Genomic DNA, 56,733 nt, shown 5'->3' on the forward strand with positions numbered 1-56,733 from the left:
GGCTTTTTGGCCCCAGCCCGGAGGGTGATGGCGGCACCTGCCCGCCCCCTTCGTCGTCCCTTCCTTGCGTATCTCGTCCCGATATGCGCGGTCACTCCTCCTCGGGCCCGGGCAGGTGGCACTCATCACGCGGGCCACGGGAGTTATCCGGATGCGCTCTAAGGACTGCCGTTTGAATCTGATGTTTTGAGGCATCGCACACTTTCCTCATTCAACGTTGCCTCAGCACTGGTGGAATGGCCCGTCCTGCAGCGCCAAACGCGACCCATCAGACTAGCCCCCAAGAAGCCACCTTCATATTTGCCCAGGCAAAGCCCATAATTGCTACGGCATTAAACTTTACACAGACCTGCCGGCGACTAACGTATTGCGATGAAGTTAGGCAGGGTTTTTCTGATGCTTTCTTGGCTCTGTGCCCTTGCAGACATCCAGGCGGCCTCGGTTTATCGGGGCTCGCAGTACTTGCTGGTGTCTCCTGTCTCGCCCAAAACCTACGGAGATGCCCCTTTTTCCCTCAATGTCCAAGCCAGCTCCGGCCTTCCCGTGGTCTTGACCCTGGTCAGCGGGCCTGCCGCACTGAGCGGAAACCAGACCGTCACCCTGACCGGAGCCGGGGTGGTTCGTATCCGTGCCAGCCAGGCGGGTAATGCCGACCTCAAGCCCGTGGTTCGCGACGTGCAGTTCGCGGTCAAACCCGCCCTCCTGACCGCCACCGCAGACAACCAGTGGATCTACGTCGGCGCCGCCCTCCCGGCATTCACCGTTTCCTACTCGGGCTTTGTCAACGGAGACGGGCCTTCGGTATTGACGACCGTGCCGCGGGCCACCTGTAAGGCCAAGAACACCAGTGCCGCCGGAAATTTCCCCATCCAACTTTCCCAGACCAAGGCCGCGAATTACCTCTGCAAGTCGGTCAGTGGGACGCTCTCTATCCGGTCTTCCTCAAGCGGTTCCGGCTCGTTTTCCGGCGGGTCTTTATCGTTAGGTTCCGGCTCGCTTTCCGGTGCGACTTTATTAATCAATCCGGGATCTGGTGTAGGCTCTATAATCAAACAGGGCAACTCAACCCTGAACTTATCCGGAAACTTGACCGTCAACAGTGGCTCTCTCGTTGTGGGTGGAACCACGAGCCTTACCTCTACATTCACCACCCATTTCGTGTACGGCGCAGGCGTCTCTGGCATCCTGACGATCGCAAGTCAATCGGTTCCCGCCGGTCGGGATGCGGTCTTCTTGGTGCCCACCGTCGGTCTTTCGAGCCTGCCGGTCACCTACCAATGGCAAATCTCTACCGACCAGGGCGGCACTTGGACTGATCTTTTGGAAAACGCGACTTACACCGGAGTGCAGACAGCGACATTGACCGTCCGGGGAGTCGACCCCTTGATGAACGGTCACCGCTTCAAATGCCGGCTCACCGGGACCCAACTCATCACCAGCTCAGCCTTCCTGACCGTGCAGTCACCGTGATGGCGGTCCGTCCATGGCCTTGAATTTTTCAAGGCATTCACACCTTCTTTATTCAACTTTGCCGCGGGGCCAGCTTGATTTCCCGTCCTTTCCAGAATCAGCTCACGGTCCAGCTCGTAGAAAAAAGTTCGTCTCTCGGCGATCCCCGTGGCGCATGAGGTGGTAGTAGGCCCCGGCATATTCCACTCTAGAGCATTTTGCATTTAATCTGCCACTCGTTCTCGTGCTCTTTCTCATTCTCGTGCTCTCTGAATGGGAGAGAACGTGCACGAGAGCGAGTAAGAGAAACGAGTTAAAACCACTGCTAATTAAACGCAAAGCGCTGTAGTTTGGCGCGCCATGTGTTTCGCCCTGCCCGCATCACAAACCTAGGTCAATGCTCGGATTCACGGGCTGCCACCCCCACCCCACGGACCCGCCATTGAACCCGACCGAGGGTTACCGGGAGACCCCGGCGGAAAATTCGGCGGCGCGGGCTGTAGGCAGCTTTAGGCCGCGAGCGAATGGATCAATCATCGTCATCTGTCTAAATTGGAATGGCCCTCGTTTACGTGGGGTCAACGCAGCATGACCCTGCCTGACGGACCTTAAATCCTCTCGAGAATGAAATTCCGGATTTCGCGACTGGTCCTCTCCCAATCGGATTCAAGGCCGGTGGCATTCAAGCCCGTAGCCACCCATCCCCCGGCGAGCCATCCTGGCTGCGCATTCGATCCTCCCGTAGTCTTGAATGTGGCAACTGGCGAAGTGCTGGAAAAAGATAAATCGTAGATCCGCACAATCGTCTCGACTTTGGTCCCGCCAGCGCCGAATCCGACCCCCATCCGCAAGGCACGACTGCCCTGATTCACGCGGGTAAATTCACCACTGATGAGCATCCCAGAGGTGGGTAACGTATCCGGAGTGGCGTAAGTGGGGGCCACCTCAGGGAGGCGTTCGATCATCATGCGTTGCAATTCAAGGCTGGCATTAGTCTTGAAAACCTCCAAATCGTTGCCAGCTCGGTCGACCTTCCAGATCCCTTTTGTGTGGTCGAACTGACTCACGTAGATGGCCGCAGGACGGCTGAGTGGCTGCGTGGTTTGCACGGATCGTTCGTCAACTTTGACGGATGCACAGCTTGTGAGTATGAAGCACAGTCCTAGGGCGGTCGGGAGATATTTCATAAAGGGGGGATTCAAGGGTTCCAACGTGAAGCAGGCTCAGTTTGAGCGCTTAACCTATCCAATTCTCCCAATCAAGGCAAGGCAAGACAACCCACGGGACCGAAGATGAAATAGAGGGTCGACCCTCGAGGGCCTGCCATGCGCCAGGCTAACAAAGCGATACCGCCTTGTGCGTTTGCCCGAAACGGGATTCTTAGTGCTGTGGTCTGTTTGTGCTGCGCACCGTATACCTTGGCCCTTGGCGGAATGGCGCTGTTGGTTTAGGTTATCTCCCTCATGTTCACCCATCCAGAGCATTACGACGTCGTGGTCGCGGGCGCGGGGCACGCGGGCTGCGAGGCGGCGCTGGCGGCGGCCCGGATGGGGTGTCGCACACTGATGCTGACCATGAACCTGGACACCATCGCCCAGATGAGTTGCAACCCGGCCATCGGCGGCCTGGCCAAGGGCCACCTGGTCCGGGAGATCGACGCCCTCGGCGGGGAGATGGGCCTGAACACCGACGCCACCGGCATCCAGTTCCGCATGCTCAACGCCTCCAAGGGCCCGAGCGTCCGCGCCCCTCGGGCTCAAGCCGATAAGAAGGCCTACCAATTCCGGATGAAGCACACCCTGGAACAGCAGGAAAACCTCGACCTGCAACAGGGCCTGATCAGTCAGTTGGAAGTGGAAGACGGTCGAGTGGTAGCCGTGCAGACCCCGATGGGCGTGCGGTATCACACCCGCACGGTGGTCATCACCACCGGGACTTTCCTTCGCGCCCTCATGCACGTCGGTTTGCGCAACGCCCAGGGGGGCCGGATGGGCGACGGCGTCAGCGGCTTTTCCGACTGCCTGCGCGAACTTGGCTTCCAAGTCGAGCGCCTGAAGACCGGCACACCTCCGCGGCTGAATGGCCGGACGATCAACTTCGCCGGTCTCCAGCGCCAGGACGGCGACACCCCTCCCCCCTCCTTCAGCTACCTGGCCGATACGATCGAAAAAGGCCCGCAGGACCTCTTCACGTTGAACTCGTGGAAGAAGGACCCGGCATTGTTCCACGTGGAACATCGCCCCTGCTGGATCACCCACACCAACGCCCGCACGGCCGAGATCATCCGGGCCAACCTCGATCAGTCGCCGCTCTACTGCGGGATCATCCAAGGCATCGGTCCCCGTTACTGTCCCTCGATCGAAGACAAGATCGTCCGTTTTGCCGACAAGGCCAGCCACCAGGTCTTCCTCGAACCCGAGGGGCTGCACACGGCGGAGTATTACATCAACGGCTGTTCGACCAGCCTGCCCATCGAGGCCCAGTATGGCTTCATCCGTTCGATTCCCGGATTGGAGCATGTCGAGATCATCCGTCCGGGTTATGCGGTGGAGTATGACTTCTGCCCGCCGACCCAACTGCATCCCACCCTGGAAACGAAACCCGTGGGCGGGCTCTACTTTGCCGGTCAAATCAACGGCACCTCGGGCTACGAAGAAGCGGCGGCGCAGGGCCTGATGGCCGGAATCAACGCCGCCCTCCAGGTGCAAGGAAAGGCCCCACTGATCCTGGGTCGCCACCAGGCCTACATCGGGGTCTTGATCGACGACCTCGTGACCAAGGGCACCAAGGAGCCGTATCGCATGTTCACCTCGCGGGCCGAATACCGGCTCCTCCTGCGCCAAGACAACGCCGACCTCCGCCTGAGCGAAATCGGGGCCGGGATCGGCCTGGCCACGCCCGAGCGCTTGTCCCGCACCCAGGCCAAAGCCCGGGCCATCGATGACCTCAAAGCCCGGCTGGAAGCCACCCGCAAAGATGGCCAAAGCCTGGCCCACTGGCTGAAGAAGCCCGACTTCACTTGGGCCGATCTACCCGAAATGTTCCACGTGGAACCTTCCGAGATTGCCGAGCAGGTGCAGACGGACATCAAGTATGCCGGCTACATTCAACGCGAGATGGGGATCATCGAACGGACACGTGGGATGGAGGACCGGGCGATTCCCGACTGGGTGGACTACGACCAGATCCAGGGTTTGAAGACGGAGGCACGGATCAAGCTGAAGGAGATCCGCCCGGCGTCGTTCGGCCAGGCTTCGCGCATTTCCGGGATCAACCCGACCGACCTTTCCATCCTGGCCATCTGGGTCAAGCGGGGGCGGCCCGAGGCGACCCCGATTTCTTGAGCAAGGGTTCACCGCGAGCGGATGCCGTGAGGCTCGCGCAGAGGCGCTGAGACGCTGAGACGCTGAGGGAAAAAGCGTTTTGCGCTTAATCTGCTAATCGTTCTCTTACTCTTACTCTTTCTCATTCTCTCATGGATGGAGAGAACGAGCACGAGAGCGAGTAAGAGAAACGATTGGGAATTGCCGCCCATTGAATGGGAAGCGCTCTAGAAGCAGCCGTCAACGCAGCGGCAGGATGATGTTCGATCCACCCTGACCGGTGACCACGCTTTGGGGGGTCTTGCCGTCCCATTTCTTGACGATTTCCAAGTCGATGACGCGGGGGGAATTGGCCAGGGCTTCGCCCTTGATCTTGACCGATTCGGCTTCGGCCTTGGCGTTGACGAGGGTGATCTCGGCTTCCTTGCGGGCCTTCTGAAGTTCATACTCTTTGGCCAGGGCCTGCTGCTCGGTGACTTGCTTGAGTTCGATCGCGCGCTCGAGTTCGTCGGTGAGATCGATGTTGGTGATCGGGATGTCGCGCACGTCGATGAGTCCGGCCAGTTCCTGTTGAACCTTGCCGAGGACGGTCTGTTTGATCTTCTCGCGGCTCTTGACCAACTCTTCGGCCTTGTAGAGGGCGGTCACTTGCTTGACCGCTTCCTGGACGCGGGGTTCGACCAAAGTGGCGTAGGGATTGCCGGCGTATTGTTGAAAGAGTTCGACCACCTTGGTTTCCGGGATGCGGTAGAGCACGGCGTAGGAAACCTGCACCGTTTGCAGGTCGGAGCTGAAACTGGAGGCGGTGCCGCCCTGGGTGATTTGCTGCACCGGCATCTTGATGATGGATTCCATGAACGGCTTCTTGAAGGTCAAGCCCTCGCCGCGGGCCACCGGATCCACCTTGCCCAGAGTCACGGAAACGCCGCGATGGCCCGGTGGGACAATACTCCAGCAGCCGAAAAGCAACAACAGTCCCAAAAACAAAAGGCCCAACACGCCGAAGGCCCCAAATCCCAGCATCGTCCGTCCATTATCTTCATAGCTCATATGTAACTCCTTGATGTTGTGTAATTAAGAATGGTTCACGGGCCGGGGGCGGCCAGGTCGGGCAGGGGAATGGCCATTTCGTCCCGGGGCCGGAAACTTTGCACCAACCAGTCGATGGCCCAGTCCACCGCCGCCGCACCACCCCAGGCGATGAGGGCAAACAGGGCCACGGTGATCAGGAAAAAGATCAACCCAACCAATGCGGTGACCCCATCGTGTTCCACCATGGCACAAGCCAGCAGGACCACGGTAAAGGCCGGGAAGACGTTGGTGAAGGGGATGGGCAGGGGGAGCATGAGGAGGAACCCACAGATGGCGATCATGCCCCCGGCCACGCGGCGGCCCGGTTCGTGATCCATGATCCAATGCAAGCGCGAGCCCATCAGCGTTTCCAACATCGACAACACCCCGGCGACCGAACGCAGCAGCGGGCCGAAGATGCGGGGCGAAACCCGGTGCCCGGCGATGACCCCAGGGAGATTCTCGCTCTGGCGGAAGAGCGAACGGAAACCCAGGATCATGATGGCAAAACCGAAAGGGGTGGAGAGTCCGGGCATGGGGACCGGGAGGCAGAACGGCAGGGCCAGGACCACCAAGAACAGGCACATCCCGCGACCTTGGAGCAGGCGGGAAACCTCGCCCAGGGTGACATCGCCTTCCTTGCAGGCCGCGGCCAAGGCACGCACTTGGGCCGAAAGTCGCTGCCCACCCAGGATCACCGGCGCGTTCGGAAGGGGTGATTCCATTCACCACCACTAGCTAAGAAAAGCCAACAGGCGAGGGGAAAGAAATCCTCACGCGGTCGACTTCTCCCCGGCCGCTTTCCAGAGCGAGAAAGCGATCGAGCCACCGATGAGCAGCACGATGATGCCGAGCGACCAGGTGATCGGGAACTTGCCGTCGAAGGCGGCGTTCAACCAGACCATCTTGAGGCCCACGAACACCAGGACCAGACCCAGGCCGTATTTGAGGTAGCGGAACTTGTGCACGACACCGGCGAGCATGAAATACATGGCCCGCAGACCGAGGATGGCAAAGATGTTCGAGGTGAAGACGATGAGCGGTTCCTTGGTGATGGCGAAGATGGCCGGGACCGAATCGACGGCGAAGACGATGTCGGAAAACTCGATGAAAGCCAGGGCGACAAAGAGCGGGGTGGCGAAGAGCTTGCCGGCTAGGCGGACGAAAAACTTCTGACCGTGGTATTCCGGCGTGACGGGCAGGATTTTTTTCAGCAACCGGATGACGATGTTTTTTTCCGGGTCGATGGGCTTTTCCGGGGCGAAGAGGATCTTGATCCCGGTGGCGATGAGGAAGACGCCGAAGAGCACGACAACCCAGTGGTATTGCATCAGCATGCTGCCCAGACCGATGAAGATGGTGCGGAACAACAGGGCCCCGAGGATGCCGAAGAAGAGGACGCGGTGCTGGTATTTGGGCGGGACGGCGAAGAACGTGAAGACCACGACGAAGACGAAGATGTTGTCGACGGCGAGGGATTTTTCCACGATGTAGCCGGTGAGGAATTCCAAGCCGACCTGCTTGGCGGCCGCGGCGGCGTCGAATCCCGGGATGGCCAGCAAACGGGCGTCCTGGGCGAATTTCCAATCGGCGTAAAAATAGAAAAGCGCGTTGAAGACCAGCGCCAGACCGATCCAGATCACCGTCCAAACGGCGGATTCCTTGAAGCTGACCTCATGGGCCTCGCGGTGGAAGACCCCCAGGTCCAAGGCCAGCATGGCAAAGACAAAGAGGGTGAAGAGTCCATAGAACCACCAGTAGTCGGCGAAGGGGAACAGATAGTAATCAGTCACGGGCGGGCAACGTAGCGGGGGCGATAGGAACGTCAAGGGCCCAAGTGCCGAATTTATCTCCCCACAAACCGCGTGACCGCAAGGGGGGAAACGATATCCTGCACCGCATGCACGGATGGATGTGGGACGCGGTGGTCATTTCCGCTTACGCGGGGATGATCGCCTGGATCGGCTGGAGCCAGCGACGCGGGGGCGACGATGTGCGCGGATTCGCCCTGGGCGACCGCAACATGCCGTGGTGGGCGGTTCTGGCCTCGATTTTGGCCGCAGAAATCAGCGCCGCCACTTTCTTGGGGGCCCCGGGCGAAGGGTTTGCCAAACGCAATTTCACCTACGCCCAACTGGCCATCGGGACCATCCTGGCCCGACTGATCGTGGGCGCCCTGTTCATCCCGGCCTACTACCGGCACGGAGTCGTTTCCATCTACGAATTCCTGGAAATCCGCTTCGGACCACGCACTCGTTCCTGGGCCTCGGCCACCTTCCTGGTCACCCGCCTGCTGGCCAGCGGCACGCGCTTGTATGTATCGGCCATCCTGGTGGCGCTGGCCTTTGAGATGGCCACCGGCAGCAAACCCTCGCCCGCCGGCCAGATGATGATCTACGCCGGGGCGGTCGTGGTCGTCACCCTGGCCACGGCCATCTACACCGCCATCGGCGGCATCAAGGCGGTCATCTGGACCGATCTCCTGCAGGTCGGTGTGCTGGCGGCGGCGGTCTGTTTTTCTATTTATTACTTGTTAAGCGCCATACCCGGCGGACTGGCCGCGGTCACCGGCGATCTCTCGCGTCCCGGGGACATGCTCTTCCTGACCTGGGGCCAACCGGAAGGAACCGGGGCGGGGGCCTGGGTGAAAATGATCTTCGAGGAGGAATACACCCTCTGGACCGCCCTGCTGGGTGCCACCTTCGTCACCCTGGCCACCCACGGCACCGACCAGGACATGGTGCAACGCATGCTCACCGCCCCGGACAAAAAACGCAGCGCCTGGGCCGTGGTCCTGTCCGGAATCATCGACATGCCGGTGGTGCTCTCCTTTCTTTTCATCGGCATCCTCCTGTCCGTCTTCTATCAGGTCCATCCCGACCCGAACCTGCCGGATAAAAACCCGCACGTGTTCCCGTATTTCATCCTGCACGAAATGCCGCCCGGGTTGCGCGGGCTGGTGGTGGCCGGTGTCCTGGCCACGGCCATGGGCTCCCTGAGCACGGCGCTCAATGCCCTGGCCACCTCGTTCTGCCGCGACTGGCTGGGCCATTCGGGGACGGGGGAAGGACAAACGGGTGGAAGTGTCCGCGCCATGCAGACCGCCACCTGGGGATTCGCGGCCCTGCTGGCAGCGGTCGGCATCGCCACCGCTTGGGCGGTGATCCACATCCCCGGTTCGCGCATCATCCCGATTGTGCTGGGCATATTTGGCTACACCTACGGTTCTCTCTTGGGGGTATTCCTCGTCGGCCTGGCCACCCGGACGCGCGGTAGCGATACCGGCAACGCCATCGCCATGGCCTCGGGATTTGTCGTGGTGGCCTGGCTGTGCCGCCTCCCCGAGGTGCCCCTGCATGCCCTTGGTATTCAGATATCCATCCTGCCCGAATGGATGCCCACCCTCGCTTTCCCCTGGCGCGTGACCGCGGGCACCCTGGTCACCGTGTTGGTCGCCCTGGCCTTCCACACTCCGACCTCACGCATGGAATCCATGGCCGCCTCACCCGCCAGGGATTGAAGACCGCCGCATGCGCCTCGTCATCATCCACCATGACCGTCACGACCCGCGGCAAATCGAGGAGTATTACATCCATGCCATGGCCGCCAAATGGGTGGAACGCGGGATCGACGTTTGTCATGTGGCTGGAACCCGCCATCTCCCGCCGGGCGACTTGGCCCTGGTGCACGTCGATCTGAGCGTCGTGCCGGAACGCTTCCTCCGCGCCGCCGCCCGCTATCCCGTGGTCCTCAATGGAAAGATCCGCGACATCCGCAAGACCTCGCTCCCGGGGAGAAACCATGTCCTCGCCTCTCCCACGGACCTCGACGGACCGGTCATGGTCAAAACCAATCTGAACAACGCGGGAGTCCCCGAAAGCAATGCCTACCGCAAAGGTGGTGCCCGGCTGCCCCTGCTGGAGCATTGGGCCCTCTTCCAGGGCCACCGCCTGGGCCGCACGCTCGCCTACCGGATTTATGATTCACCGCGGGCTGTTCCCAGGCACCTCTGGAAGAATCGGGACTTCGTTGTTGAACGCTTCCTTCAGGAAAAAGAGAACGACACCTTCGTGGTGCGAACGGCCTACTTCCTCGGAACGGTGCAGGCGGGATTCAAGTTGATCGGCCCGGACCCCGTCCTGCGATGGCACCAGAAGCTGGTCGAGGAAACCTGTGCCATCGACCCCGAAGTCATTGCCTACCGGGATCGGATTCATTTGGATTACGGAACAATCGATTACATCCTCCGTGAGGGAAAACCGGTCATCCTCGATGTCAACAAAACCGTCGGGGGCCCAACGGCTTCCCTGCTGGATAATCCGCTGACCCACTCGCTGGCGGCGGGGATACCGTCTATCGGTTAGCAGATGGCAACGTTTCGACGCTCCCCCGGCATCCGGATACTCCACATTGACAGACAAAAGGAGCCGCACTCACGTCTTCTGTTTCCAGATCATCAAAAGTGATTTCCTCCCCGCATGGGATATCCCGGAGGGCCACCAGCCGTTTTCCGCGCCACCGGGCGTTGGGCGAACAGGAATGGTTCAAAAAACGGTAGGGTGGTTCCGCATCATAGTGGATGCCATCCATCCGAATCGAGTAACGGGTGGGCGCAGTCAGGGGAATACCCGTCAGCTCTCCCAATACTTCATTCGCAGAAAGCCCGCGCAGGCAAAAAACCCCGACATCCCCACCCGGGCGTGTCCGAACTTCGATCAACTTCGGAAGCGGATCAGCCATTGGTTTCGGAACGGGACGCCCACCAGCGCCTGGCCACTCCGATGACGATCGGAAGCACGGATATGACCACCACCACGAGGATGATGTGGTGGAGTTTTTTGGCCAAGGGGGTCTGGCCGAGGAAGTAACCCAGCCAGAGCATGCTGAAGACCCAGAAGACACCACCCATCACATTGAAGCCGACAAAACGGCGATAGGGCATATCCGCCACTCCGGCGGCGAAGGGAACGAAAGTGCGCATGATGGGCATGAAACGGGCCGCCACCACCGCCTTGCCGCCATGACGGACGTAGAAGTCATGGGCCTCCTGGATGTAGCGCCTCTTGAAGAAGCGTCCATCGGCGCGCTGGAAAATGGCCTGGCCGGTTTTGCGCCCAAGCAAAAAGCCCACCTGGTCACCGATCACCGCTGCCGCCGAAACCGCCAACGACAGCACCCAGATGTTGAAGAGCGGCTGCCCCTGCGCGGCCGGACTGGCCGCGATCACACCGGCGGTGACCAGCAGGGAATCGCCGGGAAGGAAAAAACCCGCCAACAACCCGGTCTCGGCAAAAACGATGGCCACCAGAACCAGCACGCCGCCGGAAAGGATGATCTGCGTGATGCCGTCGGTGGAGTAGAGGGAATGGAGCCAGTGGGAAAAGGTCTCGATCATGTCCGGTGGTGATAGCAGCGCACCCATCTCCCGGCAACTGCCAATCAAAGGCGGCGGATAGATCCGAATGGGATCTAACTCCAAATCACCTTGAGTAGGCGATAATGCGCCTTACGGGAGGGCGAAGCTCCTGGCTCCCCCGCAAGCGTGCGGGGCTGAGCCGCGTCTGGTATTCCGACCTGAACCCGGCTCGGCGGGAGCCTCGCCCTCCCGAAGAACCCGTCTCCCAGTCAATGTGATTTGGTATAAGCAGGATCCATGCAGTTCACCGCAAAGGACGCGAAGAACGCGAAGCAAAAACTTATGGCATTGAGGGCATTATAAAGCAGTTCAACCCCGATAAGGATCGGGGTTGAATTGAAACTCACTGATCGGTGAATCGAAAAGTTGCCTGGTAGAAGTCCGAAGGACTTCGCGAGCTTAGCGCCCTTCGCGGTGAACAGCTGCTTAGTTACGGATACCCGACAGGTCGCGGGCGGTTTCGACCAGGCGGAGGTATTCGCTGCGGTAGCCCTGGGGGTCTTCTCCCAAGCCGGCGCGACCAAGGGCCAAGACCTGTCCCCAGTTCGAGGCGCCGGCATGGGGGGACTCGCGCAGAAGCATCCCGAAGGAAGCCACCGAGGCGGCGAATTTGAAATCAGGTGATGCCTTCTGCCACGTGTTGCCCCCATCTTTGACGGCAAAGGTTTGTAATTTGCTCTCATCTTCCTTGGGTTCTTTGTAGCGGATTTTCAGGAACAAGAGTTCGTTGCTGCTGGATTTCAAGCTTCCCGTTTCAGGTTTCCGGTTTTCGGCCAGGTAGCGGTGGGCCTCTGGGGCAGAGGGGATTTCTCCTCCGGCGGGGACAATTTCATAGAGCACGGTGACGGTATGGCCTGCGCCGACTTCGCCTGCGTCTTTGGTGTCGTCGTTGAAGTCCTGGCGGGCCAGTTGGCGGTTCTCGTAGCCGATCTGGCGCCAGGCGGCGACCTGGGCCGGGTTGAATTCGATCTGAAATTTGACGTCCTTGGCCACGGTGACGAGGGTGCCGGAGAGTTGTTCGACGAAGGCCTTGCGGGCTTCGGCGAAGCTGTCGATGTAGCCGTAGGCGCCGTTGCCCTTGTCGGCCAGTTGTTCGAGGGTGGCGTCCTTGAGGTTGCCCATGCCGAAGCCGTAGATGTTGAGGAAGACGCCCTCTTTCCGCTTGCGCTCGATGAGGGAGACGAGGTCCTCGCGGTCGGTCACACCGACGTTGAAATCGCCGTCGGTGCAGAGGATGACGCGGTTGATGCCGTTTTCACGGTAGTGTTCCGCGGCCACGCGGTAGGCCAGGCGGATGCCGCCCTCGCCGTTGGTGGAACCCCCGGCCTGCATGCGGTCGATGGCCTCGAGGATGGCGGCCTTGTCGGCGGTGGAATCGAGGACCAACCCGGTGGACCCGGCATAGACCACGATGGCCACCCGGTCGCGTTTTTCCAGATTACGGGTCAGGAGCTTGAGGGCTTTCTGCACGAGCGGGAGCTTGTTTTCCGAACTCATCGAGCCGGAGACATCGACGAGGAAGACCAGATTCATGGGCGGACGTTCCTGGGCGGCCACATCCTGGGCCCGGAGGCCGACGCGGACCAGGCGGTGCTGGGGGGCCCAGGGGGCGGAGGCGATTTCCACCGAGGTGGCGAAGGGGCCGCGTTCCGCCTTGCGGGGGTAGTCGTAGGGGAAGTAGTTGAGCAATTCCTCGATGCGGACGGCGTCGCGGGGCGGGAGCTGGCCGTCCTGGAGGAAACGACGGACGTTGCTGTAGGAAGCGGTGTCGACGTCGGCGCCAAAGGTGGAGGTGCCGCTTTCGATGTCGGCCACGCGTTTGAAAGCATTGTCGCGAAGGGCTTCATAGGCTTCCCCGGGGGCCTCGGCGCGGGTTTCGGGTTTTTTGTCACGGAAGTCGTTTGAATAATCCGCGTCGGCAATGCCGAATGCAGCGGTGTCTTGCTTAACCTTTTCCACTTGGCGGCGTGACCTCTCATCCACGCGATTGAGCTGATCTTTGGACTTCTCCCCTGCCGCTCGGCCGTAGCCCGAGGAGGAACCGGAAGCCCCGGCCACCGCAGCTGCGCTCGTCGGAGCGGTGGTGACCGCCGGGAGAGCCGGTGCGGCTGAGGGGGTGACAATACTGCGGTTGCTCAGGTTGCTGGAGAGCACGCTGACATCCGAAGCAGCGGGCGCGGATGAAATGAGTGGCTCTGTAGCCCCCTGAGCGAGAAGTTCATCGCCCAAAGGTTTCTCGCTGACTTTAGCCTCCTCGGGCGCTTCTTCGTCCAATCGGATTCCGGACCATACTTCCTTTTTTTGATCTACCGGCTTGAGAACACCCATTTCTGTTGGATTTGGATGATTGGTATTCATTGCATCGGTGAACACCCACAGCCAGGCGCCGAGGCACAGGACCAGCGTCGCACCGGCCCAACTGCCCGCCGGGGAAAACGGCTGCGGCAGCCAGGCCCAGCGGCGGGTGGGTTTCTTTTCACCGCTCATGGCGCGGTGGACCTTATCCCGCTGGGCCATGCTCAGGCCGAGGTCGGCGGCTTCCAAGGGAAGCGCCCCGCTGAAGAGCGAGGCGCTTTCTTTCATTTCCTCCACCGCGCGGGCCAGGTCGGGCGAGTCGTGGATTTCTTGTTCAAACTTCGTTTTGTCGCGCTCGTTCATTTCGCCGAGCACGTAGGCGGTCAGGCGGGGATCTTCGTAAATTGTTTTCATTTGTGGTGGTCCTTTTTTATTGCCGGGCTCCGGGTTCCTGGAGGCGGTCGCGGAGTTCGCGCACGGCGGAGTGGATGATGAACCCGATGTTGCTTTCGCTCAGGCCGGTGACTTTGCGGATTTCTTTGTAACTGAGGCCGTGGAGGAATTTCAGGCGCACGACCTCCTGTTGTTTGGGGGTGAGTTTCCCCAGGGTTTCCCAGACCTGGGCCAGGCGCGGGTCGGGGGTTTCGGTGCCGGGGTGGGGCAGGGTGTCCTCGACGCTGTCGAGTTCGTCCTGGGGGTAGCGCTTGCGGGCGCGGAGGATGTCGAGGGCGCGGTTGCGGGCCACCCGGTAAAGCCAGGCCCCCGGGGGGTCGCCGACCTTGCGGGGTTCCTGTTGGCAGAGCTTGAGGAAGCTGTCCTGGGCCACGTCGCGCGCCGTTTCCCAGTCGCCGACAAACTGCTGGGCGTAGTGGATCAGGCGCGATTCATAGGCGGTGAACGATTCCTGCAGCCAGGAGGCGTGGGGCTTGTCCATGGTCGCGGTCATGAGGGTATGGAAGGTTGCATTCGAAGTCCATGACGCGCTGGCGGGGAGGAATCTTAGAAAAATGTCAGAAATCCGGGGAGAGGATTCCCCGGCTGCAGAATGATTCTCAAGCAACGGGATCGAGTTCGGCCAGCTTGAGGGCGAAGTCGGCCGATTGGAGTTCGGCCAGGAGTTCCCCGATGTCCCCTTCCATGAATCCGGAAAGATTGTGCATGGTGTAGTTGATCCGGTGGTCGGTGATGCGGTTTTGGGGATAATTGTAGGTGCGGATCTTTTCGTTGCGGTCGCCGGTGCCAATCTGCTTTTTCCGGTGGGCGGCGTATTTGGCGGCTTCCTCGGCCTGCTTTTGTTCAAGCAAGCGGGTGCGGAGGATGTTGAGGGCCTTTTCCTTGTTCTTGAGCTGGGAGCGGCCGTCCTGGCAACGGACGATCATGCCGGTCGGTTTGTGCAGGACTTGGACGGCGGAGTCGGTGGTGTTGACCCCCTGCCCTCCAGGGCCCCCGGCCCGGCAGACCTCGATGCGGAGGTCGTCGGGTTTGAGTTCGATGTCGACTTCCTCGGCCTCGGGCAGCACGGCCACGGTGGCGGCGGAGGTGTGGATGCGGCCTTGATTCTCGGTGGCGGGAACGCGCTGGACGCGGTGGACCCCGCTTTCGAAGCGGAGGGCGCGGAAGACGTTGGTCCCGACCACGCTGAAGATGATTTCCTTGTAACCTCCGGCCTCGCCCGGACTGCAGTCCATGACATCGAGTTTCCACCCGGTGCGCTCGGCGTAGCGTGAATACATGCGGAAGAGGTCGGCGGCAAAGAGTCCGGCCTCATCTCCCCCGGTGCCGGCACGGATTTCCACGATGGTGTTGCGGTCCTCGTGGGGGTCGGCGGGAAGGATGAAGGTCAGGAGCTCGCGCTCGGCCAGGGGGAGGCGGGCCTCGAGGCTGGGAATTTCCTCTTTGGCCATCTGCGCCAGGTCGGGGTCGTTGCCGGAGGCCATTTCCCGATTGTCGGCCAGATCACGTCCGATTTTTTCCCATGCCGCCGCGGCGGCCAAGGCGGCCTTGAGACGGCTGTGTTCCTTGGTCAGCTTCTGTGCGCTGGCCGGGTCGTCGTAAAGTGTGGGGGAACCGAGGAGGTCCTCCAATTCGGCGAAACGCTTGCGGAAGCGGGTGGTGTGGGGGGTGAAGTCCATGAAGGATTTCTGATTTTAGATTTCTGATTTCTGATTTTGGAATGGGGAGTGAGTAACGCGCTGATCGCTGAAAGCCGAAAGCAAGGGTTGGAGAGCCGCTCGCCCTTCTATGACAAAACAAAAGGACAGGCTCCACGGGGGAGGCCTGTCCTTTGAGGTGCGCCTTTGGGAAGGGGCGCTTCCGGTGTGTTCGCTATTTGCGCTTCTTCGGCTTGGAAGCAGCGGCCGTGAGGGTGGTGCTGAAGCGCTTCTTGAACTTGTCGATGCGTCCGGCGGTGTCGACGAACTTCTGGGTGCCGGTGAAGAAGGGGTGGCAGGCGGCACAAATGCCGATGCGGATGTCCTGGACGGTGGAACGGGTGTGGTAGGTGGCCCCGCAGGCGCAGGTCACGGTGGCTTCTAGGTATTCGGGATGGATTCCGGCTTTCATGGTGTGTTCCTTAAAGTGAGCCGGAAATCAAACCAGCTTCCGCGCGATGACGCAAGAATTATGTCCGCCAAAGCCGAAGGAGTTGTTCATGGCGACGCGGACATCCTTGTGGCGGGCGGTTTTGGGGACGTAGTCGAGATCGCACTCGGGGTCGGGCTCGTCGAGGTTGATGGTGGGGGGGACGTCCCCGGTTTCGATGGCCTTGAGGCAGACGGCCATTTCCACGGCCCCGGCGGCACCCAGGAGGTGGCCGATCATGGATTTGGTCGAGTTGACCCAGGTCTTGCGGGCGGCCTCTTCTCCGAGGGCCAGTTTGAGGGCTTTGGTTTCAGCGATGTCGCCGAGATTGGTCGAGGTGGCGTGGGCGTTGATGTAGTCGACTTCCGCCCCGTTGACCCCGGCATGGCGCATGGCGCTGGTGATGGCGCGGGCCACCCCGCTGCCGTCGGGGGTCGGGCTGGTCATGTGGTAGGCATCGCAGCTGGCGCCGTAACCGGCGATTTCCCCGTAAATACGGGCCCCGCGTTTTTTCGCATGTTCGAGCTCTTCCAGAATGAGGATGCCGGCGCCCTCACCGAGGACAAAGCCATCGCGGTCCTTGTCCCAGGGCCGGGAGGCTTTTTCCGGGGCATCGTTGCGGGTGCTGAGGGCCTTCATCGAGCCGAAGCCGCAGAGGCCGAGGGGCACGACGGCGGCCTCGCTGCCGCCGGCGATCATGACGTCGGCTTCATCATCGCGGATCTGGCGCCAGGCCTCGCCGATGGACTGGTTGGAGGTGGCGCAGGCCGTGACGATGGCGAAGTTGGGTCCTTGAAAATTGAAATCGATGGCGATCAGGCCGGAGGCGATGTTGCTGATCATCATGGGGATCATGAAGGGGGAGACGCGACCCGGGCCCTTGTCGCGAAGAACGGAGTGTTGTTCCTCAAGGGTCTGGAGTCCACCGATACCGGAGCCGACGATGACGCCGCAGCGGGTGGGATCGAGGCGGGCGGGGTCGAGGCCGGAGTCGGCGAAGGCCTGCTTGGTGGCACCGAAGGCCAGCTGGGTGTAGCGGTCGCAGCGGCGGGCGTCCTTGGGATTCTTGAAGGCGCCGGCGGGTTCAAAGCCCTTCACTTCCCCGGCGAAGGTGGTGGAGTAGCCGGTGGCGTCGAAGCGGGTGATGGGGGCAATGCCGCTGCGACCGGCCAGGAGGTTGGCCCAAGTGGAGGGCAGGTCGTTGCCCAAGGGGGTCAGGACCCCGATGCCGGTTACCACGATGCGTCTGCCACTCATTCGGAATCGATTCTCCGCACAGTTGAAACAACAAGGGCACCCGGAGCGGGTGCCCTGTCACGACAGCCTAGCTGAACAAGATTACTTGTCCTGCTTTTCTTCGATGTATTTGACGACGTCGCCGACGGTCTGGAGCTTTTCAGCATCCTCATCGGGAACTTCGACGGAAAACTGTTCCTCGAAGGCCATGACGAGCTCGACCACATCAAGGGAGTCGGCACCGAGGTCTTCGATGAATTTGGCTTCGGGGGTGACTTGCTCGGCGTTGACGCTGAGCTGTTCGACAATGATGTCTTTGACTTTCTCTTCGATGGATTTTTCGGCCATGGTTATCTCCTGGGCTGTCTGATTCGGGTTGGTAGCGGTGATCGCTGAGGGTGTTATGTTCGGGTTTAAGCTTTTGGCAACAGAAAAATGGAGTGTGGGCGTTTCAAATGAAGAGTCCACCATCGACCGTGAGGGCCTGGCCGGTCATGTAGGAAGAGGCGGGACCGCAAAGGAAAGCGGTGAGGTGGGCGACATCATCCGGGGTGCCGAAGCGTTTCAGCGGGATGTTTTCCAGCAACTTGGCCTTGAGGTCGTCCTTGAGCGCGCCGGTCATGTCGGTCTCGATGAAGCCGGGGCAGATGACATTGACGGTGATGCCGCGGGCGGCAAGTTCCTTGGCGGCGGATTTCGTCAGACCGATGAGACCGGCCTTGGCGGCGGCGTAGTTGGCCTGGCCGGCGTTGCCGTGGAGGCCGATGACCGAGCCGATGTTGACCACGCGGCCGCTGCGGGCCTTGATCATGACCTTGGTCACGGGCCGGATCCAGTTGAAGGCCCCGGTCAGGTTGGTCTGGATGACCGCCTGCCAATCCTCGTCGCTCATGCGCATGATGAGGGTGTCGCGGGTGATTCCGGCATTGTTGACCAGGATGTCGATGCGGCCGAAATCCAATTGGATCTTGTCCACGGCGGCGGCAACCGCCGCGGTGTCGGCGACGTCAACGCCGTAGCCGCGGTAGGTGACGCCGAGGGCCTGGATATCCGCGGCAAGGGTCTGTGCGGATTCCGTGCTGCGGCTGACCCCGGCAATGTGGCAGCCTTCGGCGGCCAGACGGAGGGCGACGGCCCGACCGATACCGCGGCTGGCGCCGGTGACGATGGCGACCTGGTCTTTAAGCGAGTTCATGGAGGATGCCCTTCAGTTCTTCCGCATTTCCGGCGCTGAGGCAAGGAATGTCTTTGTTTATCCGCTTGCACATGCCGGCCAGAACCTTGCCGGGGCCGAGTTCGAGGAAGCGTTCCACCCCCGAGGCGATGAGGCCTTCGACACACTGCTGCCAGCGGACACTTCCGGTGACCTGGCGCAGGAGGGTGTCGCGGATGGCAGCCTCGTCGAGAGCGGGCTGTGCGGTGACATTGCTGAAAGTGGGGAGCGCGTTGGGGGAAACCGGGGTCGCTTGGAGCACCGGGGCGAGCCCGTCCTGGGCGGACTGCATCAGGCGGGAGTGGTAGGCGCCGGCCACATTGAGCGGCAGAACGCGCTTCAAGCCGAGGGCTTTGCCTTTCTCCACAGCGGCGGGAATGAGGGCCTTCTCCCCGGACAACACGATCTGACCCGGACAATTTTCATTGGCGATCTGGAGACCGCTGGTGTTGGCGAGCGTCTCGGCCTGCAGCGGGGTGGCGCCGATGAGCGTGAGCATCCCCCCCTCGGTGGCCAGACAGGCTTCCTGCATCAAACGGCCGCGGGCCGCGACCAACTTCAGGCCGTCGGCAAAGGAAAAATGCCCGGCGGCGGTGTGGGCGGTGAACTCTCCGAGCGAAAGCCCGGCAGTGGCGACAAACGAGAAGGCGGGTTTTTCTTTCCGCAACAAGGCCAGAAGGGCCAGACCGTGGACAAAAAGGGCGGGCTGGCAATAACTGGTGTCGGTCAAACGTTCCTCCGGGCCGTCGAAGCAGACAGTGGAAAAACCGTTGTTGAGGACACGGTCCGCCTCCTGATAAAGCACCGCCGCTTCCGGTGAGACCTCAACGAGGTCGCGGCCCATCCCCACGTGCTGGGCGCCCTGGCCGGAAAAGAGAAGTGCGGTTTTCATGAAAAACAAGTCCGTGGAAGAGGCCAATGAGCCCCCTGCAACCGAGCGTTAAAGCGAAAATCCTTGCTGGATACAAACCTTATTTTCAAAGCTCACGCGTAGCGGGCCAACAAGGAAGACAAAACAATTCCAAACTGTGGGCAATATTCCGTAAATGGAAAATCTTTAACGATAGTGCCCGGTCATTATTGGCAGATAAAATGGATTGTCATCTGGGTCTGCGCTTCCAAGCAGGCCCAGGTCTGCATCCCGAGATTGCCAGAGGCAAGTGGTGGATTAATCTGGGTCGTGGACTTCCTGAAACTATCGGAACGAGCCAACCGACAGCTTTACCGGCGACAGGTCAAACGCCTGACGAAAAAAGAACTGGAACTGGCCAAGGCTTGGACACTGGATTTGATCCGGGAACGCAATCCGCACTGGTCGGAGGAACAGATTCGGGATTACTATGACCGCGTGCTGGACCTTCGCCTGATTGCCATCGACCCATGGTCGGCCCGTCTGGGAGAAATCCGTTCCATCTGAATCCACCTATGAAGAATAAATTTGTCGCAGGCCTGGCCGCCCTCCTGAGCATCCTTTATCTGCTCAATCCCACCTTCGGGGTCTTCGAATTCATTCCCGACAACATCCCCGGCTTCGGCAACCTTGACGAAGGTGCGGCTGGAGCGATCCTCATTTGGGCCATTGGTGTCCTGCGCCAAAAACCCCTCAAGCAAGCCAAGGAGGACCCCGGTGCTGACCGTCCTTGACCACGCTCTGGGCCGCGACCGGCTGGCCCGCATGCGCGAGACCAGGACCGGCCGGGAGGAATTTGTCCGCTTGGTCGAGCAATTGGGCATCATCCTGGCGGTGGAAGCGGGTCGGAAACTGACCACCCGTCCCTGTCCGATCAGGACCCCGCTGGAGGAAACAACCGGTGACCGCATCGACAAACCCATCTGCCTGGTTCCGATCCTGCGCGCCGGACTGGGCCTGCTCAAAGGATTCCAAAGCGTTTTCCCCGAGGCCGCGGTGGGCCACCTCGGTCTGAAACGCGACGAAAGCACCCTGCTGCCCACGGTTTACCTTGAAAAAACGCCCCCGGACCTGTCCGGGCGGACGGTGATGGTGCTGGACCCGATGCTGGCCACCGGACACAGTGCGGTGGAGGCCCTTCGCCGGCTGAAGATTTTGGGCGCGACTGATTTGCTATTGATCTGTTGCCTGGCCGCACCCGAAGGGGTGCGCGAAGTGAGGGCGGCCCATCCGGACACGCCCTTGCTGATCGCGGCCCTGGACCGTCAACTGGACGCCCGGGGGTTCATCCTGCCCGGGCTGGGCGACGCCGGCGACCGTCAATTCGGGACCACCTGACCGGCTCCGGGAGGACCATCCTGGGGCTGCGGACGCTTCGGCTCGGGAAGGTTGATTTTGGCCTGGGTCTTGCCCTTCAATTCCGCCATGAGCTTGCGGCCGGATTCGGTGCGCTTTTGTGCAACCACGGCCTGGCCGATGCGGGCGGACACTTCCTCAAAGGGGACCGTGCGGGCCGGCTTCTTGTCCAGCACTTGGAGGAAGTGGAAACCGTAATCGGTTTTGAAAACCTTGCTCGTCTTGCCCACCGCTGTGGCGAAGGCCACCTGTTCGAAGGCGGGGACCATCTGGCCTTTGCCGAAAGGGGGAAGCTCACCCCCGCGATCCTTGCTGCCGGGTTCTTGCGAGAGTTCGGACGCCACTTTGGCAAAATCCTCGCCTTTCGTGATCCGGGCGAGTGCGGTTTCGGCAGCCTTTTTGGCGGTGTTGACCTCTTCGATGCTGGCGTTGGGCTCGACGCGGATGAGGATGTGGCGCGCGCGCACCTGGTCCTGGACCTTCCAGAGCTGCGGGTTGTTTTTGTAAAAAGCGGCCACCTCTTCCGGGGAAGCTTGCAGACCACCGGGGATGCCGGCCTCTACCAGCTTGGCCATACCGGCGTCGTGCGTCATGTCGGTGCGAATCTCGGACTCGGTCATGCCCTCCGCTTTGAGGGCCTGCTCGTAGGCTTCCTGGCTGGGAAACTGCTTGCGGATACCGGCCAGACGCTCGTCGACCTGGGTTTTGATTTCCGCGGCCTGCTTCTCATTGAGGGATTGGTGGATGATTTCCTTGTCGACCAGGTCGTTGACGGCATACCACTCGATGCTGCCCTTCTGTTCGGGGTTGAGCTGGTCCGGGGCAATGCCGATCCGCTTGACCAAGTGGCCGATTTCCCCGTCGAGTTGGGCGCGGGTGATTTTCTTCCCGTGGACCTCCGCGACGACAAACTTGGGATGGTTGGGGTTTTTCGGGGCGCAGGCCGCGACCAGGAGGACCGCCAAAAAAGCGGGGACGAGGGATCTCATGAGGCGCGCAGCATGGCAGCGGCCCCCGGGAAAACAATACGGATGTTTGAACGGTGGCGTGATCATCCCGCCTCAAAGGCACGCAGGACGGCATCGTGCTCGCGGGTCACATGTTTCAGGATGATCAGGTCGTCGGCCAGGCCGATTTTGGGAACACTGTCAGGGATGGCGTCAAAACCCTTGAGCAGATAGTTCAGGGCGAAGATCGCACTGAACATGGTCCGGGGATGGAAGGGCTTGGCCTGGCCCAGCAGGGCGGCGAGGGCATAGGCCAGCAGGCGCTGTGCTGTGTGGTCGAGCTCCGTGTGCCCTTCCTTGCGAAGTCGTCCGAGCTTGCGCTTCAGCGCGGGCACCCGGTTTGGAAAGGCCTCGAGTTGCTCCAGGGTCAGAGCCGAAGCTCCCTGCGTGATGAATGAGGTGAGGCTTTGCGCTTTTCTAGGCAGACGGGCGGTCATGCGAAAACATAGCAAAACCGGTTTTGGGGGCAAGGGCCTGACCGTTGGGGGAGGGAAGAGGCCCGAAAAAATTGGCTGCCCCGCATGGACTCGAACCATGAACACCCAGATCCAGAATCTGGTGTGCTACCAATTGCACCACGGGGCAGTAGAGTGGAAAAACTTATCAGCCCGACCCAGTGCGGTCAACCCTCAACCCGGACCGCTTTCTGCATTGCCGCAGTGGAAAATCCGATGGTAGGCTCTCCCTCCCATCATGATCATCCGCACCCGCGCCCACCCCCGTGCGGGTCTGATCGGAAACCCCTCGGACGGGTATTTCGGCAAGACCATCGCCTTCACCTTCACCAACTTTGCCGCCGAGATCGAATTGTGGGAAAGCCCGGAACTCGAACTCCTGCCCAGCCGCCGCGACCATTCGGTCTTCGGGGGTATCGAAGCACTGCATGACGACGTCAAAATGCACGGGTATTACGGAGGCTTCCGCTTGCTCAAAGCCACGGTGAAGTGCTTCCTCGACTACTGCCGTGAGCGGGGCATCCAGCTCGACGACCGCAACTTCACCCTGCGCTATCGCTCCAATATCCCCAACCGCGTCGGCCTGGCCGGCTCCAGTGCGATCATCACCGCCTGCGCCCGCGCCCTCATGGGATTTTACCACGTCACCATTTCACGGCATTCCCTGGCCCATCTCGTTTGGACCGTCGAAAACCACGAACTCGGCATCCCGAGCGGATTGCAGGACCGGGTGGCCCAGGCCTACCAGGGCGTGGTCTATATGGACTTCTCCCGCGACCTGATGGATGCCCGCGGCTACGGCGACTACACCTTGCTGGACGAAAAATGCCTACCCCCGGTTTACGTGGCCTATCGCGAGGACCTTTCCGAGGGAACCGAGATTTTCCACAACAACCTCCGCCAGCGCTGGAACGCCGGTGAACCGGCGGTCGTCGAAGCCATGCACTACTGGGCCGACCTGACCCTGCGCTTCCGTGCCGCCTTGGAAGCGGGCGATCGGGCGCAAATGCACGCCTTGATCAACGCCAATTTTGACAAGCGGGTCAGTCTCTACGATGTCGGCGCGGGCAACCGCGAGATGGTCGATACGGCCCGCCGGGCCGGGGCGAGCGCGAAGTTCGCCGGCAGTGGCGGTGCCATCGTCGGTATCGCCGACGACGAAGCCGTCTTTCAACGCCTCCAGCAGGCCTTCGCCCCCAAAGGCATCAAGGTCATCCGTCCCGACCTCGCCCCCGCCCTCCCGCCGGGCGATGGCTGCGGCAACCCTCCGGCATGAAAGCTGTTCTTCCGGCCGCCGGCTTCGGCACGCGCTTCCTTCCCTTGAGCAAGGCGGTGCCCAAAGAACTTCTTCCCCTGGGGGCCAAGCCCGTCATCCAATATGTTGCCGAGGAGGCCGTCGCGGCCGGTTTCGAGGAGATCCTGATCATCCTCAGCCGGGACAAAGAATCCATCCGCCGCTACTTCGAGCCCGCGCCGGGCCTGGAGGCTTCGCTGGAAAAACGGGGCAAGCTCGACGAACTGGCCCTGGTGCGCTCGGTTTCCGGCCTGGCAAACTTCCATTTTGCCTATCAACCGGATATGCTCGGACTGGGCGATGCCATCCTGCAGGCCCGGGACTTCTGCGGCCGTGACCCGTTTGCCGTTCTGCTCGCGGACACGGTCATCCACGGTCCCTCCCCCCTGCCGGCGTTGCGGTCCTGTCTGGAGAGTCTGGGCACCGCGGCGGTGGCGCTGGAATCCTGCCACCCGGACCGCGTCGGCCGCTACGGCATCGCTGGCGGCCGGGAGGAATCCCCCGGGCGTTACTTCATCGATTCGATGGTGGAAAAGCCCGGACCGGACTCGGTCCCGCGGATGCTCGCATCCGATGGGACCGGACTTCCCGCGCAGGCCTTTGCCGCCCGCTACCTGTTCACCCCGGCGATCTTCCCGGCCCTGGCCGAATGCCGTCCGGGGAAAAACGGCGAGGTTCAATTGACCGACGCCATGGAATCTCTGCGCAAACGTGAAGGTTTCCATGGTGTGCGCATGGAGGGACGCCGCCTCGATATCGGCAACCCGCGCGGCCTCATGGAAGCCTTCCCGCTTTTCGCTGCCGCCTAACCGTCGATGCCGCGGTTGCCCAGCTTGTCCATCGTGCCTTTGAAGATACGGCCCGACTGGGAACGCAACCACTCCCAACCCCCGCCATCGTCCTTCAGGCCCGAGCCCACCGGCAATTGCGCTGTGGGAGGGCGCTCCTTGTAGCGGTCCAGCGAGTTGTCACTGCGGCTGTTGAGGGGATTGGCCATGACGGTGCGCATGAAGCGCGTGATCGCATCCTGGGCATCGCGCGGACGACCCTCGGGGTCCCGGCTGATCAAGGAATGGATCCAGTCGGCCAGAGGGCGCGACACCTGCGGATTGTAGCGTTCCACCCGGATCGGGTCGGTAGTGAGGTGGCCATTGCGCACCACCACCGGGTCGGGATCGGGGTAGGTGACCGTTCCGGCCAGCATGTGGTAGCACACCTGCCCGAGGGAATAGAGGTCGGTGCGTGCATCCAGCGGTTGGTGGAGGAGTTGTTCCGGGGCGATGTAATACACGGAACCGATGGTGAGTTCGTCCTCGCGGTGTCCGGAGATTTCATCCCCCAGTCGCGCCAGACCAAAATCCAGGATCTTCACCGTGAAAGCCGGATCGGGATAGCCCTGGAGCATGAGGTTGGCCGGCTTGATATCGAGGTGCAGCACCTGTTTGCGGTGGGCCGCCGCCAGGCCTTCCAGCACCTGCAGCGTCAATTGATAGAAGGTTTCCAGGGGCACCTTGCCGTCGTGGAGGATCAGGCTGAGCGTCGGGCCCTCGATGTACTCCAGAGTGAAATATGTGCCCTGGACATCGACCCCGAAATCGGTCACGCGGATGATGTTGCGGTGCATCAGCGAAGCCAGAAGGCGGGCCTCCCTTTCCGTTTGCTCGATCACATAATCTGGAAAGGCCAGATCCGCCCTCAGGCGCTTGAGGGCCACCTGCTTCTTGTCATACGTGTCCAAGCAGAGGAAGACTTCGCCCAAGCCACCGGTGCCCAAATGCTGGCACACCTGGTAACGCCCGGCGATCACGTCACCGTTCTGATGGATCGACATGCCTCACTATACAAGGCTGCCGCCCCGCACGAGTACCAAAAAGAATCCCTTCCGGCATTTTCTTCCCGGCTTGGCTTGGCCCCCATTCGGGTTATGGTGGATGCATGATTGCCCCCCTCGCAACCCCGGACCTGCATCGCAAGGTCCTCGATGGCGCCCGGATCACGCGGGACGAGGCCCGTGCCCTCACCCACCTGCCCCTGCCGGAGCTCGGTGGCCTGGCCGATGCCCGTCGGCGGTTGAAAAAAGCCGCCGCCTACGGAGGCCGGGGCAACGAGGTGGTCACCTACATCATCGACCGCAACATCAACTACACCAACATCTGCAACGTCTACTGCAAATTCTGCAATTTCTACCGCACGGAAAAAGACGCCGATGCCTACGTCCTCTCGCACGATGAAATCGACACCAAGGTCGCGGAATTGGTCGCCCTGGGTGGCAACCAGATCCTCATGCAGGGCGGCCACCACCCCAAGTTGGGCATCGATTTCTACCTCGACCTTCTTTCCCACCTGAAACAGAAGTTTCCCGGGGTCAACCTCCACGCCTTCTCCCCACCGGAGTTCAACCACTTCGCCGAAGTCTTCCAGATGCCGTTGGAAGAAATCATCCGCCGCTTCAAGGAAGCCGGCTTGGGCAGCATTCCGGGCGGAGGCGGCGAGATCCTGGTCAACCGCATCCGCGAGCGCATCTCGCCGCTGAAATGCGACGCCGACCAATGGCTCCGAGTGATGGAAATAGCCCACGGGCTGGGCCTGAATTCCAGTGCCACCATGATGTTCGGCCATGTGGAAACCCTCGAGGACCGCTTGGAACACCTCCAGCGCCTGCGCGACCTGCAGGACCGGACCGGCGGATTCACCGCCTTCATTTGCTGGACCTTCCAGTCCGAGGGCACCGTCCTCAAGGCGGACAACCCCGCCGGCCCGCACGAATACCTGCGCATGCAGGCCCTGGCCCGCATCTTCCTCGACAACTTCGACAACATCCAGGCCTCCTGGGTCACCCAGGGCGCGCAGATCGGCCAGATCGCCCTCAAGTTCGGAGCCAACGATTTCGGCAGCCTCATGATGGAGGAAAATGTCGTCTCACAAGCCGGTGCCTCCTTCCGCCTCACCCTCGACGACATCCGCCGCAACATCACCGCGGCCGGCTACCAGCCCCGCCAGCGCAACAACTGGTATCAACTGGTGGATTGACTTTGCTCTTGCTGCGTATGGTCTTCATACCATACATTAGCTGGAATGAAGATTACGCTGAATGTCGAGGACGGTCTGCTCAAGAGGGCCATGGAAGCCTTGGGCACGGAGAACAAAACCTATGCCATCGACCTCGCCTTGCGGGAAGTTTGCCGCAAACATACGTTACGGACACTGGGTCAGAGGGGACTCGGATTAACGTCTGCTGAACTCAAAAAAGCGGTTGATCCTGCCTATGAACTCATGACCCTGCGTGTGGCGGAAACCCCTGTTAAGTATGGTCGTAAAACCCGTTCTCGCAGATAGCAGTTGGTATATCGACCGGTTGCGGGCGGGCGTCGATCCCCTCCAAGAACTCGATGCCATCGCCCAAACCCGGGAAGTTGCCGTCTGTGGAGTCGTGCGGATCGAAGTGGGCCGGGGGTTGCAACAAGAACGGGTGCTCCGTGCCTTCCAGGCCTATTGGGACGTCATGCTATACGTGCCCACGGATAAGCAACTATGGGAGGAAGTGGAAACCCTTGCCTGGAGTTTGGCCCGTCGTGGCATCCACCCGCCACTGCCCGATCTCGTCATCGCCTGCTGTGCGTTGAAAATTGATGCAGTGGTCCTGACTCTCGACCGCCATTTCCACGCCATTCCCGGCCTCACCGTGACGGAGCGGTTGGTGTGAGTTGCTGCGGCACGGGTGTATCGATTAAAGTCCCCTTTTGGCCGTCCGAAAACTCCATGAGATTTTTCCTCCCGCGTGGGGATGGGCTTCACCGGGATGGCGCGAAGTCGAAGACCACCAAGCGTTTCACCAGCGGTTTGACGTATTCGTTGATGAATTGCTGATGGATGGGATGGGCTTGGTAGACATCGGCGGTGGCCTGGTCGGCGAAGGTCATGCTGATGGCCACGGAAAAGCTGTCGTCCACCGCCCCGCGCGGACTGGGCACGGGCACCCCGTGGCGGAATTCCAGCACCCCGGGGATGTTCGCCAACAAGCGTGTGCCCTCCTGCAGTTTGGATTGGAATTCGTTCAGGGGTTTGTCGGTCCAGAAAACAACGACATGGGTGATCATGGGGGAAGCATGAGGGAGCCAGGAGAAAGGCTCAAGGATGAAGCAAAAAGGTCGCTGAACGGGGACTGTCCTTGTCCGTGACGCCTGCTACAACAGCCAAGGACGATGCAGCCCGAATGCCACTTTCTTGACCCTGAGAAGCCGCTCGGACTCCAGTCCGCAACCTGGCTGCTGGAACGCGCGGCCCATTGCGGCGATTGTCCGGATCTCGGTGACTGGGGCGTGGTGGTGCCCACGGCCGAGTCGGGCCGGGTGCTGGCGGCACTCCTCACCCGGCTGGTGCCCCGCCAGGCCGTCCTCCTGCCGCGTATCCTGACACCGGTCCAGGTGCTGCGCGGTCCCCATCCGGATGAGGGCACCGCCACCGGGCCTGAGCGCCTGATGGCCTGGTGCGAAGTTCTCTGCGGCCTGGATTTTGCCAAGCCGTCCGACCGCTGCGAGGCCGTTTTCCCGTCCGTCCCGCCGGTGCAGGATGTGGCCTGGGCGCTGGGGGTGGCCCGTCTGTTCCTGGACACCCAGGACACCCTCATGGAGGCCGGATGCGGCATGGGGGATGTCCTGCGTCGCCTTCCCCAAGTTAGGGAAGCCGACCGTTGGGAGACCCTGGCCGGTTTGGAGGCCCGATACCGTGAAGTTCTCCGGAAATGGAACTTGGTCGATCCGCTGGAGGCCTGGAAGCGGCTCGAGGCCTTTCCGGCCTGGGACGCACTGGTCGCTCACTGGGCGGTGATCGGCGTTCCCGACCCGCTGCCGATGGCCTGCCGAGTCCTCGCCGCCACGACCCATCCGGTGCATTGTCTCGTCCACGCCCGCGAAGACCGGGCTGCCGACTTCGACAACTGGGGACGCCCATTGCCATTCGCTTGGAAGAAAAAAGATCTCCCGATTGCCGCGCCGGAGGAACGTCTCCACCTCCTGTTGGATGAATCCGGGCTGGCTGCCGCCGCCGCCTCTCTGGTCCGTGCCCACCGCCGGCCCGCATCTGCCGTGGTGGGCATCTGCCGTGAAGAGATCCTTCCGCGCCTGCGCCAGACCTTGGAAGACGACGGCCTTGCCGTGCACGATCCCTCAGGACAACCCGCCGCCGCCCATGGACTCTCCGTGCTGCTCGCCACACTGCACGATCTTTTGGAGGATCGGAGCCTGACCGCTCTGCGCACGCTCCTGACCCACCCGGGGGGGCGGCGCGCCCTCCTGGCAAACGACGACCACGGATCGCCCACACCCTGGCTGGAGGCACTCGACCGTCATGAGTCGCGCCATCTCTCCCGCACGCTGGATGATTTGCTGGAACTCCCCGACGGTCCCGGCGGGGGCGGGGCCATCCGCGCGGCCACTGCTGCAAGGGATTGGTGCTCCCGTCTGACGGGGAGTGAGGGTTTGGATGCGCTGAAGGCCTGGATTCTGGCCGCAATGGAACAGGAAATCCCGGACGAAGCGGGTCGCGACCTTCTCGAAACCCTTGATGAATGGATCGAACGCGTGCGTCCGGTTCAGGACCGGATGCGCCATCTCCGCCTTCCCCACCTCCTCCGCTTATGGGTCGATGCCCTGGCCGGTCAACGCTTGCCCGGGACTCGCGACCCCCGGGCGGTCGAGTTGAAGGGCTGGCTGGAGTTGGCCTGGGACGAGCGGCCGCATCTGGTGCTCTGCGGCATCCAGGAAGGTTCGGTGCCCCCGGCGTTGTCGGGTGACGTCTTTCTGCCCGAAAGTTTGCGGGCCTCGCTCGGACTCAGGACATCGGACGAATTGCTGGCCCGTGACGCTTTCCTCTTGCATGGGATGCTGGCCTCCCGCAGCCGGGGCGGGCGGGTCGATCTGTTGTTGAGCAAATTCACCGATGCCGGGGAGCCACTGCGACCTTCCCGGCTTCTGCTGCAAACCGCAGACGGCGATCTCCCGGCACGGGTGCGTTTGCTCTTCGGTGATGCCTCCGGTTCTCCCGCCACACCCGCCCCCACACGACTCTTCCACCTCAAGCTGCCTACCCGCGATCCGGCCAAGAAACACATCTCCGTCACCCAGTTCAGCGACTTTCTCCAATCCCCGCTCTACTTCCATCTCAACCGCTCGCTCAAATGGGAGGCCTATCCACGGGATAAGCGTGAAATGGATGCGCTGGACTTCGGCGACCTGGCCCACCAGACGCTAGAGGCCTGGGGCAAGGACCCCGGGTTGTCCACCGCGACCGATCCCTCGGCCATGCGGGCTTTTTTCGAACAGGACTTGCGGCGGCGGGCCGACCAGCGCTACGGCCCGTCCTGGCCTCTGGGGGTGGAAGTGCAAATTGCGGCGTTGGGCCAGCGTTTGGGCCGCTTTGCCGAATTGCAGGCGGCGGAACGCGCGGACGGTTGGACCGTCCACGCCATCGAACATCCCTTCGAAATCAAAATGAGGGACTGGACGGTCCGGGGTAAGATTGACCGTATCGACGTCCATCCGGACGGACGGATTCGTCTACTGGATTACAAAACGAGCGAGTCCGCCAAAGCTCCCCGTGATGCCCATTTGAAACAATTCAAGCGCGCGCCCGAGCGCACCCGTTTCCCGGAGGCGGCCTGGTGGGAAAACGGCACGGGGGCCGCAATCTGGCTGAATCTGCAATTGCCGCTTTACGTGGCCTACTGGCGCCAGGCGCACGGAGGCGATCGCCTGCAGTGCGGATACATCCAGTTGCCCAACCCCCTGGAGTCGGTGGCTTTTTCCATCTGGGATGACTTCGGGCCGGAATTGGAACAGGCCGCCCTCTCCTGCGCCGGGGCCGTGCTGGAGGCCTTGGATCGCGGCGACCGCTCGGCTTTCCCCTCGGCCGACTGCTGGAAGCGGGAGCCTTGGTCGGTCTGGTTTCCAGACGGACCGGAAGCCATTTTCCTGGATGAAGCGACCGGGGGTACTCCATGAAGCCCCCGCCACCCCCGCAGACGGTCGCCATTCCCCATGTCATGATCACCGCTTCCGCGGGGTCCGGCAAAACATGGCACCTGACCAACCGCATCCTCACCCTCATCCTGGCCGGGGCCCCTCCGGAAACGATCATCGCCCTCACCTTCACCCGCAAGGCGGCGGGGGAATTCTTCGATGCCGTGCTCGGCCGGCTGGCCGGAGCGGCGGACGACCCCCAAAAAGCGTCCCAATTGTGCCGCGATCTCGGGATTGCCCCCATGCCCCCGGAATCCTTCCTGCCGCCCCTGCGCGCCCTCGTTGAACGGCTTCACCGGCTCCAATTCACCACCATCGATAGCTTCTTCCACCGGATTGTGAGTTCATTCCCCTTCGAACTGGGCCTGTCCGGTGCCTTCACCCTGATGGACGGTCATGCCGCCGAACAGGCCCGGGTCCGCGTGTTGGAGCGGATCCTCAGCCGCTCGGGAGGTGGACAGGACGCGGCGGCCCGCCGGAATTTCCTCGAACATTTCAAACAGGCCACTTTCGGCACCGAGGCCAAATCCCCGGCGGCCGACCTCGACGACCATGTGCGGAAGCTCCACGCCCTCTATCAGGAAATTCCCGACACCGAGCGCTGGGCGGGGAGTGCCCTGCCGGCAGAACTGAGGGCGCTGGCGGCCTCCGACCACCCCCTCTCCGTCACCGATATCGAAGCCATCCGCCAGGGGCTGGCCCAATCCGGAGCCAAGGACAGCGGATTGGCCGCCTGGGACCAGTGGGCCGGGGAACTGGCCGCCTGGAAGCCGACCACCGTCGTTTCTGCCTCCGCTTTCCACACCATCCGCAAGAACATCGTCGGCAGCTACGATCCGGTCACCCGCACTTGCGGCGAGTTCAACCTCAACCGGAACAAAATCAAACCCACCCCCGCACTGGCCAGGGCGTTGGGGGAGTGGGTGGCCTGCTGGACTGCCCGGGAAATCCGTCTGCGCATCGAACAAACCCAGGGCGTGGGGAAAATCCTGGCCGGTTACGATTGGGCCTACGACCGTTTGGTCCGGCGCTCGGGCTTGTTGGTCTTTGCCGACCTGCCCCTGGTGATCGGACCGGTCCTGGAGGGCGATACCGCCCGGCTCGACCTCGACTACCGGCTCGACGCCCGCTTCGACCACTGGCTGCTCGATGAGTTCCAGGACACCAGCCGGGCCCAGTGGCGGGTGCTGGAAAATCTGGTCGACGAGGTGGTGCAGGACCCCACCGGAGGGCGTTCGTTTTTTTGCGTGGGCGATGTGAAGCAATCGATCTACGCATGGCGGGGAGGCGACCACCGTCTTTTCCAGGAACTGCGGCAGCGCTATGGCGGGAAGATCGAAGAGGAAACCCTGGCCACCACCTATCGTTGCAGTGGTGCCGTGGTCGACCTGGTCAACCGGGTGATGGGCGGGCCTGCCATCGGCGAACTTTTGCCCGGCGCGGGAGCCTGGGGAGAAGTCTGGCAGGAACACCGCTCCATGCGACCTGCTACGGGCTTTGCCGCCTATCTGGAGGCCCCGGAAAAGGCGGACGACGACGAACTGGAACCGCGGCATTGGATGATCGGCCACTTGATCAAGCAGATCGACCCGCCGGGCCGGGGATTGACCTGCGCGGTGCTGGTGTGGTCGAACCAGGAGGCCCGCACCCTGGCCGACCACCTGCGCGTCCACACCTCCTACCCGGTGATCCTGGAGGGGGAAATTTTTCCCGCCACGGACAATCTGTTGGGCCGGATGGCGGTGGCCTGGGCCCTGGCCCTGGCCCACCCATCCGACACCCTGGCAGAGGGCTGGCTGCGGGCCTGCCCGATCGGGCGGGAATTTTCCGCCCAAGCGGGAGATTGGCGTGCACGGACTTGGAAGTCCATCCATGACCGCGGCTTCGAGGATACCCTGGCCTCCCTTTTCACCCTCTTGGAGGAAAAGACCGCCTTGGATGATTTCCACCGTGTGCGCCGGCGGTTGATCCTGGACGCGGTACGGGAATTTGAGCAGGGCGGTTCTCGTGATGCCGCAGCCCTGGCCGCCGCGCTGGAAGCCCGCAGCCTGAAGTCCCCGGACGTCCCCGGGGCCATCGAAGTGATGACGATCCACAAGGCCAAGGGGTTGGGATTCGATGTGGTCTTTGTCACCGAACTCGTGCGCCGGAACAAAGCCTTCAACCGGGCCCGTGGAGGGCCGCTGATTTGCCGCGATTCCGGGCGGGAGGTGGAATGGCTGCTTTTCCCACCGACCCAACTGTTCTCGAAATCACTGCCGGAGCTGCAGACCCGCATCGAGGAAGGCATGCGTGAAAACGCGTACGAGCAACTCTGCCTGCTTTACGTCGCCCTAACCCGGGCCCGGGAAGCACTCTACCTCATCGGCGATGACAAGCCGGGCGGGGGCGAGTCGGTCCACGCCCAGCACCTCCTGGCCGCAGCGCTGGCGACGGGGGACAAAACCGTGGCGTTGGACGATTGGGTTGGGGCCCGCGCCGTATTCGGAGAAACGTCGTGGTTCGAACAGCATGTGGCCAAGCCCTCGCCAACCAGTCAACCCCCCTGTCCTGCCTTCGATTGGCCGGAGGAAGCACCCGTGGAAGATGCCGAAGTGCGTCTGCCGTCAATGGAGGCAACCCGTCCAAGCAGTGCGCGCGATGTTCTCTCAGATGGAAGGAGGCAATCCCAGCGGACGGGCAACCGGGTGCATGCGCTTTTTTCCATGCTGGAGAGCGCCGACGACCCGGTAGGCGGGGACAGCCGCGATGCCGATGCGGTTCGCGCCTGCCTGGCTGTCGATGAGATTCGCCGGTTGTTCCGCACAGGCCCGGGAATCCTCGTCTGGAGGGAGAAGGCGTTTCAAATTGCGGGGCCCAAGGGATGGCAACGCGGGATCTTTGACCGGGTGGTGGTGGAATGCGGAACGGATGGGCGTCCGGTGAGGGCGGAACTGGTGGACTTCAAAACCGATGTTTTGCGGGCGGGTGAAGAAACTTCCTGGGTCGAGCGCCACCGGCCGCAGATGGAGGCCTACCGCAGCGCCCTTTCCTTGCTGCTCCATCTGGAGCCGGCACAGATACGCGGTGTGCTAGTGGCGGTGAGCCTGCGCCGCGTGGTCCATGTGTTTTAGAGCCTCTTCAGTTTCATCTGCCGTCGTTCCATTCTCCAGTTCTCGGGGGCCGACAGGAAAAGCCTGGAAGTTTGAGAGAGGAAGAGAAAAGCAATCGAAGATGGTCACAAAAAAACCCGCCATACACTGGCGGGTTTTTTGTGTGGGAACGGCGGTTTAGTAACGATCGCCGCCACGGTCACGGTCGCGGTTGAAGTCGCGGCGTCCGCCGCCACCACCACCGCCTTTGTAGCCGCCGCCTCCTCCTCCACCTCCGCGGTAGCCACCGCCGCCACCGCCGCCGCCACCACCACGATAGCCGCCACCACCACCACCACCACCACCACCGCTGTAGCCACCTTCACGGGGCGCCGGCGGCCGGGCTTCGTTGACGGTCAGGGTGCGGCCTTCGAAATCTTTGCCATGCAAGGCGCTGATGGCCGCGGAGGCCCCGGCTTCATCTTCCATGGTGACAAAGGCGAACCCGCGAGGGCGCCCGGTGGCACGGTCGAGGACGACGTGCACTTCCCTGACGGCGCCATGTTGCGAGAAGGCGTCCTGGAGATCGTTTTCGGTGGTTTGGAAGGGGAGATTCCCCACGTAGAGCTTGGTGCCCATGATGATGATCCTTTTTGCTGCTAGACTATACTGACGATAGACTGCGAATGCTGCCTTCGCTGTTCCCGACTGCCGGGTTTCAAATCATCACCAACACAAAGCTGCCTGACGACTCACCAGATTTCGAGGCGATACAATCGACAGACCCTTTTATGCCTTAAAGAGGCGCCAATGGCAAGGAGGAAAGGGAGGGGGGAAACGGGTGGGTCAACAGAAAGCAAAGGCGTCTTCTCCCTCCCGGAACCCGCGTTCCCGGAGTTGACCGAGGATGATCTCCCGCACATCCCAGGCGCCGGCCAGAACCAGAACGACGGCCTGTCCCGGCGAGGGTAGTTGTTCTACGGGATAGATAGGCAGGCCGTAAAGTTCCCGGCCGATTTTTTTGGGATCGATGTCGATCCATGCCTCTGCCGGAAGCCCCAGGCCCAGCAGGGGGCGGGCCCGCTTGCGGCTTTCCAGGCCGGCACCCCAGAGCCAGACCGATCTCCCGGCCCCGTGCCGCCTCCACCAGATGTCAAACCACTCCGCCTTCAGCCGGGCGAAGGCTTCCGCCCGGTAATGGGGGTGGGTGCGGGTCAAGCGCCCGGGACTGTCACGCCAGGTGAGCAGGGTTTCGGGAACTTTTTCCATCCGCACACCGGCATCCAGCAGGCGCAACCAGAAATCATAATCCTCCGGAATGTCCCCCTCACGATAAGCCCCATGGATGGAAATCAATCCGCGCCGGAAAACCGTGGAGGGATTGGCCAGGGGGGAGTCGATGAATCGGCACCGATTGATGGCATCGGCGTCCACCAACGTGTTGAGCCAATCGACGTGACGACGGTAGCCGTGCGCATCGGGGTCATGGCCGGCGTAGGCCACCAGACATCCGGCCACTCCGGTATCCGGATGGTCCAACATCCAGCGGTATTGCTTTTCCAGGCGCTCCGGGTGACTGAGGTCATCGGCGTCCATCCGGGCAATGAGCGGTGCCCGGCAAAGGGATAGGCCTTCATTCAGGGAGGCCACCAACCCCCGGGCCGGACGGGTAAACACCCGGAAACGGGAATCCTTCCGTGCCGCATCGCCCAGGATCACCGGAGTGGCATCGCTCGATCCATCATCCATCACAACCGCCTCCCAGACAGTCAGGCTTTGTTGCGAAAGGGAGGCCAGAGCGTCCGTCAGGGTGGCCTCCCCGTCGCGCACCGAAAGCAGAACGGAAACAAGCGGTGCGGGGGGCATGGAATCGTTTGGCAGACGGCAGCCGTACAGGGCAAGAGCAAATACCGCGGGGAAGAATCACGTTGTCAGGGAGTTCCTTCCTATCCATAATGTAGGACCATGAAAAACGTTCCGTTCCTGGCCCTGCTTTTGCTGAGCTCCTCGGTCTGCCAAGCCGGTCAAACCCTCGATCAGGCCAACATCAGTTACATCCAGAACGATGTCTCCGTCGCCGACGTTAAAATCCTCAACACGGGGGCGGGCGAAACCAAAAAAACCGCTGCGACGCTGAACCAAACCGTGACCCGGGACAACGCGGTCATCACCGGCGACAAATCCCGTGTCGAACTCAAATTCAACGACGGCTCGGTCGCCCGCCTGGGCCAGTTCAGTGTCTTCTCCTTCAAAGAAGGCACCCGCGACGTCCAACTCAAACAGGGCTCGGTCCTCCTGAATGTCCCCAAAGGCATGGGCCAGACCAATATCAAAGCCGCGGCCGTCACCGCCGCCATCACCGGCACCACCGTCCTCTTCCAAGCCTACGAGAACTACGCCGCCATTTATGTTTACGAGGGCTCGGTCTCGGTACCACCGAATTTTGTGCTCGGGCCCGGCGATGCCCTGATCTTCGAAAACGGGACCTACCGGGTGGAAAAATTCGATGTCAAACAGGCCATCAGCACGGGAGCCCTCTTCACCAAATTCGTCGAAAGTCCGAACAACGCTCCTTTCACCCTGGATGAAATCTTCAAGCAAATCCCGCCCTCCGGCCCTGATCAACCCGGCGTGGATCCCCGGGTCGATGCGGTCTTGAACAAGATCATCAACACGCCTCCTCCCAAAGAAACGTACAACAATCGTGATTGATCCGTGCCCCATCAGTCGCACCTAGAATCGAGTCTATGAAACCGAGCTCACTTTTGATCATTCCGGGTCCACTCCTCTCGGCCCTCATGATTCTGACCCAGATCCTGGTTCTTCCAGCCAAGTCCCAGATCGAGACCCAAACCGATGCCCGCCAACAACAGTTGGCCACCGAAACCGCACGCACGCAAAGCTTGGGCGCCTTCAAAAACGTGCTGCGCGAAGACGGCGGGGTGCTGGCCGCACGCCAGAAATGGGCCGACTTCCAAGTCGGCCTGCTGCAAGATTTCCAATACGACAGCAATGCCAACTTCGACGGCAACGGCGGGGATGACTCCTTCAGCTACAGCCCGACGGTCTTCGCCGGCGCCAACGCCAGGATCAACAACGAATGGAGCGTCTCCGGAATGTCGACCTGGTCCTCCACTTGGTACGACGGCGTGGACGGACAGGATTACTGGGGCGCGACCGGATCGCTCCTGGCGCATTACCGCCCCCGGGCAAATTGGCCGGAGTTCTTCACCGGTGCCGAGGTGGACCGCTACGAGGCCTGGAATGACAGCACGGAAATCTCCAAGAGCATCTCCGCCGTGGCAGGGCTGCGCAACAATGTCCAGCTTGGCTCCAGCACCGGCCTTTTCTATCAATTCCGTTATGCCCACCGCTGGAGCGACCCCACCCTTTTCAACCGCGACCAACTCACCGTGTCCCTCGGTCTGAGCCAGAGACTGGCCAAAGGCCTCTACCTCCAGCCGACCTATTCCTTTGGCTACTTTGCCTACGAAAATGATTTCGGTCCGGCCAATGACGTCGAACGCGAAGATTTGCGCCACGAATTCGCCCTCTCCCTCGTCTACCGGCTCACCACCTACTTGAGCCTGCGGCTTTCGGGTTCGTTCGTGGACAACGATTCCACCCTGGGCACGGCCAGCTACCAAAATTTCAGCACCGGCCTGAACTCCGGGCTCGTGTACAATTTCTGATCGGACCGGGATGAATTTCCCGCCCCCCGCCGCGGCCCTGCTGTCCGCACTGTGCGGCCTGCTCCTGGCCGTTGCGCCCGCGGCGGCCAACGGTTGGCAAGCCCTCGATTCCTGCCGGCTGCTGGAAAACCCGGGCAATGACGGGGACAGCTTCCACGTCAAAAAAGACGGCAAGGAATACATCTTCCGCCTGCTCTATGTCGACTGCCCCGAGCGCAAGGATCTGGGATTGACCCAGCGCACGACCGAACAGGCCCGTTACTTCAAGATCCTCAAGCGCGACCTCTACCCCCTTGCCGAACAGGCGGCCGCCTTTACCACCAAGGCCCTGGGCCGTCCTTTCCGCATCCAAACCTGCTGGGAGGATGCGCGCGGCGACAGCCACCTGCCACGTTTCTACGCGGTGGTCACGACAGAGGGTGGGGACGACCTCGCCACACTGTTGGTGCGGGCCGGTCTGGCCCGCATCCACGGACGACCCGTCTCCGCACCCGGCGGCCGTTCCGGTGCCGAAGCCGTGGCCGCCCTGGAAAAGGAAGAGGCTGCCGCCCGGGCTGCCGCGCGCGGCGCCTGGGCCTTCCAGAAGGAAAAGAAATAACTTTTGTCCGGACGGTTTTGCCCGTTCACTGTCGCCATGTTCGAAGATGATCCCAAGCCGTTCATCGAGCACTTGGAGGAACTGCGCGTTTGCATCCTCAAGTGTCTCGGGGCTTTGACCGTGGGCATGATCCTGGCCGCAGTCTTCACCAACGACCTGCTGGCCCTCCTGCGCTCCCCGTTGGACCCGGCCCTGAAGGAGCACCAGATCGATCCCGGACGCTTCCTCTTCATGATGAACCCGCTGGACCCGATGACGCTGACCTTCCAGACCGCGCTTTTCGGGGGCATTTTATTCGCCCTGCCTTTCATGCTTTTTTTCATCGGCCAGTACCTGCTGCCCGCCCTCAGTCCCAGGGAACGGAGAATGCTCCTGCCCGGTGCCGCCGTCGGCTGCTTTCTGTTTATCCTCGGAGTGGCCTTCTGTTACTGGATCGTGCTTCCCAGGACCATGCAGTTCCTCATCGCCTGGTCCTTCGAGCTCGGGGCCGAGCCCCGCTACCCTTATCAGGAATACATCGGTATGGTGGTGCAACTGCTGGCCGGCTTCGGCGCGGCCTTCGAACTCCCCCTGATCATCGCCGTGCTGGCCAAATTGGGTGTGATCAACAGCCGCTTCCTCGCCACCTGGAGGCGTCACGCCGTGATCGTTCTCCTGGTCCTTTCCGCCATCATCACCCCCACCTCCGACCCCTTCACCCTCTGCGCCATGGCCGTGCCGCTCTACGTCCTTTATGAGGCCGGCATAGTGGCTGCTTGGTGGATCGAACGGCGCGCGGCGGCCTCCGACAAGGTTGCCGAGGACCCGCCTTCCGGCTAATTTGGGCCCCCATGCCCTCGTTTTTCATCAAGACCTACGGCTGCCAGATGAACGAGCGGGACTCCGAACAGGTGGCCCGCCAGCTGGTGGACCGGGGCTATCTGCCCGCCGCAGACGAACACGCGGCCGACGTCGTCCTGCTCAACACCTGCAGCGTGCGCGACCAGGCGGAACAAAAGGCCCTCAACAAAATGGCCCAGCTCCAGGGCGAAAAAAAGAAGCAGCGCCCCGAGGTCGTGCTCGGTTTCATGGGTTGCATGGCCCAAAGCCGGGGCGGCGAACTCGCCCGCCTCCTCCCCGGCGTCGACCTCGTCGTCGGAACCCAAAAATACCACCGTGTGGCCGATTACATCGACACCCTGGTCAAAAGGGAGAAGCGCGATATGGACAACCTGCGCGCCACCATCGTCGACACCGCGGAGGAAGCGGGATCGCAGAACACCATACGCGACCATGATCCGGAAGGACCCGGCGCAACCGCTTTCGTCTCGATCATGCAGGGCTGCAACATGCACTGTGCCTTCTGCATCGTCCCCTCCACCCGAGGTGCCGAGCGCAGCCGGCCGCAGGAAGAAATCCTGGCCGAAGTCCGCAGCCTAACGGCCCGGGGGGTCAAGGAAGTCACCCTGCTCGGTCAAATCGTCAACCTCTATGGCCGGACGGAATTTCCACGGGTGGATGGACGTTCCCCTTTCACCCAGTTGCTCTACGCCCTGCAAGAGGTGGAAGGACTGGAGCGCATCCGCTTCACCTCGCCGCACCCGATCGGCTACAAAAAAGATCTGGTCCAGGCCTTCCGCGACCTCTCGAAGCTGTGCGAGCACGTCCATCTCCCCTTGCAATCCGGCAGCGACCGCATCCTCAAAGCGATGGGCCGCGGATACACCGCGCGGCGCTACCGTGAGCTCGTGGAGGAAATGCGCGCGGCCTGCCCCGGCCTGGCCATCACCACCGACATCATCGTTGGTTACCCCGGTGAAACCGAGTCGGACTACCTGGAAACGCGGCGCTTGGTCGAGGAAGTCGGCTTCGACAACGCCTTCATCTTCCGATACTCGGAACGCCGGGGCACTCCGGCCGCCTCCCTACCGGACCAGCTACCGGACGAAACCAAAGAAGCCCGCAACCAGGACCTGCTCGCCGTGCTTGACCGGATCGCCGAGGCCAAGGGCCGGGAACTTCTGGGCCAGACGGTGGAAATCCTCGTCGAGGGCCCGAGCAAAACCAACGCCAGCCGTCTTTCCGGAAGGACGCGTACCAACAAGCCGGTGATTTTTGAGGGCGACACCCGTCATTTGCACCAATTGTTGCCGGTAAAAATCGTCGATACGACCGGCTTCACCCACTACGGGGACCCGGTGATCCACGGTTAACCCGCAAGTCCCAACAGCGCATGCGGGTTGCGGGATGGGTAGTCTAACTCTCCGCTTCTTCAGCGGGAAAAACAGGCAGATCACAGTAGAACGTGCTTCCCTGCCCGGGAATGGAATCCACCCCGATACGTCCCTGGTGGGCCCGGACTATCTCCCGGGCAATGGATAGACCCAACCCGATGCCTTCCCGTGTGGTGCCGGGGAGGCGGAAAAAGCGCTCGAAGATCCGCTCCTGGTATTCACCCGGCACACCCGGCCCGTCGTCCGTGACGCTGAAACGGACATATTCTTTTCCCTCGGGAAAAGCCCGTAAACTGACGGTGCCGCCCTCGCCGCTGAATTTCAACGCATTGGAGATGAAGTTGCCCAAAACATGGCCGATCCGGGGGACATCGGCGCGCACCCCGGGGCAACCCGGCGCGACTTCGGTTACCAAGCGGATCCGGCGGGCGGCGGCGGCCTCGGAATGCGTCTGGACCACTTGGCCGATCAAATCGACCGGCCTGGCCGGCGATACCGCCAGTTGGTCGGCTCCCGCATCCAGACGCGAATGCTCCAGAAGATGGTTGAGGGTGCGAAGGAGCCGCTCACAATCCTCACAGGCCAGCCGCAGCATTTCATCCTGCTTGGCATTGAGCCCGCCGAATTTCTTTTCCAACAGCAGATGGAGCATGATCCGGATGGCCGTCAACGGCGTCTTGATTTCATGGCTGACCGTGGCCAGTTGGCTGGTTTTCAGGTCATCCTGCCAGCGGAGCCGGGTCACATCGACCAGGATGACGGCCAGCCCGAGCGCCGCCCCGCCTCCGGTCTGAAGACGGAAGATCCGGGGCAGGTAATAGGCCTCTTTGTCTCCGAGCCGGAGATAAACCGCGCTGGCGGGATTGTCGGGGAGATAGTCGCGGTCGTGGTGGCGCACCGATTCGGCCAGTCGCTGGACCACCGGCGGCAGCCGGTCCTCCAAACCCAGCCGGGCCATCAACTGTTCTGCGGCCGGATTGAGCCGCTCGATTCTCGCCTCGGCATCAACCAGGAAGAAGGGCGAGGGAAAGGCCTGCAAAACGGCCCGGTGACGGAGGTCCATGGCTTCCATCTTGCGGTCGGTCTCCTGCCGGTCGTGCCGCACCTTTCCGGCCAGATCGTGGACCGCGTCCGCCAATGGTTCCATGTCGCCACCAACCTTCCCCTTCTGTGTCGGTTCCAGATCCCCCGTCTTCAACCGCTTGATCACCTGGGTGATCCGTGCCAGGGGATCGACCACTTCCAGTTTGAACCAGTGATGCAGCAGAAGGGCCAGTCCGCCACCCACGAGGGCGAAGATCAGACTTTCACCGAGAAACAATCCACCGTCCTTTGGATTCTCACTCCATTGGAGCCAAAAAATGCGGGCCACCGCGGCCAGCAGGACGACAAAGAGGGCCAACACTCCCAGGGACCAACGTGAGCGCATAGCGGAAGAAGCTCCCAACTCAACCGAGGTGCATCCGTTTGCGTTTGCGGTAGAGCGTGGCCGGGTCGATCCCGAGCATGCGGGCGGCCGCTTCCATGCTCTCGGTGGTTTCCAAAACCTTGGCGATGTGCTGGCGTTCCAGTTCCTCAATGGTGATCATCGCCCCCGGCCTGAGTTCGATCGGCGGACTGGTCCGGACACTATCCGGCAGGTCCTCCAAGCCGATCTTTGTGCCACGGGCCAGGATGACCGTGCGCTCCAAAACGTTGCGCAGTTCGCGCATGTTCCCCGGCCAGGCATAGCGCTGGAGACCATGAATGGCCTCCGGGGTGAGACCCGTGACCGCCTTACCCAGTTGGGTGGCGAAGAAGGAGGTGTATTTGCGCGCCAGGCGGGGGATGTCCGCCGGGCGTTCCCGCAAGGGGGTGAGCACGCCGGAAATGACCGACAACCGGTGGAAAAGCTCCTCGTGGAACCGGCCCATGCGCACCTCCACCGCCAGGTCTTTCTGGGTGGTGGCGATAACCCGGACATCCGCGACCCGGAAGCGGGCTTCGCCGTCCCGTTCGTATTGCTTGTCACGAAGGAGACGCAGCAGGCGAACCTGTGCTTCCAGGGGCAATTCACCGATTTCATCCAGACAAAGCGTTCCACCGTGGGCCGCCGCCACCTTGCCCCAACTTTCCCTCGTGGCTCCGGGGAAGGTGCTGCGGGCATGGCCGAAGATTTCGCTTTCGAGCCGGGCCCTCTTGGGTCCGGAACAATGGACCGTGACAAAGGGCCGGCTCTGGAGCGGACTGCGTTGGTGGATTTCCCGGGCGAGGACGCTTTTACCGGTTCCGCTTTCCCCGCAGATCAGGATCGCGGCGGCCGTCCCCCCGGCCCGGAACATCGTCTCCAGCGCCTGTCTCAAACCCGGATTCTCGGATTCAAAGTCGGATTCCGGGAGGCGTGCCGCCATTTCCAACTCCAACTCGGAAATCCGCCGCTCCAAACGCTGGGTCTGCTCGACCCGTCCCACCACCCGCCGGAGTTGCTCTGGCGTGAACGGCTTTTCCAGGTAGTCAAAAGCACCGAATCGCATCGCGTTGACGGCAGTCTCGACGGTGGCATAGGCGGTGAAGACCACCACCGGTACCCCGGGAAATCGGGCATCAATCTCCGACAAGACTTCCAATCCATTTTCCGGCCCCAACCTCAGGTCGATGAAAACCAGATCGTAGCGGTCCTCGGCCAGTTTATGCAGGGCGGCCGCGCCGCAATCCGCCACCGAAGACTCATGCCCCTCGGCCTGGACGGCCAGGGACGTCGACTGACGGATCGACTTTTCATCGTCAACTACGAGCACTTTCATGTGCGGATGCCGGATGATGCGGATGATTTCAAACTGGTCCGATTTGGACGCGCGAAGTGGTCTTGCGGCGCATGCGGCGGGTGGGCAGACGGATGATGCGGGTGATGTCCTCCGCGGAAAACGGCTTCTGCAGCAGATAAATGGGGGCCCCGTGGAATTCTTTCAGGAAATCATTAAAAAATTCCGGCGGGTGCCCGCTGATCATGACCATTTTGAGGTGGGGTGATCGGCTGAAGTGGCGCAATTCGGCGTAGAGCCTGCGCATGAAAGTGATGCCATCCATACCGGGCATGGTGTAATCGACAAAAATCATCGAGGGCAGATTCCCGGAAACCACTTCGGCCAGCGCTTTTTCCGCGGAAGAAAAACAGGTGGTTTGCACTTGGCTGGCTTCCAGAAGCTTGGCCACGGCTCCAAGGACCATTTCGTCGTCGTCGATGAGGAACGCCCGTTGGCTGGATGGAGCCTCCTGGACTTCTTCGGGGTCTTCTTTTTCCTTGGGGCTGCTGTCTCCCTGTGAGGGAGCGGCCAGTTTAGGCCAGATAAAAGTCACCTGGGTGCCGACGCCGGGGGTGGACTCGACCTCGATGTCGCCACCGTGCTGTTTCATGATGCTGAGGGCGAGGGAAAGTCCGAGACCGGTGCCCGCGCCCTTCGCTTTGGTGGTGTAAAAAGGCTCGAAGATGTTCTTCAACCGATCCGGTTCAATGCCGACACCATGATCGAGGATGCTGACCTGGATGGTTTCATTGATGAGACGATGGTGGATTTCGATGCGTCCGCCCTCGGGCATGCTGTCGCGTGAATTGTTGAGAATATTGAGCACACAGTGGCTCAGAGCGGCCGCGCAACCGTTGATCATGAGGTCGGGGTGGCGGACCGTGGTTCCGGGTATGGCGGTGAAGATACCGTCGGCCTCCACTTCGTAACGCGAACCGTAACTGCGGCGGCAAAGGTCGACCAGCTCGGACACCAACTGGCCGACATTCATCGGCTGCATGATCAGGCTCTGCTTGCGCGCAAACCCGAGGAGGCTCTGGGTGAGTCCGGCACCGCTTTGACAGGCTTTTTTGATCTGGTCGAGGGAAAAGGCCAATGTTTCGCTATTGCTGACATGGGCCGAGATGTACTCGGCGTGGCCGCGGATGACCATGAGGAGGTTGTTGAAATCGTGGGCCACACCGGAGGCCAGTGCCCCGATGCTTTCCAGTCGGCGGGCATTCATCACTTCTTCTTGGAGGCTGAGCCAGGCGGTGACCTCGTTGAAGACGAAGAAATACCAGCTACCGGAATGTCCGGGGTCCTTTTTGTGCAGAACCTTGACGGAAAAAGCCGCGCGCAACGGCTCCAAGACTTCATACACCGGCATGGCCGTATGGGTGGTGGATTGCAGTGAAACCATTCCCAGCATCAGATAATCGGCCAGCTCTTGGGGCAAGGAGGACCACGCCATGGGAGCGTCATGGAATTCCACCCGGGGCACGCCCAATTGGAGAGCGGCTTGGAAGTCGCTGTGACAAAGCTGGGGGGTTCCACCCTCGGTCCACCACACCATCAAGCTGGCAGGAGCCTTCGATTCTTCCTGAAAGGACTCAAAAACCCGCATTCCCGCGGGCCCGTCAATGTTACCCGGCATCGCCCGGAAGTTAGTTTTTTTTGCCTTCTTTGGCAACTCCCTTCGGGGGTGAATTGGAGTGACATTCCACCGGCACTGCGGAATGATTTCGCCCTTCTATGATTTACCCGGTTTCCCTGGGCCTCGCTGCCGTGGTGGCAGGGCTGCTTCTTTTGGTCTCCCACCTGCCTGTGCTTTTCCTCCCGTCCAAGGCCCCGCACCTGCTCGCGTCGCTTCCCCGTCACCGCATCCTCGGCTGGGTCCTGCTGGCCCTGGCCACCCTTTGGTTCGCCACCCTGCTGGGCCGGATCGACTTGATGGAATACACCCCGCATCGACTTAAATTCGTTCTGGCCGTCCTCGTGGTCGGAGGCCTGTCTGCCGTCTACTTGGAGGATTTCCTGGCCGCGCGTGCTCTGGGCGCCCTGCTTCTCCTCGCCGCACAGGTCCTGCTGGATGCGGCCTTCCTGCGGGACGAAACCTCCCGGCTAGCGGTCACCTGCACGGCGTATGCCTGGATCATTGCCGGAATGCTGCTCGTCGGCATGCCCTATCTGTCCAGGGACGTGCTGGCTTGGCTGAACGACCGACCACCCCGCCTGACCCTCGCGGCGTCCCTTGGTGCTGCTTGGGGACTGGTTCTCTTGGTCCTGGGACTGGCCGTTTACCGCCTCTGACCCCGGGCCTGCACAGGCTTGCCTGTGCGACCGGCCTGCCGCATCCTACCCCGACTCTCCCATGCCCGAAGTTCCCCAAGCCCAAAGCATCCTCATCATCGACGATGAGGCCGACGTCCATTACTCGTTCAAGCGGCTCTACGAAAAAGAACCGGTCAAGATCCTGACCGCCTCCAGTGGCGACGAAGGCCTCCAGGTCATGAAGAAGGAGAAGCCCGACATCGTGGTCATGGACATCCGCATGGGCAAGGTCAACGGTTTGGACACGCTGCGGGACCTCCGCCAAAACAACCCCAAGCAGATCGTCATCATGATGACCGCCTATGGATCGGCCCAGACGGCCATCGAGGCCATGAAGCTCGGGGCCTTCGATTTCATCCTCAAGCCCTTCGACATCCCCCAACTCAAGGATCTGATCAAACGCGCCCTGGATGCCTCCCACGCCATGCGCGAGAAGGTTGCCCTTCCGGCCTCGCTCGATCCGGATGATTTCCGCACCGGCATTGTCGGCACATCCGCACCCATGCAACAGGTCTACAAGCTGGTCGGCCAGGTCGCGGCCACCGATGCCACCGTCCTCATCCGCGGCGAAAGCGGCACGGGAAAGGAGCTGGTCGCGCGCGCCCTTTATTCCAACAGCCGTCGCGCCAACAAAACCTTCCTGGCCATCAACTGCGCCGCCATTCCGGAGAACCTTCTCGAGAGCGAACTCTTCGGCCATGAGAAAGGTTCCTTCACCGGGGCCCTCAACCAACGGGTGGGGAAATTCGAACAGTGCGACGGGGGCACCCTCTTCCTCGATGAAATCGGCGAGATGCCCATGGCCGTGCAATCCAAACTCCTGCGCGTGCTCCAGGATGGTTCATTCTCACGGGTTGGAAGCAACCAATCGATCAAGACCGATGTGCGCATCATTGCCGCCACCAACCGTGATCTGGCCGAAGCCTGCAAGGTGCGTGAATTCCGCGAGGACCTCTATTACCGGCTCAATGTGGTCAACATCCTCCTGCCCTCCCTGCGCGAGCGCCTGGCCGACATCCCGGTCATGGTTTCCTACTTCATGAACAAATGGCGTTCCCGCACCCCGGGCGGCCCGGGGAAGATATCCGCCGACGCGCTCCACGCCCTGCAGCAATACCACTGGCCCGGCAACGTGCGCGAACTGGAAAACTGCATCCAACGGGCCATGGTCCTGGCCAGCGGCGACACCATCACCCTGGCCGACTTGTCTTCCGAAGTATTGCACGGCGTGGGTGCTCCACCGGCATCCCTCGCTGGCGCCTCCCCCGCCGGTCCGGATGAAGCCATCGATCTTTTGTTTGCCCATGCCGGTGCCGATCCCGGGATCAAGTTGTTGGATTTCATGGAAAAGGCCTTCATCGCGCGCGCCCTCCAATCCACCGGGGGCAACCAGGCCGCGGCCGCCCGCCTCCTCGGGCTCTCGCCCGCCACCCTGCGCAAACGGGCCGAGGCCTTCGGTTTGGGAGCGGCAGGCTGACGACCGTGCCGCCGAATCCCCCGCTTGTTTCCGCGGGAGTTGTGGCATAGTGGGTCCATGAGCGAGGATGTTTCCCTGGAAGTCGCCGGACTGAGGCGGGATTACACCAACCGCGGCCTGCGACGCGAAGATCTGGCGGCCGAACCCTTTTCCCAATTCCGTCTTTGGTTCCAGGAAGCCCAGAAGGCCGAACTGCTCGAACCCAACGCCATGACCTGCGCGACGGCGGATCGCAGCGGCCGGGTCACCGCCCGCACCGTTCTCTTGAAGGCCTTTGATGAAAGAGGTTTTGTCTTCTTCACCAACACCGGCAGCACCAAAGCCAGACAACTGGCCGAAAACCCACAGGCGGCCCTGCTCTTCGCCTGGTTGCCCTTGGAACGCCAGGTTTCTGTCTCGGGGAAGGTGGAAAAGATCACCCCTGCGGAAACCCTCGCTTATTTCGCCAGCCGTCCATTCGGCAGCCGCCTGGGCGCCTGGGTCTCGATGCAGAGCAGCATCATTCCCTCCAGAAAAGTGCTGGAGATGAAATTCGAGGAAATGAAAGCCAAGTTCGCCCAGGGTGAAGTCCCGCTTCCGGATTTTTGGTCGGGTTACCGGGTGGCTCCGCAGACGGTGGAATTCTGGCAGGGCGGCAGGGACCGGCTGCACGACCGCTTTCTCTACTCACTCGGCCCGGAAGGCTACTGGTCGATTGACCGATTGTCACCCTGATCCCAGCCCTCACCAGAGGGACTACCCGGATCCTCTTCATTCGGGTGCTTCACACAGCGGGCGGCACCGCCAAAGGCCACCCCGAAGACCAGGCCGATGAACGATCCGGCCAGGATGTCGGTGAGGAAGTGGCGGCCCAGTTCCATCCGTGACCAACCAACCGAGGCGGCCAGGGCCAGGCTGGGGATGGCCAGGGGCGGGACAGCGGCAGCCAAAGCCCCCCCGCTGCCGAAGGCGGTGGCGGCATGGCCGGAGGGGAAGCCGTGGAATTTCGACTTAGCCTGCAAGCCGTACAGGCCGTCCGGCAGGTTGGCCGAAGGGCGCGGACGGCCCAAGGTCAGACGGAGGCAGTTGGCGCCAATACCCGCCAAGGTAGCGGCCAGGAGCACGGCGATCATGGCCCGGCGCCAGGATCTCCGGCGTAGAAAAACCCCCAGGGCCCAGATGGCCAAGGCCACCGGGGCGATGCCGGTCGGATAATCTCCCCAGAAGCTGATGGTCCGGGCCAGTTGGTGTTGCTGCGGGTCCTTGGGGCCGGCGATGGCTTCCTGGATCTGCCGGTCATGCGGCACACAAACCACCAAGATGGCCGCCAACGCGACCAAGCCGCCCACAATCCACCACCTGCCCCTGCCGATCCGCTGCAGACCAGACAGGTAGACATCGAGGAATTCCGCCAAAAGAATTTGTCTGGTGGGTTTTGTCTCGGTTGCTTTTGGGTCAGTCACGCATCCATCTAAACCCCGCCGGCGCTCCTTTCCCATCCCAAAATCGGCACGCTCCGGCGGAATATTTTTGCTGTCCTCCCGGTACTTTTGGTGTTGGGTGGAAGGCCATGATTTCCCGCTATTCCCGCCCCGCCATGACCGCCCTCTGGACTGAAGAAGCCAAACTCGACCTCTGGCTCGAAATCGAGGTTTCGGCCTGCGAGGGCATGGCCGCCCTCGGTGTCATCCCGAAGAAGGATGCCTCCACCATCCGGAAAAAAGCACGCTACCGCATCGAGGAAGTGCGCAAGAACGAGGAGCGGACCCACCACGATGTCCTGGCTTTCTTGGAAGAAGTGGCCGTGCACGTCGGCCCGGCCGGCCGCTGGATCCACCAAGGTCTGACCTCCTCCGATCTCCTCGACACCACCCTGGCGGTCCAATGCGTCCGCGCGGCCGACATTCTTCTGGAAGACCTCGGCCAACTTCGCGACGTCATCGCCCGCAAGGCCCGGAAATACCAACTGACCCCGATGATCGGGCGTTCCCACGGCATCCATGCCGAGCCGGTCACCTACGGGCTCAAACTGGCCCTGATGTATGAGGAATTCGGTCGTTCCATCGATCGCCTGGTGGAAGCGCGCAAGCAAATCGCCGTCGGCAAACTCTCCGGGGCCGTCGGCACCCACGCCCACCTGGACCCGCGGGTCGAAACCCACGTCTGCCAGAAGCTCGGCCTGAAGGCGGCCCACATTTCCACCCAGATCATCCAGCGCGACCGCCATGCCCACTTCATGACCACCCTGGCCCTCATCGCGTCTTCGATCGACCGCTGGGCCACGGAGTTCCGCCACCTCCAGCGCACCGAGGTCCTGGAAGTGGAGGAATACTTCTCCCCTGGGCAAAAAGGGTCTTCCGCCATGCCCCACAAACGCAACCCGATCATCGGCGAGCGCCTCTCCGGTCTGGCCCGGGTCATCCGCGGCAACGCCGTGGCGGCGTTGGAAAATGTGCCCCTTTGGCACGAGCGCGACATCTCCCATTCCTCGGCCGAGCGCGTCATCCTGCCCGATTCGACCATCCTGCTCGATTACATGCTGGCCAAACTGACCGACCTGGTTGACCGCCAGATCGTCTATCCGGAAAACATGCTGCGGAATTTGGAAATCACCCGCGGGCTCTATTTCTCCCAGAGCGTCCTGCTGGCCTTGACCGACCGTGGCGTCGCCCGCCGCACCGCCTACGAGGTGGTCCAGCGCAACGCCATGGCCTGTTGGCGGGGCGAGGGCAAACCCTTCCTTTCCTACTTGCTGGAAGATGCCGAAGTGGTGAAGCTGATCAAACCGGCCGAGCTGAAAAAAATCTGCTCGCTCGACCGCCACTTCCGCCACGTCAAGGGCACGTTCAAGAAGTGCGGCCTTTGACCGCCTTCGCCCATGCGGGGAAAATGCCATTCACCGCGAAGGGCGCGAAGAACGCGAAGTCATTCGGGTTTGGGTTGAGCAAATTTCAACTCTTATGTCGGTGAGTCCAAATCCAGCTCCGATTTCATCGGGGTTGGATCATTTCTTAATACATTCAATGCCAAGAGTTTCTGCTTCGCGTTCTTTGTGGTTAAAAAAGCATCGTGCCGGCTTGGTTCACAGCGGCACCACGGCAAAATCCATTCCCAGGGGCAATCGGTCGGTGCGGGTGGTGGCCAGCAGGATCTGCGCATCCTTCGGCAGGCGCTGCCAGAACAACTCCTGGCGACCGGCATCCAATTCGTTGACCGCGTCGTCGACCAACAGGATGGGCCAGCGCCCGCGCCTTTCCCTAACCAAGGCCACTTCCACGTCGCGCAGGGCCAGCACGGCCGATTTCTGCTGCCCCTCCGAGCCGAACTGTCGCAACGGCTGGCCGTCGAGATCCATTTCCCAATCATCGCGGTGCGGGCCGAGACGGGCCAGACGCAGGGCGGTTTCCCGTTCCCAAAGTTCGGCGTCGGTGCGGGCCAGTTGGCGGGTGATTTCGTCGGCGTGGCGCAAGACCAGGACCTCCCGGCCTCCGGCCAGGTCACTGTAGAAACGCCCCAGCAAGGGTGCGGCCTGCACGGTGAAGGCCGCCCGGGCCCGGGCGATGCCTTCCGTATGGCGTCGCAATTGCGCCGTCAGCGCCTCCCATGTGCCGCGATCGGGGCGTTCCTGGCGCAGGAGGGCGTTCTTTTGGCGGAGGAGCAAATGGGAGGCCTGCACGGCTTCCAGATAGACCGGATCGAAGGTGGAGATGAGGCTGTCCACCCATTGGCGGCGGACCTGCGCCGCCCCTTGGACCAATTGGCGGTCGGTGTTCTGGAACACCGTGACCAGGCAACGGCCCCAGTAATGGCGGAAGTTGAGCGCTTCACCTCCCGCCGTCAGCGTCCGCTCGTCCGGACTCCAGGTCACCTTCAACCATTCATCCGGTTCCCCCGTGAAACGACCGGAAACCCCGCAGGCGGTTTTTCCCCAGGCGATGAGTTCGCGGTTCTGATGGGTGCGGAACGAACGGACGCGGGCCAGGAAATGCACCGCTTCCAGCAGGGTGGTCTTGCCCTTCCCGTTTTCCCCGACGAAGGCCACCCGGGGTCCGAGCTCGCGGTAGTGGACATCCGCATGGCAGCGGAAGTCGGCTAAGTGGAGCGAGGTGAGCACACTGGATTCCCGACGTTCCGGATGGTGATGGGCCTAGCCCCCCTCTGATGGTAAGCGGGCGTAGCGACCGTCAAATTTCGGCCGTGCGTCCGCCGAGTTTCGTCGGGTCGGCCTCGGCTTCATAGTCCACCCCGGGCAGACCAAAGCCGAAGAGCTTGAGGAATTCCTTCTGGTATCCGGAAAAGTCGGAAAGCTCCAGCAGGTTTTCAGTGTTCACCCGCGTCCAGAAGCCGGCCACGATTTCCTGGATCTCGGGGCGCATTTCCCAATCATCGACCCGGATGCGGCCCTTGTCATCGGTCGCGGGTCCTTTGGGGGCGTAGAGTTGATCGGCGAAGAGGCGCTGGATCTGCTCGATGCATCCCTCATGCAATCCCTTTTCCTTCATCACTTTGTAAAGGATGGAGATGTAAAGGGGGACGACGGGAATGGCCGAGCTGGCCTGGGTGACCAGGGCCTTGTTGACCGAGACGTAGGCCCCGCCTCCGGACTTGGACAGCCGGGCGTGGAGACGGTGGGCGGTGGCCTCCAGGTCTTCCTTGGCCCGGCCGATGGTGCCGTTGCGGTAGACCGGGTAGGTTTGTTCCGGCCCGATGTAGGAATAGGCCACCGTGCGCGCCCCGGGGGCCAGGACGCCACCCTGCTCCAGGGCGTCGATCCACCATTCCCAGTCTTCGCCCCCCATGACGGCGACGGTATCGGCGATTTCGGTTTCGGTGGCCGGCTCGATGTTCACGTCGATGACCTGGGCCCGGTCGGTGTCGAGGCTCTTGGCCGAGTAGGTGGACCCGATGGGCTTCAGGCAGGACTTGTGGGTCGCTCCGGTGCGGGGGTGGGTTCGACGCGGAGAGGCCAGGCTGTAGACCACCAGGTCGACCTGTCCGAGGTCCTGCTTGATGAGATCAACGGTCGATTTTTTGACTTCGTCGGAAAAGGCGTCGCCGTTGATGTTTTTGGCGTAAAGTCCGGCCGCGTGGGCCTCTTGCGTGAAGGCAACGGTGTTGTACCAACCCGTGCTGGCGGTGCGTTCTGGCTCGGGGGCTTTTTCGAAGAACAGCCCGAGCGTGGAGGCACCGGAGCCGAAGGCGGCGGCGATGCGCGAGGCCAGTCCGTAACCGGTCGAGGAACCAATGACCAACACCTTGCGGGGTCCATTGACGAGGGGGCCCTTGGAACGGATGTGGGCGATCTGTTCCCGGATGTGGGCGGCACAACCTTCCGGGTGGGCGGTGAGACAGATGAATCCACGAATCTTCGGTTTGATGACCATTCCCGAAGATGCTTGCCGGAGCCCTGGAGTCGAGCCCAAACCATCGCTGTGAAGAACTGAAAGAGCACGTGTCCAAACTCCGTCTCGTCACAAGGCGGGTGTACCTGCGCTGCTTATTGGAAGAGACCATTCGTGAACTGGAGCAAGACGGCAGATACTCCTCGCGCTACGCGTCCTGCGCCGGATGGGCACTTACCAGTTTGAGCAGGCCGAGTGTATCGGCGCCCTCGATCCGGGGGAGGGCAAGGAGCAGGATACAGCACCTCTCCAGCCCGCCCATAGTCCAAGTGGTTAACAAATTAGACTTCCAACAAGCTCGAAATCTCAGTGGTATCTCCGAAGAGAGTGTAGTAACCGGGGCACTTTGCCAATAACGTCGCTTCAGCTTGGGCATATTTACCGAACTGCCGGACGAACATAATCAGATTCTGACCCCACGCCCAAGGCCGGTATTGGTAGTCATGATGGACCACCATTTCTGGGGCGTGCAGCACACGAAAGCCCCGCTCCAGGGCCCGAAAGCAGAAATCGATATCCTCGCAGGCTGCGCTCCTGAAGCTCTCATCAAAGGAGACTGCCTGGGCTAGTTCACGGCTAATGGCCAAATTGCATGTAGGACCGTAAAGGAGAAACGGGGTCTCCTTGAAACGTCTGCCATTCAGCGTTCCGTTGATATCGTGATAGCGATCCATCCACGTTGCGTTCAGCGACAGGGTCAACCCCGAAAATGCATGCGCGTAGGGATTTCCTTGGAATGCTCTTCGTGTTGCCGCCACCCAGTTTTCTTGGGGAACACAGTCCATGTCGGTCATCAGGATTATGTCCGCACCCATTTTCAAGGCATGAGCGATTCCCGTGTTGCGGGCCGCCGCCGGCCCCCGGCCGTTTGAATGGTCGAGCTGATGAACTGAAGTCGGTAGCTTGGGCCAGCATTTCGAGCCATCATTGACCACGATCAAGCTGGCACTCTGCGTTACGAGCCTCTCCATGAGTCTTTCCAACTGGGCACAATTCGCCCGGCTTTGGCACCGCGTGGGCACCACCACAACTGCCTTTGCATCCTGCTTCACACCATTCTTTTTTAGCATCGGCTTGAGTTGCAGCACGGGCACACAAGTCAGGGCTGCCGTTTCCTCCGGACGTTTGGCTTTGAAGAAACCATAGGCCGTGACTTCGATGATTTTGGTCAGCAGGAAGCGCTTTCGTTGGGGTTTTCCTCGAAGCCGCTCCCACCAGTAATCCAGCGTCGGGCCACTGGGCAGATGCACCAAAGAACTCATGCCGCGTCTCCAAGCCAGGCGCAGTTGGCACAGTAGGGATGATTTTTATGTGTTTCGCGAAAGTCCTGTGCCGCAGGGGAAGAGAGGATGTGCCCGATTCGTCCCTGCCGGATGTGACCAAAGACTTGGGGATGAAACATATTGCAGGGGGTGACTTGGCCATCGTATTGGACGCAGGTTTCCCGTTCCAAGGCGGGACAGGAGCCGCGCCTTCCGTTTGTGCGTCGGGCCTGCCCGAGTTCCATCTCAATGCCCTGGATTTGATCCGGCATCAGGCAGCTAAGCCCTGAAGCCTGCATCAACTGAAACGCCTCCTGGAACTCCGTGCGCACGCCCTGCCATTCACCGATCAATCGGTTTTGTAGTCGGTAATCCGGCTGATCTGATCGCACCACGTTGTAGATGAGTCCGATTTTTTGATTCTGCGCAAATTGCGCCATCGCTTTGATCTGATGAAGGTTGTCTGCCTGAAGGGTAAAGACCAGAAAAGGTCGGGGGTTCATGTCTCGCAGCAGGTTGAAGTTCCGCTGCATCAAGTTCCAATTCGCCCCTTTGCGGATGCGCGCGAGTTCCTCAGGTTCCGGCGAGTCCATGGAAATGAAGAGCTGGATACGGTGCTCTTTGAGCAAAAGCACCCGATCTTCGTCACGGATGTTCAGATTCGTAAACAGATGGAGGGACGCCTCAGGCCAGCGGGATCGAATGATACGGCTAAACTGCGGGAACTGGGGGTGGAAGGTGCTTTCTCCTCTGCCATTGAGGCGCACGACTTCAGGTGGAACCTCAAACGCATCAAGAACCTGGGCCAAGGTCTGTTCAGTCATCAAGTAGCCCGGCTGGTTGCGCTCCTTGACAAATCCGCACATTTGGCAGGACAGGTTGCAATTGTGGCTGAGCTCCAGGATGAGTTCCCGGGGATGGACCGGTGTTACTGCTTCTGATTGCATTTGAGCACCTTACAGGGGTGGTTGCAGCGTCTCATGGCTTCTTGGACCGATTCCGTGTAGGAAGAATTCAGAATATCGTCAATCCGCTCGGTCTTCAGATTGCCCAGGGGCTTTTGGCACCCCATGATCCATGTCTGCTGAAAACAGGTGAACACATCCCCATTCGGCATGATGGAGAGGTTGCGACCGGCGGAGTAACAGATTTCGTGATCGGGTATCCGTTTCTGCTCCGAGGGCAGTGTGGTCCATTCACCATTGAACCCTTCTGTCATGTAATCCTGAACGCTGTGGTAAATGCCCCACTCGTCACAGAGTGCCCTGACTGCGGGAATATCCTCCCGGGTTTCTGCGGCAAGGACCGACTGGAGGCTGAGCTGGTCAGTCCGTAGAACCGAGCGGGCATGGTTCAAATTCCCCATCACCACCTCCATCGTGTCTCGACCGCGGACGAATTTCCATTTCTCACGGTCGAGGGTATCAATGGAGACCACGATATGGAGATTCAAATGGGCGATGCGGTCCAGAAAATCAGGTGTGAGGAGCACCCCATTGGTAATTAGCACCGTTCGGACTGGATGCTTCTCAATGGAAAAGAGGATTTCGCTGATCCGTTCTCGGAAGAGCAACGGTTCGCCGCCAACAATGCAGAACTCGCGCACGTTGGGCATCTGGTTGATCGCGTCGCTAATAAGTTCTGGTTCCAGAGGCTTGGGTGCCGGACGAATCGCCCAGTGGTGACACTTGGTGCAGCGCTCGTTGCAGCCAAACGAGATCAAGTAGTAGAGGTGTGTGGGCTTGAAGACGAATCTCATTACCTTCCTGCCTCTGTCCTTGGTTATATCAAGCAATTCACAGTCTAAACTTATCGTGGTGACCTTGCCCGCGACATCCCGGATCTAGAGATTTAACGATCCTCATAGGTCAGGCCAAAAATCGTGTCGGTCAGCCAGCGTTTGAATGACTCGTTGTCTTGGAACTGCTTGAAGAGCTGAGCATCGTCTTTAAACATCGCTGTAATGACCCGCTTTAGGGCCTTATCGTGCTCAATGCGCGCATTCTGCCTGTCCGAGTTCTTCCTGGCGTTTTGATATTTGGCGTCGGCCAGCACCTTCGGCGGAATCACCTCAATGATGCGTTTCTCGACGGCCTTCGGGTCGGCAAACAAACCGCCGAACTGGTCGTTGAACGCCTTGATGATGTTCGAGAGCTTGTCCAGCTCCGCCTCAGGTTTGTGGCCGCCGCCACTGGTGGGAATAGGCTCGATTTCTGCATCCTTATCCGCCAGTGAGATGGCCAGGGTCGCCTTCTTTTCCGCTCGATAGCTGTCCATGTCGATGGCTTCGAGAATGCCTTTTGATAAATCGATGTCTATTGGAGCAGGCAGCTTCGGAATCAGGAAGTTAAGGAAAATGGAGAGCTTCTCCCACTCCTGCACGCCATACGGAAGAATCGTGGCGAGGAAATCGTAAGTGCGGACAAACGCCTTGGCCCTGCCTTTGAAACTAACCTGGCCATCTTCGTCGAGGTCGCCCACATACACCGCCACGCAGGCGTCGAGGATGGGATCGAGCTTCTCTCGTTCCGCGCCGCCGAGATACAGCTCGACCAACTCATTCACCTTCTCGGGCGAATAGACCTGAAACGCATCCAGTTCGTTCTTCAGCGTGTGCAGTTTGTTCGCATCGGTCTCCTTGCTGAGAATCGTGGTGCGGTAGTAATCCGCGAAAGCCTTTTCAATAGTTTCGGTGTCATTCTGGAAATCGAGCACGAAGACATCGTGTTTCTTCGGGTGTGCGCGGTTCAAGCGCGAGAGCGTTTGCACGGCCTTGATACTGCTCAACACCTTGTCCACATACATCGTGTGCAGGAGCGGCTCGTCGTAGCCGGTCTGGAACTTGTCGGCGCAGATAAGGAAACGGTATGGGTCTTCCTGAAAGCGGTCGGCAATTTCGCCGCTGGGAAAACCATTCAGCTTAGTCTCACTGACTTTCTCGCCCTTGAACTCAGGCTCCCCAGAGAAAGCCACGATGGCTTTGTAGGGACTTTTGATTTCCGTGAGGTAATCGCGGAAGGCGAAGAAATACCGAATCGCCCGCTGGATGCTGCCGGTCACCACCATAGCCCGCGCCTGCCCGCCGATCTTGTTCTGACCGATGACCTGTTCGAGGAAGTGGTCCACCATGATCTCCGCCTTGTCGCGGATGGCCTTGCTGTGGCTCTCGACGTAAAGGCGCAGCTTTTTGCGGGCCTTTTTCACGTCGTATTCCGGGTCTCCCGGGATGGTTTTGGCGAGGCGATAGTAGCTCTCGACGGGCGTGTAATGCTTCAGCACGTCGAGGATGAAGCCTTCCTGAATGGCCTGCTTCATCGTGTAA

52 protein-coding genes and 1 tRNA gene (1 of these 53 only partly in view) are annotated in these 56,733 nt (G+C 61.2%); 23 read left to right on the forward strand and 30 right to left on the reverse strand.

Going from position 1 to position 56,733, the window contains the following annotated elements; all coding sequences use genetic code 11:
- The first annotated feature begins 372 nt into the window (after positions 1 to 372).
- Positions 373 to 1,470 carry an MBG domain-containing protein gene (locus tag SFU85_09505; protein ID MDX6767015.1) on the forward strand — a complete coding sequence of 366 codons (1,098 nt, stop codon included), beginning with the start codon at positions 373 to 375 and terminating at the stop codon, positions 1,468 to 1,470.
- A gap of 587 nt (positions 1,471 to 2,057) precedes the next feature.
- Here the strand turns inward: SFU85_09505 and SFU85_09510 are convergent.
- Positions 2,058 to 2,636, reverse strand: a complete 579-nt coding sequence (locus SFU85_09510) for a DUF4410 domain-containing protein (protein ID MDX6767016.1) — start codon at positions 2,634 to 2,636, stop codon at positions 2,058 to 2,060.
- 276 nt (positions 2,637 to 2,912) lie between these two features.
- Between SFU85_09510 and mnmG the strand changes: the two genes are divergently transcribed.
- Positions 2,913 to 4,793, forward strand: coding sequence for a tRNA uridine-5-carboxymethylaminomethyl(34) synthesis enzyme MnmG (mnmG, locus tag SFU85_09515; GenBank protein ID MDX6767017.1), 1,881 nt, complete (start codon positions 2,913 to 2,915; stop codon positions 4,791 to 4,793).
- A 219-nt stretch (positions 4,794 to 5,012) separates the two neighbouring features.
- On the opposite strand, the gene SFU85_09520 is transcribed toward mnmG, so the two are convergent.
- The 3 genes from SFU85_09520 to SFU85_09530 are packed head-to-tail and all read right to left on the reverse strand — an operon-like array spanning position 5,013 to position 7,636.
- Entirely contained in the window at positions 5,013 to 5,822 is an 810-nt protein-coding gene (locus SFU85_09520; protein ID MDX6767018.1) for a prohibitin family protein, read from the reverse strand.
- A 35-nt stretch (positions 5,823 to 5,857) separates the two neighbouring features.
- Entirely contained in the window at positions 5,858 to 6,568 is a 711-nt protein-coding gene (locus tag SFU85_09525; protein MDX6767019.1) for an exopolysaccharide biosynthesis protein, read from the reverse strand.
- 48 nt (positions 6,569 to 6,616) lie between these two features.
- Positions 6,617 to 7,636, reverse strand: a complete 1,020-nt coding sequence (locus SFU85_09530; protein MDX6767020.1) for a TerC family protein — start codon at positions 7,634 to 7,636, stop codon at positions 6,617 to 6,619.
- 44 nt (positions 7,637 to 7,680) lie between these two features.
- On the opposite strand from SFU85_09530, the gene SFU85_09535 reads away from it, so the two are divergent.
- Both SFU85_09535 and SFU85_09540 read left to right on the forward strand, forming a co-directional pair.
- Positions 7,681 to 9,363, forward strand: a complete 1,683-nt coding sequence (locus SFU85_09535) for a sodium:solute symporter (protein ID MDX6767021.1) — start codon at positions 7,681 to 7,683, stop codon at positions 9,361 to 9,363.
- 10 nt (positions 9,364 to 9,373) lie between these two features.
- Positions 9,374 to 10,207, forward strand: a complete 834-nt coding sequence (locus SFU85_09540) for a hypothetical protein (GenBank protein MDX6767022.1) — start codon at positions 9,374 to 9,376, stop codon at positions 10,205 to 10,207.
- Positions 10,208 to 10,575: 368 nt separating this feature from the next.
- Here SFU85_09540 and SFU85_09545 read toward each other — a convergent pair whose 3' ends face one another.
- The 9 genes from SFU85_09545 to fabD form a co-directional block, all read right to left on the reverse strand.
- A complete protein-coding gene (locus SFU85_09545; GenBank protein ID MDX6767023.1) occupies positions 10,576 to 11,238 on the reverse strand; it encodes a VTT domain-containing protein in 663 nt (220 codons plus the stop codon).
- A gap of 447 nt (positions 11,239 to 11,685) precedes the next feature.
- Entirely contained in the window at positions 11,686 to 13,968 is a 2,283-nt protein-coding gene (locus SFU85_09550) for a VWA domain-containing protein (protein ID MDX6767024.1), read from the reverse strand.
- Positions 13,969 to 13,984: 16 nt separating this feature from the next.
- Entirely contained in the window at positions 13,985 to 14,500 is a 516-nt protein-coding gene (locus tag SFU85_09555; GenBank protein MDX6767025.1) for a sigma-70 family RNA polymerase sigma factor, read from the reverse strand.
- Between the two features lie 106 nt (positions 14,501 to 14,606).
- Positions 14,607 to 15,686 carry a peptide chain release factor 1 gene (gene prfA / locus SFU85_09560; protein ID MDX6767026.1) on the reverse strand — a complete coding sequence of 360 codons (1,080 nt, stop codon included), beginning with the start codon at positions 15,684 to 15,686 and terminating at the stop codon, positions 14,607 to 14,609.
- Between the two features lie 193 nt (positions 15,687 to 15,879).
- Positions 15,880 to 16,116: a 50S ribosomal protein L31 gene (rpmE, locus tag SFU85_09565; GenBank protein ID MDX6767027.1), complete on the reverse strand. Its 237-nt coding sequence runs from the start codon at positions 16,114 to 16,116 to the stop codon at positions 15,880 to 15,882.
- A gap of 27 nt (positions 16,117 to 16,143) precedes the next feature.
- Complete coding sequence (gene fabF, locus SFU85_09570; protein ID MDX6767028.1) at positions 16,144 to 17,391, reverse strand: beta-ketoacyl-ACP synthase II; 1,248 nt, start codon at positions 17,389 to 17,391, stop codon at positions 16,144 to 16,146.
- A gap of 81 nt (positions 17,392 to 17,472) precedes the next feature.
- Entirely contained in the window at positions 17,473 to 17,718 is a 246-nt protein-coding gene (acpP, locus tag SFU85_09575; protein ID MDX6767029.1) for an acyl carrier protein, read from the reverse strand.
- A 103-nt stretch (positions 17,719 to 17,821) separates the two neighbouring features.
- Complete coding sequence (gene fabG, locus SFU85_09580; GenBank protein ID MDX6767030.1) at positions 17,822 to 18,565, reverse strand: 3-oxoacyl-ACP reductase FabG; 744 nt, start codon at positions 18,563 to 18,565, stop codon at positions 17,822 to 17,824.
- On the reverse strand, positions 18,552 to 19,475 hold the full coding sequence (gene fabD / locus SFU85_09585; GenBank protein MDX6767031.1) for an ACP S-malonyltransferase: 924 nt from the start codon (positions 19,473 to 19,475) through the stop codon (positions 18,552 to 18,554). Before fabD ends, fabG begins: the two co-directional genes overlap by 14 nt.
- Positions 19,476 to 19,763: 288 nt before the next feature.
- Here fabD and SFU85_09590 point away from each other — a divergent pair, with 288 nt between their 5' ends.
- The 3 genes from SFU85_09590 to upp are packed head-to-tail and all read left to right on the forward strand — an operon-like array spanning position 19,764 to position 20,831.
- Complete coding sequence (locus SFU85_09590) at positions 19,764 to 20,000, forward strand: hypothetical protein (GenBank protein ID MDX6767032.1); 237 nt, start codon at positions 19,764 to 19,766, stop codon at positions 19,998 to 20,000.
- Between the two features lie 8 nt (positions 20,001 to 20,008).
- Positions 20,009 to 20,227 (forward strand): DUF1232 domain-containing protein, encoded by a 219-nt coding sequence (locus SFU85_09595; GenBank protein MDX6767033.1) that lies wholly within the window; start codon positions 20,009 to 20,011, stop codon positions 20,225 to 20,227.
- Positions 20,211 to 20,831 (forward strand): uracil phosphoribosyltransferase, encoded by a 621-nt coding sequence (gene upp, locus SFU85_09600; protein MDX6767034.1) that lies wholly within the window; start codon positions 20,211 to 20,213, stop codon positions 20,829 to 20,831. The genes SFU85_09595 and upp overlap by 17 nt, the downstream gene beginning before the upstream one ends.
- Here upp and SFU85_09605 read toward each other — a convergent pair.
- From SFU85_09605 to SFU85_09615, 3 genes are all read right to left on the reverse strand, one after another.
- Positions 20,813 to 21,838, reverse strand: coding sequence for a peptidylprolyl isomerase (locus SFU85_09605; protein ID MDX6767035.1), 1,026 nt, complete (start codon positions 21,836 to 21,838; stop codon positions 20,813 to 20,815). The genes upp and SFU85_09605 overlap by 19 nt on opposite strands.
- A 62-nt stretch (positions 21,839 to 21,900) precedes the next feature.
- On the reverse strand, positions 21,901 to 22,293 hold the full coding sequence (locus tag SFU85_09610; GenBank protein MDX6767036.1) for a YkvA family protein: 393 nt from the start codon (positions 22,291 to 22,293) through the stop codon (positions 21,901 to 21,903).
- 72 nt (positions 22,294 to 22,365) lie between these two features.
- Positions 22,366 to 22,441, reverse strand: a tRNA-Gln gene (locus SFU85_09615).
- A gap of 108 nt (positions 22,442 to 22,549) precedes the next feature.
- Here SFU85_09615 and SFU85_09620 point away from each other — a divergent pair.
- Both SFU85_09620 and SFU85_09625 read left to right on the forward strand, forming a co-directional pair.
- On the forward strand, positions 22,550 to 23,587 hold the full coding sequence (locus tag SFU85_09620) for a hypothetical protein (protein MDX6767037.1): 1,038 nt from the start codon (positions 22,550 to 22,552) through the stop codon (positions 23,585 to 23,587).
- Positions 23,584 to 24,414: a sugar phosphate nucleotidyltransferase gene (locus SFU85_09625; GenBank protein MDX6767038.1), complete on the forward strand. Its 831-nt coding sequence runs from the start codon at positions 23,584 to 23,586 to the stop codon at positions 24,412 to 24,414. Before SFU85_09620 ends, SFU85_09625 begins: the two co-directional genes overlap by 4 nt.
- Here SFU85_09625 and SFU85_09630 read toward each other — a convergent pair.
- On the reverse strand, positions 24,411 to 25,436 hold the full coding sequence (locus tag SFU85_09630) for a serine/threonine-protein kinase (protein ID MDX6767039.1): 1,026 nt from the start codon (positions 25,434 to 25,436) through the stop codon (positions 24,411 to 24,413). The genes SFU85_09625 and SFU85_09630 overlap by 4 nt on opposite strands.
- 104 nt (positions 25,437 to 25,540) lie before the next feature.
- Between SFU85_09630 and mqnC the strand changes: the two genes are divergently transcribed.
- Genes mqnC through SFU85_09645 form a run of 3 tightly spaced genes read left to right on the forward strand, consistent with a single transcriptional unit; the run spans position 25,541 to position 27,308 of the window.
- A complete protein-coding gene (mqnC, locus tag SFU85_09635; protein ID MDX6767040.1) occupies positions 25,541 to 26,635 on the forward strand; it encodes a cyclic dehypoxanthinyl futalosine synthase in 1,095 nt (364 codons plus the stop codon).
- A 45-nt stretch (positions 26,636 to 26,680) separates the two neighbouring features.
- Entirely contained in the window at positions 26,681 to 26,941 is a 261-nt protein-coding gene (locus SFU85_09640; protein MDX6767041.1) for a type II toxin-antitoxin system VapB family antitoxin, read from the forward strand.
- The gene (locus tag SFU85_09645) at positions 26,913 to 27,308 is read left to right on the forward strand and encodes a PIN domain-containing protein (GenBank protein MDX6767042.1); all 396 of its coding nucleotides are present in this window, start codon (positions 26,913 to 26,915) and stop codon (positions 27,306 to 27,308) included. Before SFU85_09640 ends, SFU85_09645 begins: the two co-directional genes overlap by 29 nt.
- Before the next feature lie 88 nt (positions 27,309 to 27,396).
- Here SFU85_09645 and SFU85_09650 read toward each other — a convergent pair whose 3' ends face one another.
- Positions 27,397 to 27,702, reverse strand: a complete 306-nt coding sequence (locus tag SFU85_09650; GenBank protein MDX6767043.1) for a Dabb family protein — start codon at positions 27,700 to 27,702, stop codon at positions 27,397 to 27,399.
- Positions 27,703 to 27,807: 105 nt separating this feature from the next.
- Here SFU85_09650 and SFU85_09655 point away from each other — a divergent pair, with 105 nt between their 5' ends.
- Positions 27,808 to 30,603: a PD-(D/E)XK nuclease family protein gene (locus SFU85_09655; GenBank protein MDX6767044.1), complete on the forward strand. Its 2,796-nt coding sequence runs from the start codon at positions 27,808 to 27,810 to the stop codon at positions 30,601 to 30,603.
- Positions 30,600 to 33,734 carry a UvrD-helicase domain-containing protein gene (locus SFU85_09660; protein MDX6767045.1) on the forward strand — a complete coding sequence of 1,045 codons (3,135 nt, stop codon included), beginning with the start codon at positions 30,600 to 30,602 and terminating at the stop codon, positions 33,732 to 33,734. Before SFU85_09655 ends, SFU85_09660 begins: the two co-directional genes overlap by 4 nt.
- A gap of 156 nt (positions 33,735 to 33,890) precedes the next feature.
- On the opposite strand, the gene SFU85_09665 is transcribed toward SFU85_09660, so the two are convergent.
- Positions 33,891 to 34,331, reverse strand: a complete 441-nt coding sequence (locus SFU85_09665) for an RNA-binding protein (protein MDX6767046.1) — start codon at positions 34,329 to 34,331, stop codon at positions 33,891 to 33,893.
- Positions 34,332 to 34,538: 207 nt separating this feature from the next.
- Complete coding sequence (locus tag SFU85_09670) at positions 34,539 to 35,558, reverse strand: glycosyltransferase (GenBank protein MDX6767047.1); 1,020 nt, start codon at positions 35,556 to 35,558, stop codon at positions 34,539 to 34,541.
- Between the two features lie 99 nt (positions 35,559 to 35,657).
- Here SFU85_09670 and SFU85_09675 point away from each other — a divergent pair, with 99 nt between their 5' ends.
- From SFU85_09675 to miaB, 5 genes are read left to right on the forward strand one after another with little or no spacing between them, the layout of a single operon-like run.
- Positions 35,658 to 36,404 carry a FecR family protein gene (locus tag SFU85_09675; GenBank protein ID MDX6767048.1) on the forward strand — a complete coding sequence of 249 codons (747 nt, stop codon included), beginning with the start codon at positions 35,658 to 35,660 and terminating at the stop codon, positions 36,402 to 36,404.
- Between the two features lie 35 nt (positions 36,405 to 36,439).
- Positions 36,440 to 37,384, forward strand: a complete 945-nt coding sequence (locus tag SFU85_09680) for a hypothetical protein (GenBank protein MDX6767049.1) — start codon at positions 36,440 to 36,442, stop codon at positions 37,382 to 37,384.
- Positions 37,385 to 37,394: 10 nt separating this feature from the next.
- The gene (locus SFU85_09685; GenBank protein MDX6767050.1) at positions 37,395 to 37,982 is read left to right on the forward strand and encodes a thermonuclease family protein; all 588 of its coding nucleotides are present in this window, start codon (positions 37,395 to 37,397) and stop codon (positions 37,980 to 37,982) included.
- A gap of 36 nt (positions 37,983 to 38,018) precedes the next feature.
- Complete coding sequence (gene tatC, locus SFU85_09690) at positions 38,019 to 38,801, forward strand: twin-arginine translocase subunit TatC (GenBank protein ID MDX6767051.1); 783 nt, start codon at positions 38,019 to 38,021, stop codon at positions 38,799 to 38,801.
- A gap of 11 nt (positions 38,802 to 38,812) precedes the next feature.
- Positions 38,813 to 40,174: a tRNA (N6-isopentenyl adenosine(37)-C2)-methylthiotransferase MiaB gene (gene miaB / locus SFU85_09695; GenBank protein ID MDX6767052.1), complete on the forward strand. Its 1,362-nt coding sequence runs from the start codon at positions 38,813 to 38,815 to the stop codon at positions 40,172 to 40,174.
- A 43-nt stretch (positions 40,175 to 40,217) separates the two neighbouring features.
- Here miaB and SFU85_09700 read toward each other — a convergent pair whose 3' ends face one another.
- Genes SFU85_09700 through SFU85_09710 form a run of 3 tightly spaced genes read right to left on the reverse strand, consistent with a single transcriptional unit; the run spans position 40,218 to position 44,614 of the window.
- The gene (locus SFU85_09700) at positions 40,218 to 41,624 is read right to left on the reverse strand and encodes an ATP-binding protein (protein ID MDX6767053.1); all 1,407 of its coding nucleotides are present in this window, start codon (positions 41,622 to 41,624) and stop codon (positions 40,218 to 40,220) included.
- 19 nt (positions 41,625 to 41,643) lie between these two features.
- Complete coding sequence (locus SFU85_09705; protein MDX6767054.1) at positions 41,644 to 42,978, reverse strand: sigma-54 dependent transcriptional regulator; 1,335 nt, start codon at positions 42,976 to 42,978, stop codon at positions 41,644 to 41,646.
- 28 nt (positions 42,979 to 43,006) lie between these two features.
- Positions 43,007 to 44,614 carry an ATP-binding protein gene (locus SFU85_09710; protein MDX6767055.1) on the reverse strand — a complete coding sequence of 536 codons (1,608 nt, stop codon included), beginning with the start codon at positions 44,612 to 44,614 and terminating at the stop codon, positions 43,007 to 43,009.
- A gap of 98 nt (positions 44,615 to 44,712) precedes the next feature.
- Between SFU85_09710 and SFU85_09715 the strand changes: the two genes are divergently transcribed.
- From SFU85_09715 to pdxH, 3 genes are all read left to right on the forward strand, one after another.
- Positions 44,713 to 45,270 carry a hypothetical protein gene (locus SFU85_09715; protein MDX6767056.1) on the forward strand — a complete coding sequence of 186 codons (558 nt, stop codon included), beginning with the start codon at positions 44,713 to 44,715 and terminating at the stop codon, positions 45,268 to 45,270.
- Between the two features lie 61 nt (positions 45,271 to 45,331).
- Positions 45,332 to 46,768 (forward strand): sigma-54 dependent transcriptional regulator, encoded by a 1,437-nt coding sequence (locus tag SFU85_09720; GenBank protein ID MDX6767057.1) that lies wholly within the window; start codon positions 45,332 to 45,334, stop codon positions 46,766 to 46,768.
- A gap of 57 nt (positions 46,769 to 46,825) precedes the next feature.
- Positions 46,826 to 47,482, forward strand: a complete 657-nt coding sequence (gene pdxH / locus SFU85_09725; protein MDX6767058.1) for a pyridoxamine 5'-phosphate oxidase — start codon at positions 46,826 to 46,828, stop codon at positions 47,480 to 47,482.
- Here pdxH and SFU85_09730 read toward each other — a convergent pair.
- Positions 47,452 to 48,210 carry a phosphatase PAP2 family protein gene (locus SFU85_09730; GenBank protein ID MDX6767059.1) on the reverse strand — a complete coding sequence of 253 codons (759 nt, stop codon included), beginning with the start codon at positions 48,208 to 48,210 and terminating at the stop codon, positions 47,452 to 47,454. The two genes, pdxH and SFU85_09730, sit on opposite strands and share 31 nt — an antisense overlap.
- 107 nt (positions 48,211 to 48,317) lie before the next feature.
- On the opposite strand from SFU85_09730, the gene purB reads away from it, so the two are divergent.
- Positions 48,318 to 49,613 (forward strand): adenylosuccinate lyase, encoded by a 1,296-nt coding sequence (gene purB / locus SFU85_09735; protein ID MDX6767060.1) that lies wholly within the window; start codon positions 48,318 to 48,320, stop codon positions 49,611 to 49,613.
- Between the two features lie 216 nt (positions 49,614 to 49,829).
- On the opposite strand, the gene recF is transcribed toward purB, so the two are convergent.
- The 6 genes from recF to SFU85_09765 form a co-directional block, all read right to left on the reverse strand.
- Positions 49,830 to 50,861 (reverse strand): DNA replication and repair protein RecF, encoded by a 1,032-nt coding sequence (gene recF / locus SFU85_09740; GenBank protein ID MDX6767061.1) that lies wholly within the window; start codon positions 50,859 to 50,861, stop codon positions 49,830 to 49,832.
- Between the two features lie 70 nt (positions 50,862 to 50,931).
- On the reverse strand, positions 50,932 to 52,131 hold the full coding sequence (gene fabV, locus SFU85_09745; GenBank protein ID MDX6767062.1) for an enoyl-ACP reductase FabV: 1,200 nt from the start codon (positions 52,129 to 52,131) through the stop codon (positions 50,932 to 50,934).
- A 299-nt stretch (positions 52,132 to 52,430) separates the two neighbouring features.
- On the reverse strand, positions 52,431 to 53,411 hold the full coding sequence (locus SFU85_09750; GenBank protein MDX6767063.1) for a glycosyltransferase: 981 nt from the start codon (positions 53,409 to 53,411) through the stop codon (positions 52,431 to 52,433).
- The gene (locus SFU85_09755; protein ID MDX6767064.1) at positions 53,408 to 54,358 is read right to left on the reverse strand and encodes a radical SAM protein; all 951 of its coding nucleotides are present in this window, start codon (positions 54,356 to 54,358) and stop codon (positions 53,408 to 53,410) included. The genes SFU85_09750 and SFU85_09755 overlap by 4 nt, the downstream gene beginning before the upstream one ends.
- The gene (locus SFU85_09760) at positions 54,340 to 55,170 is read right to left on the reverse strand and encodes a radical SAM protein (protein ID MDX6767065.1); all 831 of its coding nucleotides are present in this window, start codon (positions 55,168 to 55,170) and stop codon (positions 54,340 to 54,342) included. The genes SFU85_09755 and SFU85_09760 overlap by 19 nt, the downstream gene beginning before the upstream one ends.
- Positions 55,171 to 55,262: 92 nt before the next feature.
- On the reverse strand, positions 55,263 to 56,733 hold the final stretch of the coding sequence (locus SFU85_09765; GenBank protein ID MDX6767066.1) for a type I restriction endonuclease. The gene runs 1,568 nt beyond the window's last position; 1,471 of the gene's 3,039 nt are visible here — the last part of the coding sequence; its start codon lies beyond the right edge, outside the window; the stop codon is at positions 55,263 to 55,265.

The organism is Candidatus Methylacidiphilales bacterium, from assembly GCA_033875315.1.
GTDB lineage: Bacteria > Verrucomicrobiota > Verrucomicrobiia > Methylacidiphilales > CAZTYG01 > JANRJG01.

Excerpts from the sequence above, each read along its gene's own strand:
- SFU85_09505 (MDX6767015.1), top strand. The coding sequence starts at position 373 with ATGAAGTTAGGCAGGGTTTTTCTGATGCTTTCTTGGCTCTGTGCCCTT.
- SFU85_09705 (MDX6767054.1), bottom strand. The coding sequence starts at position 42,978 with ATGAAAGTGCTCGTAGTTGACGATGAAAAGTCGATCCGTCAGTCGACG.
- SFU85_09625 (MDX6767038.1), top strand. The coding sequence starts at position 23,584 with ATGAAAGCTGTTCTTCCGGCCGCCGGCTTCGGCACGCGCTTCCTTCCC.
- SFU85_09550 (MDX6767024.1), bottom strand. The coding sequence starts at position 13,968 with ATGAAAACAATTTACGAAGATCCCCGCCTGACCGCCTACGTGCTCGGC.
- SFU85_09645 (MDX6767042.1), top strand. The coding sequence starts at position 26,913 with ATGGTCGTAAAACCCGTTCTCGCAGATAGCAGTTGGTATATCGACCGG.
- SFU85_09630 (MDX6767039.1), bottom strand. The coding sequence starts at position 25,436 with ATGTCGATCCATCAGAACGGTGACGTGATCGCCGGGCGTTACCAGGTG.
- SFU85_09720 (MDX6767057.1), top strand. The coding sequence starts at position 45,332 with ATGCCCGAAGTTCCCCAAGCCCAAAGCATCCTCATCATCGACGATGAG.
- SFU85_09760 (MDX6767065.1), bottom strand. The coding sequence starts at position 55,170 with ATGAGATTCGTCTTCAAGCCCACACACCTCTACTACTTGATCTCGTTT.
- SFU85_09595 (MDX6767033.1), top strand. The coding sequence starts at position 20,009 with ATGAAGAATAAATTTGTCGCAGGCCTGGCCGCCCTCCTGAGCATCCTT.
- SFU85_09605 (MDX6767035.1), bottom strand. The coding sequence starts at position 21,838 with ATGAGATCCCTCGTCCCCGCTTTTTTGGCGGTCCTCCTGGTCGCGGCC.
- SFU85_09545 (MDX6767023.1), bottom strand. The coding sequence starts at position 11,238 with ATGATCGAGACCTTTTCCCACTGGCTCCATTCCCTCTACTCCACCGAC.
- purB (MDX6767060.1), top strand. The coding sequence starts at position 48,318 with ATGATTTCCCGCTATTCCCGCCCCGCCATGACCGCCCTCTGGACTGAA.
- fabV (MDX6767062.1), bottom strand. The coding sequence starts at position 52,131 with ATGGTCATCAAACCGAAGATTCGTGGATTCATCTGTCTCACCGCCCAC.
- fabG (MDX6767030.1), bottom strand. The coding sequence starts at position 18,565 with ATGAACTCGCTTAAAGACCAGGTCGCCATCGTCACCGGCGCCAGCCGC.
- miaB (MDX6767052.1), top strand. The coding sequence starts at position 38,813 with ATGCCCTCGTTTTTCATCAAGACCTACGGCTGCCAGATGAACGAGCGG.
- SFU85_09675 (MDX6767048.1), top strand. The coding sequence starts at position 35,658 with ATGAAAAACGTTCCGTTCCTGGCCCTGCTTTTGCTGAGCTCCTCGGTC.
- fabD (MDX6767031.1), bottom strand. The coding sequence starts at position 19,475 with ATGAAAACCGCACTTCTCTTTTCCGGCCAGGGCGCCCAGCACGTGGGG.
- fabF (MDX6767028.1), bottom strand. The coding sequence starts at position 17,391 with ATGAGTGGCAGACGCATCGTGGTAACCGGCATCGGGGTCCTGACCCCC.
- pdxH (MDX6767058.1), top strand. The coding sequence starts at position 46,826 with ATGAGCGAGGATGTTTCCCTGGAAGTCGCCGGACTGAGGCGGGATTAC.
- SFU85_09750 (MDX6767063.1), bottom strand. The coding sequence starts at position 53,411 with ATGAGTTCTTTGGTGCATCTGCCCAGTGGCCCGACGCTGGATTACTGG.
- SFU85_09540 (MDX6767022.1), top strand. The coding sequence starts at position 9,374 with ATGCGCCTCGTCATCATCCACCATGACCGTCACGACCCGCGGCAAATC.
- SFU85_09620 (MDX6767037.1), top strand. The coding sequence starts at position 22,550 with ATGATCATCCGCACCCGCGCCCACCCCCGTGCGGGTCTGATCGGAAAC.
- SFU85_09660 (MDX6767045.1), top strand. The coding sequence starts at position 30,600 with ATGAAGCCCCCGCCACCCCCGCAGACGGTCGCCATTCCCCATGTCATG.
- SFU85_09640 (MDX6767041.1), top strand. The coding sequence starts at position 26,681 with ATGAAGATTACGCTGAATGTCGAGGACGGTCTGCTCAAGAGGGCCATG.
- rpmE (MDX6767027.1), bottom strand. The coding sequence starts at position 16,116 with ATGAAAGCCGGAATCCATCCCGAATACCTAGAAGCCACCGTGACCTGC.
- SFU85_09555 (MDX6767025.1), bottom strand. The coding sequence starts at position 14,500 with ATGACCGCGACCATGGACAAGCCCCACGCCTCCTGGCTGCAGGAATCG.
- tatC (MDX6767051.1), top strand. The coding sequence starts at position 38,019 with ATGTTCGAAGATGATCCCAAGCCGTTCATCGAGCACTTGGAGGAACTG.
- prfA (MDX6767026.1), bottom strand. The coding sequence starts at position 15,686 with ATGGACTTCACCCCCCACACCACCCGCTTCCGCAAGCGTTTCGCCGAA.
- SFU85_09655 (MDX6767044.1), top strand. The coding sequence starts at position 27,808 with ATGCAGCCCGAATGCCACTTTCTTGACCCTGAGAAGCCGCTCGGACTC.
- mnmG (MDX6767017.1), top strand. The coding sequence starts at position 2,913 with ATGTTCACCCATCCAGAGCATTACGACGTCGTGGTCGCGGGCGCGGGG.
- SFU85_09710 (MDX6767055.1), bottom strand. The coding sequence starts at position 44,614 with ATGCCGGGTAACATTGACGGGCCCGCGGGAATGCGGGTTTTTGAGTCC.
- SFU85_09610 (MDX6767036.1), bottom strand. The coding sequence starts at position 22,293 with ATGACCGCCCGTCTGCCTAGAAAAGCGCAAAGCCTCACCTCATTCATC.
- SFU85_09670 (MDX6767047.1), bottom strand. The coding sequence starts at position 35,558 with ATGCCCCCCGCACCGCTTGTTTCCGTTCTGCTTTCGGTGCGCGACGGG.
- SFU85_09700 (MDX6767053.1), bottom strand. The coding sequence starts at position 41,624 with ATGCGCTCACGTTGGTCCCTGGGAGTGTTGGCCCTCTTTGTCGTCCTG.
- mqnC (MDX6767040.1), top strand. The coding sequence starts at position 25,541 with ATGATTGCCCCCCTCGCAACCCCGGACCTGCATCGCAAGGTCCTCGAT.
- SFU85_09525 (MDX6767019.1), bottom strand. The coding sequence starts at position 6,568 with ATGGAATCACCCCTTCCGAACGCGCCGGTGATCCTGGGTGGGCAGCGA.
- acpP (MDX6767029.1), bottom strand. The coding sequence starts at position 17,718 with ATGGCCGAAAAATCCATCGAAGAGAAAGTCAAAGACATCATTGTCGAA.
- SFU85_09650 (MDX6767043.1), bottom strand. The coding sequence starts at position 27,702 with ATGATCACCCATGTCGTTGTTTTCTGGACCGACAAACCCCTGAACGAA.
- SFU85_09510 (MDX6767016.1), bottom strand. The coding sequence starts at position 2,636 with ATGAAATATCTCCCGACCGCCCTAGGACTGTGCTTCATACTCACAAGC.
- SFU85_09680 (MDX6767049.1), top strand. The coding sequence starts at position 36,440 with ATGAAACCGAGCTCACTTTTGATCATTCCGGGTCCACTCCTCTCGGCC.
- SFU85_09715 (MDX6767056.1), top strand. The coding sequence starts at position 44,713 with ATGATTTACCCGGTTTCCCTGGGCCTCGCTGCCGTGGTGGCAGGGCTG.
- SFU85_09755 (MDX6767064.1), bottom strand. The coding sequence starts at position 54,358 with ATGCAATCAGAAGCAGTAACACCGGTCCATCCCCGGGAACTCATCCTG.
- SFU85_09685 (MDX6767050.1), top strand. The coding sequence starts at position 37,395 with ATGAATTTCCCGCCCCCCGCCGCGGCCCTGCTGTCCGCACTGTGCGGC.
- SFU85_09665 (MDX6767046.1), bottom strand. The coding sequence starts at position 34,331 with ATGGGCACCAAGCTCTACGTGGGGAATCTCCCCTTCCAAACCACCGAA.
- SFU85_09520 (MDX6767018.1), bottom strand. The coding sequence starts at position 5,822 with ATGAGCTATGAAGATAATGGACGGACGATGCTGGGATTTGGGGCCTTC.